Genomic DNA, 54,669 nt, shown 5'->3' with positions numbered 1-54,669 from the left:
CGGCAACGCCTGTAACTGCGCCACCAACGCCGTCAGCGCCGCGCTGACCTGATCGACGCGCACTTCCCGACGCTGCTCTGAGTCCAGCACCGCCTTTTCCAGGCGCGGCAACAACGCGGCCAGCGCGGCGTCCATATCATCGGTGCGCACGACATCGCGCATCTCTTTCATGCACTGGTCGACCGCTCGATCAGTCCCCTCGGCCGCCAGCGTGCTACGCACCAGGCCACGGCGCATCAAGTCGAGGCGCGCGGTCCAGCGCCGCTCGATTTTTTCTTGTTGCTCGAGACTTAACAGGTATTTCTCTTTCCAGCGCTGGGCGTCGTCGCTCATGCAAGAGGTCCGCGAGGGCCGGGGCTCAACGCGGGCAATGCATCCACCGTGAGCGAACCCGGCAGACGAATCTCTACCGCGACCGGCAGGTGATCGGAAATGGGGTGCGCCAGCACCTGGACGCTTTCCAGGGTCAAGGTGGGGCTCAACAGGATGTGATCAAGACAACGTTGCGGGCGCCAGCTGGGAAAAGTGGCTTCGACCTGAGGAGCCAGCAGTCCGAGATCGCGCAACGGGGAATTCTGCAGCAGGTCGCTGGCATGGGTATTCATGTCTCCCATCAGCACCTGGTGTTTATAGTTGCCAATCAGCTCACGGATATAAGCCAACTGCAGGGTACGGGTCCGAGCCCCGAGCGCCAGATGCATCATCACCACGACAAGCGCCTCGGGCCCCTCGCCAAAGCGCACGAGAATCGCACCCCGGCCTTTGGGGCCCGGTAACGGATGATCCTCGATCGCCCAGGGCTTCAGGCGGCTGAGCACGCCATTGCTGTGCTGGCCGAGCTTTCCGAGGTTGCGATTGAGTTGTTGATACCAGTAAGGAAATGCGCCGAGCTGGGCCAGGTGTTCGACCTGATTGACGTAGCCGGAACGCAGGCTGCCGCCATCGGCTTCCTGCAGGGCTACCAGGTCGAAGTCACCCAGCAAGTCGCCAATCTTCTGCAGATTACCGGCCCGACCGTTGTGGGGCAGCAAATGCTGCCAGCCACGGGTCAGATAATGCCGGTACTTCTCGGTACTGATCCCCACCTGGATATTGAAACTCAACAGCCGCAGCCGGCTGTCTGCCGGCAGGCCCGTGGATTCCAGATGGTGTTCGTTGACCTGCGGGTCATGCAGGCCAACCACCCGTTCGGTACCCCAGCGACGCATGGAAAGCCCCTTACTTGGCTGCGCGCTCTTTGGCGATCAACTGGTCGGCAACGTTGAGCGTCTGCTCAGGACCGCCGGAAGTCCCGAGGTCGAAGCGGTATTTGCCGTTGACGATCAGGGTTGGAACACCTTGCACGCCGTATTTCTGTGCGAGTTCCTTGGCCTGTTTGATCTGGCCCTGGATAGCGAAGGAGTTGAAGGTTGCGAGGAATTTTTCCTTGTCCACGCCCTGAGTGGCGAGGAAGTCCGCCATCTGCTCCGGCTTGGTCAGCGGCTTGCGATCCTTCTGAATCGCTTCGAACACCGCGTTATGGACCTTGTGCTCGACACCCATGGCTTCCAGGGTCAGGAACATCTGGCCATGTGCATCCCAGGGACCGCCGAACATGGCGGGAATACGCTTGAAGTTCACGTCCGCGGGCAGCTTCTCGGCCCACGGGTTAATGGTTGGTTCAAACGAGTAGCAATGCGGGCAGCCATACCAGAACAGCTCGACAACCTCGATCTTGCCCGGCACGGAAACCGGTACCGGGTTGGCCAACTCAACATAGGTTTTACCCGCTTCAAGCGGCACATCGGCGGCTTGCGCGGTCATGCCGAAGAGGCTGGCACTGACGAGAGCGGCGCTGAGGATCAGATTACGCATGCTTTACTCCTGGACAAATAAGGTCGCCTCGCGCGACCTTGTTTAAGACAGGTCTACACGGGCATGAGTTCGTTAGTGTAACGGTAGCAGGTGCAAAAAAGGGTGGCCAAGGCCACCCTTTTTTATGCTCGCATCGACAGATTAATCGAGCGTTAACGCTGCCCGGAACATCCGCCCTTACTTGTGCAGGCCCTGGATGTAGCTGGCTACCGCTGCAATGTCTTCGTCGCTCAGCTTGCGAGCGATGGTACGCATGGTCATTGCATCGCCGTCATTGGCTCGACCGGCCTCTTCCTTGCGGAAATCAGTCAACTGTTTCGCGATGTACTGGGCATGCTGGCCACCCAGGTGCGGGAAGCCCGCGGCAGCGTTACCCGATCCGTCCGGGGCGTGGCAGCCGGTACAGGCCGGTAGACCTTTATCAAGGTCACCGCCCCGGAACAGCTTCTCGCCGCGGGCAACAAGCTTGGGATCCGCAGCGCCCACACTGCCAGTCTGGCTGGCGTAGAACGCCGCAATATCCGCCAGGTCCTGATCATTGAGGTTGGTCAGCAAGCCGGTCATTTCCAGCACCGTGCGTTTGCCGTCCTTGATATCGTGCAGCTGCTTGGTCAGGTAACGCTCACCCTGGCCCGCCAGCTTTGGAAAGTTTGGTGCCGGACTGTTGCCATCCGGTCCATGGCAGGCACCACATACTGCGGCTTTCGCCTGGCCAGCAGTAGCGTCACCTGCAGCATGGGCAACACCAGTGATACCCAAGGTCAACAGCAGACTCACGATCAATTTGTTCATCAGCTAATCCAATTACGGCTAAGGGTTATAGAGTTATGGACCGGGTCTACTCGCTCATCAAAACAATGATGGCCTGGTAATCCTCGGTACTGCAGTCCATGCACAAACCACGCGGCGGCATCGCCTTGAAACCCTGGGTCACATGTTGCACCAACGTACCCATGCCTTGCGCCAGCCTCGGCGCCCACGCTGCCCGATCACCCCGTTTCGGGGCCGTTGGCAACTGCCCGGCATGACAAGCCACGCAAACGCGGTTGTACACAGCGTCCGGATCCTGTGTAGCCTGAGCGCAGTCAAGCATCATCAGGACACCGACAGCTAGCATCCACCTGGTCATACATCGACCTTTTCAGGGTTTGGGAGCGTTTTGCGTTCTAATGCGCAATAAAGGTCATTCGCTCCCGTGAACTTCGTCCTTCGCCGGGACAAAGCACACACAAAATCTGCGGCATTATATACTGGCGCTACTGAAACGGAAACGACACTACTTGCCGCACCCATTCCCGGCACCGCCCACATCGGAAATCCCATGCAACTCAAGAATCCCATCCTCGGTCTGTGCCAACAGTCCACCTTCATGCTCAGCGCTGCCAAAGTCGACCAATGCCCGGACGACGAAGGCTTTGAAGTTGCCTTCGCCGGACGCTCCAACGCTGGCAAATCCAGCGCGCTCAACACCCTGACCCATGCCAGCCTGGCCCGCACCTCGAAAACCCCAGGACGCACACAGCTACTCAACTTCTTCAAGCTAGACGATGATCGGCGTCTGGTCGACCTGCCGGGCTACGGTTATGCAAAAGTCCCCATCCCGCTGAAGCTGCATTGGCAGCGTCACCTGGAAGCCTATCTGGGCGGTCGGGAGAGTTTGAAGGGTTTGATCTTGATGATGGACATCCGTCATCCAATGACTGACTTCGACCTGCTGATGCTCGATTGGGCAGTCGCCAGCGGCATGCCGATGCATATTCTGCTGACCAAGGCCGACAAGCTGACCTACGGCGCGGCGAAAAACACCTTGCTCAAGGTGCAGTCCGAGATTCGTAAAGGCTGGGGTGACGCGATCACTATCCAGCTGTTCTCGGCCCCCAAGCGCATGGGCCTGGAAGATGCCTACACCGTATTGGCAGGCTGGATGGAGCTGGCGGACAAGGGTAGTGAAGCGGCGGAATAAAAAACGCCGGGCAAAAAAAACCCCGGACTTCGTATGGGGAGGGAAGTTCGGGGTCCAAGCTCCGGACCGCTAGGGCGGGGTCCAGATATCTGCCAACACTTAACACAACATAGGAGCATTGAAGGGCTTCACCACCCATTCAGTACCTCTGAGTAGTTTTTCATGGGTTAAGTTCCAGGCCCGCGAAAAACTATTGGAAATAACTGTCGGCCTTTTCTGACAAAAAACCTCGCTGCGGCATGGCGCCGCAGCAAAACGTCCAGGCTTAGTGCGCCTCGTCCCAGTTATTGCCTACCCCGACTTCAACCAGCAGCGGCACATCCAGCTGCGCCGCGCTGCTCATGTATTCACGGATTTTTTCGCTGACTTCGGCCACCAGGTCTTCACGTACCTCGACGACCAATTCGTCGTGTACCTGCAGGATGACCTTGGCATCCAGGGCTGACTCAGTCAGCCAGTTGTCGACCTTGACCATCGCTTTCTTGATGATATCCGCCGCGGTGCCCTGCATCGGTGCGTTGATCGCCGTACGCTCGGCGCCGGCACGCTCCTGGGGTTTGTTGGAATGGATATCCGGCAGATACAGCCGGCGGCCGAACAGTGTCTCCACATAACCTTGATCAGATGCCTGGGCGCGGGTGCGTTCCATGTACTCGCGAACCCCGGGATAACGGGCGAAGTACACGTCGATATAAGCCTTGGCCGTCTTGGTATCGACGCCGATGTCCTTGCCCAGCTTCTGGGCGCCCATGCCGTAGATCAGGCCGAAGTTGATGGCCTTGGCGCTGCGGCGCTGGTCAGACGTGACCTCGCCCAGTTCAACCTTGAATACCTCGGCCGCCGTGGCCGTGTGGACATCCAGATTGTCGCGGAACGCATTCAGCAGACCTTCATCCTTGGACAGGTGCGCCATGATCCGCAGTTCAATCTGCGAATAGTCGGCCGCCAGCAGCTTGTAGCCCTTGGGTGCGACGAACGCCTGACGGATCCGCCGACCTTCGGCGGTGCGTACCGGAATGTTCTGCAAGTTCGGATCGCTTGATGACAAGCGCCCGGTAGCGGCCACGGCCTGATGGTAAGAGGTGTGAATCCGCTGGGTCCGCGGGTTGATCTGTTCTGGCAGGCGGTCGGTGTAGGTGCTTTTCAACTTGCTCATGCTGCGGTACTGCATCAGTACCTTGGGCAGCGGATAATCATCTTCGGCGAGTTTGGCCAGCACTTCCTCGGCCGTGGACGCCTGGCCCTTGCCGGTCTTCTTGAGCACCGGGAGACCGAGTTTTTCATAGAGAATCACCCCCAGCTGCTTGGGCGAACCGAGGTTGAACTGCTCCCCGGCGATTTCATACGCCTGGCGTTCCAGCTCGACCATTTTGTTACCCAGCTCAATACTCTGGACACCCAGCAAATCGGCATCCACCAACGCCCCTTGGCGTTCAATGCGCGCCAGCACGGGCACCAATGGCATCTCGATATCGGTCAGCACGCTGGCCAGGCTCGGCAAGGCCGCGAGCTGCGCATGCAGCGCCAAGTGCAAACGCAGGGTCACATCAGCGTCCTCTGCCGCATACGGACCGGCCAGCTCGAGAGGAATCTGGTCGAAAGTCAGTTGTTTGGCGCCTTTGCCGGCGATGTCCTGGAAGCTGACGGTGTCATGTTCCAAATACTTCTTCGCCAGGCTGTCCATGTCATGTCGAGTCGCGGTGGAGTTCAACACGTAGGATTCGAGCATGGTGTCGAAGGCAATGCCTCGCACGTTGATACCGCAGGCCGGATCGCCACCAATGGCGCAATTGGCCAGGATATTCATATCGAATTTGGCGTGCTGGCCGACCTTGAGCTTTTCCGGGTCTTCCAGCAGCGGCTTCAAGGCCCGCAACACCCTGTCTCGGTCCAGTTGCTGCGGCACGCCGATATAGGAATGGGTCAGCGGGATATAGGCGGCTTCGTGGGCTTGTACGGCAAAGGACACCCCCACCAACTGCGCTTGATGGGCGTCGAGCCCGGTGGTTTCGGTATCGAAGGCAAATAGCTTGGCGTCATTGAGCTTCTTCAACCAGGCGTCGAAACGCGCCTGATCAAGGATGGTTTCGTACTGAGGCTCGACGGTCGCCGAAGCCACCGCCTCGACAGTTTCGGGCACAGCAGCGGCCTGGACCGGCGCGACCTCGGCGGCCGCTTTCAGCTCGACGCGCTTGGCATCGCGCGCAATCTCTTCGTACCAGCTCTTGAACTCCAGCAAGGTGTACAGCTCAAGCAGTTTCTCGCGGTCCGGCTCGATCAAATGCAGATCTTCCAGCCCGACCTCCAGCGGTACATCGACCTTGATGGTCGCCAACTGGTAGGAAAGGAAAGCCATCTCTTTATGTTCTTCGAGTTTGGCCGGCAAGGTCTTGGCGCCGCGGATGGGCAGGGTCGGGACGATATCGAGCTGCTCATAAAGCTCTTTCAGGCCACCATTGACGCCCACCAGCAAGCCGGAAGCCGTCTTCGGACCGATCCCCGGCACACCCGGAATGTTGTCGGACGAATCGCCCATCAATGCCAGATAGTCGATGATCTGCTCGGGAGCGACCCCAAATTTCTCCTTTACGCCGTCAACGTCCATGGAGCTACCCGTCATGGTATTGACCAAGGTAATGTGCCCATCGACAAGCTGCGCCATGTCTTTGTCACCCGTGGAGATCACCACCGGTCGAGCGGCCGCCGCGCTGCTGCGGGCCAATGTTCCGATTACATCGTCAGCTTCAACGCCTTCGACACACAGCAGCGGGAAGCCCAGGGCAATCACGCTCTGGTGCAGCGGCTCGATTTGCACGCGCATGTCGTCGGGCATACTGGGGCGATTGGCCTTGTATTCGGCGTACATATCATCGCGAAATGTCCCGCCCTTGGCGTCGAACACCACCGCGAACGGGCTGTCCGGGTATTGCTTGCGCAGGCTTTTGAGCATGTTCAACACGCCCTTGACCGCGCCGGTCGGCAGGCCTTTGGACGTGGTGAGCGGCGGCAGCGCGTGAAAAGCGCGATACAGGTATGAAGAACCGTCCACCAGGACGAGGGGGGCTTGGCTCATGAGCAGGATCAACCTTTTCGGCGGGTCAGGCGCTAGAATAGCCGGACCAATGACGACAAAGGGACAAGGTTATCATGCGTACATTCAATCGCCTGCTGTTGACCGGTTTGATTGCACTCTCTCCCATCGCTGCCATGGCGGCGGATACTGCCCCTTCGGGTGACCCGGACGTTACCATCCGCACCGAAGGCGACAAGGAGATCCGCGAATACCGTCAGAACGGATTTCTGTACGCAATCAAGGTAACGCCCAAAGGTGCGCCACCGTACTTCCTGGTGCGTGCAGACGGAACCGATGCAAACTTCATCCGCTCGGACCAGCCGGATATGCTGATCCCGTCATGGAAGATTTTCGAATGGAAATGATTTCTTAATTTCAATTGGCGCTGCGGCCCGCAGCGCCCGTACTGGCAGTTTTAACCATGTCTGTGTTCACCCCCCTGGCTCGGTCCGAGCTGGAAACCTTTCTTGCTCCTTATGGACTCGGCCGCCTGCTTGACTTCCAGGGAATCGCCGCCGGTAGCGAAAACACCAATTTTTTTATCAGCCTGGAGCAAGGCGAGTTTGTCCTGACCCTGGTTGAACGCGGTCCAGTGCAGGAAATGCCGTTCTTCATCGAGTTGCTGGACGTCCTCCACGACGCCGACCTGCCGGTTCCCTACGCTCTGCGCACCACCGACGGCGTGGCCTTGCGCACGCTGGCCGGCAAACCGGCGTTGTTGCAGCCGCGCCTGGCGGGCAAGCATATCCGGGACGCCAACGCCCAGCACTGCGTGCAAGTGGGCGAGTTGCTCGGTCATCTGCACCTGGCGACCCAAGGCGACAAAGTGTTGGAACGCACGACAGATCGCGGGCTGGACTGGATGCTCAACGAGGGCTCGCGGCTGATTTCGCACCTCGGCGCGCAACAGCAAAGCCTGCTGCAAGCTGCCCTGGATGAAATCCAGAAGCATAAGGAGCAGATCCTGGCGTTGCCTCGGGCCAATATCCACGCTGACCTGTTTCGCGACAATGCGATGTTCGAAGGCACGCACCTGACCGGGCTGATCGACTTCTACAACGCGTGCTCCGGGCCGATGCTGTATGACGTGGCGATTGCCCTGAACGACTGGTGTTCGGATGCCGACGGCATGATCGATGGCCAACGGGCGCGCGCACTGCTGGGCGCCTATGCGGCACTGCGACCGTTTACCGCCAAGGAAGCCGAGCTGTGGCCAAGCATGTTGCGGGTGGCCTGTGTGCGGTTCTGGCTGTCACGACTGATCGCCGCTGAGTCCTTTGCCGGCCAGGATGTGCTGATTCACGACCCGGCCGAGTTCGAGCAGCGCTTGGCTTTGCGCCAGCAGGTGAGTACACACCTGCCGTTCGCCCTGTAAAACCCTCCTGAAGACCGAACGCGGTCAAAATGTGGGAGCGGGCTTGCTCGCGAAGACGGTGTGTCAGCAATGAATATGTTGGCTGACACTCCGCCTTCGCGAGCAAGCCCGCTCCCACAGGGGTCCTACGTCGCCCGTTATAGGGATTCCAGGCAACCGGCCAGATCATTGCCGAGTTTTTCCAGCAATTGCTCATACCCTTGGGCCGTGGCCGGGGTGTAACCGCCCAACGCATCCAGTTCCGCCAGTTTTACCGGCAACCCGGCCACCAGTGTCTCAGCCAAACGCGGACGCAGCGGCGGCTCGCTGAACACGCAGGTCTTGCCCACGTCCTCCAAACGCTTGCGCATCGCCGCCACATGCTGGGCGCCGGGCTGCACTTCCGAAGCCACGCTGAAGACGCCTACGTGCTTGAGCCCGTAGGCGTCTTCAAAGTAATCGAAGGCCTCATGAAACACGAAGTAGGGCTTCCCGGCGACGTTCGCCAGCCGCGCTTTCAAGCGCACATCCAAAGCATCCAGGCGACCGTCGAAGGCTTGCAGATTGCTCTGGTAGCGCGCCGCATTGGCCGGGTCAGCGGCGCTCAAATCCGCCGCCATCCGGGTGGCGATCACCCGCGCATTGACCGGCGACAGCCACAAATGCGCATCCAGGCTACCCGGACGATGAGCGTGATCATGGTCGTCGGCTTCTTCGCCATGGGAATGGTTGTCTTCGGCAAAATGGCGAAGCTTCATGTCGGGAAGGTCCTGCACCGCCACCGTCGGCAAATTACGACCCTTCAATACACGCGGCAAGAAGCCTTCCATGTCCGGACCGATCCAATACAGCAGCTCGACGGATTGCACACGCCGTACGTCGGAAGGTCGTAACGCGTAGTTGTGTGGCGATGCACCTGGCGGCAGCAATACCTGCGGAACCGCGACACCGTCCTGCACCGCGGCGGCGATCAACTGCAGAGGCTTGATGCTGGTAAGCACCCGGACCTCCGCCTGAACGGCACCGGTCATCAATAAACTGGTGACAAATACGACAAAAACGGGAAAAAGTCGGGACACGATAAGCACTCAAGGCAACAGGAACAGGTAACATAATAACGTCTCTCACAAAAATCTGTTGCCGCTCATGCCTAAAACACCGCTTGCCAGCCGTCCCCATGACCACTCTCATTGCGTCCACAGTGCGCTGTCAGAGGCCGACGCCCTGTGCGCGCGGCAAGGTCTGCGCCTGACCGCCCTGCGTCGCCGGGTGCTCGAGCTGGTCTGGCAAAGCCACAAGCCACTGGGCGCCTACGACATTCTCGGCGTGCTCAGCGAGCAGGACGGCCGCCGCGCCGCGCCGCCCACGGTGTACCGTGCGTTGGACTTCCTGCTGGAAAACGGTCTTGTACATCGCATCGCGTCGCTCAATGCCTTTGTCGGCTGCAGCCACCCGGAACATGCGCACCAGGGCCAGTTTTTGATCTGCCGCGACTGCCACGCGGCCATCGAGCTTGAACAAAAAAGCATCAGCGACGCCATCGTCAAGAGCGCCCATGACGTCGGTTTCAGGGTCGAAGGGCAAACCGTCGAAGTGATCGGTGTCTGCTCGGGCTGCCAGGGGGCTTGATGAGCACTGCGCTAATCCGCCTGGAGCAGGTCGGTGTCACATTCGCTGGCCAGACCGTGCTGGACAGCATCCAACTGAGCGTCGAGCCAGGGCAGATCGTCACGCTGATCGGCCCCAACGGCGCCGGCAAAACCACCTTGGTGCGTGCCGTGCTGGGTTTGCTCAAGCCCGACAGCGGCAGCGTCTGGCGCAAACCCAAGCTGCGGGTCGGCTATATGCCGCAAAAACTGCACGTGGACCCGACCTTGCCTCTTTCGGTACTGCGCTTCCTGCGCCTGGTGCCCGGCGTGGACCGCGCTCGCGCAATGGCGGCGCTCAAGGAAGTCGGGGCCGAACAGGTTATCGATAACCCGATACAAGGTATTTCCGGGGGCGAAATGCAGCGTGTACTGCTGGCCCGCGCCTTGTTGCGCGAACCACAGTTGCTGGTGCTTGACGAGCCGGTGCAGGGCGTCGACGTTGCCGGTCAAGCCGAGCTGTACAGCCTGATCACCCGCCTGCGCGACCGCCATGGCTGCGGCGTCCTGATGGTCTCCCACGACCTGCATCTGGTGATGAGCACCACCGATCAGGTGGTGTGCCTGAATCGCCACGTCTGTTGCTCCGGCCACCCGGAGCACGTCAGCGGCGACCCGGCTTTCGTCGAGCTGTTCGGCAAGAACGCGCAGAGCTTGGCGATTTACCATCATCACCACGATCACGCCCATGACCTGCATGGCGCGGTGGTCGACGATCCTGACGCACCCCACACTCACGTTCACGGAGATAGCTGCAAGCATGGCTGATTTTCTGCTCTACGCCCTGCTCGCAGGTCTGGCTCTGGCATTGGTCGCGGGCCCGCTGGGCTCGTTCGTGGTCTGGCGACGCATGGCGTATTTTGGCGACACCCTGTCCCACGCCGCCTTGCTCGGCGTGGCCATGGGTTTTTTGCTGGATATCAGCCCCACCATTGCGGTGACCGTAGGTTGCCTGCTGCTGGCCGTGTTGCTGGTCACGTTGCAACAACGCCAGCCACTGGCTTCTGACACGTTGCTGGGGATCCTTGCGCCCAGCACCCTGTCTTTGGGCCTGGTGGTCCTGAGCTTCATGCATGAAGTGCGGATCGACCTGATGGCCTATCTGTTTGGCGATCTGCTGGCGATCAGCCCCGCCGACCTGTACTGGATCCTCGGCGGCAGCGCGGCGGTGCTGATCCTGCTGGTGGCTCTGTGGCGTCCGTTGCTCGCGATCACAGTCCACGAAGAGCTGGCCACCGTTGAAGGGTTACCGGTACCGGCACTGCGCATGACCCTGATGTTGCTGATTGCGGTGGTGATTGCTGTCGCGATGAAGATTGTCGGCGTATTGTTGATCACGTCGCTGTTGATCATTCCCGCCGCCGCCGCCCAGCGTCACGCACGCTCGCCGGAACAAATGGCGGTCGGCGCCAGCGTGTTGGGGATGCTTGCCGTGTGTGGTGGCCTGGCGTTGTCCTGGTTCAAGGACACACCGGCCGGGCCGTCGATTGTGGTCGCGGCGGCCGCCCTGTTTCTGCTGAGTTTTGTCCTGCCCCGTCGTGGGGTGTAGACTTGCTCGTTTTTTGCGCAATTAGAGAGTCGCAGGAATGAAGCCGTGTACCTCCCGTTATCTGCTCCTTGCCGCATTTTCACTGCTGCTGGGCGCCTGCCAAAGCACACCGCCCGCCGCCCCTGGCGCTCCGGATGCGCGCGCTGCGGCCATCGCACAGCTGGAGCAAAACCTGGCCAGCAGCGAATTGGCCACGGCCGAAGACCAGCTTGCGGCCTTGCAGGCGCAGGCGCCTGACGACCCGGCGCTGGAGCCTTATCAACGCCAATTGGCCGAAGCCTATTTGCAGCGCAGCCAGATCGTGCTGCAAAAAGGCGATGTCAACGCTGCCGCAACGGCATTGAGCCGTGCCCGGGCCTTGATGCCCAAGGCTCCCGCCCTCACCGGCGGCGTCAATAGCGCCATTGCCCACGCCCGTAAAGCCGAACTGGACAAAGCCGAAGCAGCGCTGAAAGCGGCGGAAGCCCGGCCACCCGCCAAGGTCATCGACCCGGCGGCCGAAAGCACTACCGTCGCGCTCAACCTCACGGATATTTCGAAGCTTCGTCATCAATTGGATGCGATTGCCACCGATGTGGTGAATTATCAGTGTGATGTCAGCATCCAGGCGCCACGCACCCAGGATTACCCGTGGCTGGCCACGCTGTTGACCAAACGGGTGAAACGAATCGATCCAGGGTACGACCTGAAGATCCACCGGCAGATTCTGAAACACATCCCGGCGCAGGTGGTGTTGATTCCTCGCAAGGTCGAATGACGCCTGCGCAGGCAAACCAGCGCCTACAGCTGAATATCCTTCAACTGTAGGCACCGGCGGCCTGGCAAATCACCCCTGCATCAGGCCGGAATCGCCTTCGCCTTAGGCTCACGATCCCAGACCCGATGCTGGGCAATCGCCGCAAAGAACGCCTTGAACGCCTTGGCGTCCCCGCCGACGATCAACCCGGCGTCCGTCTCCAGCTTCAACAGATCCAACAATTGCTTGGCCTCACCGGCCAACGTAATCGCTTTCAGGTGCTTGTAGGCCTCCAGCACGTAATGCAGAGCGACCCCATCCCCACTCAGGGTTTTCACCGAATCGGCACCGCCCGGGACAAACACCGCATCGAACGCAATAGAAGGCATGCCTTCCATGGACGCATCCACCGGCAGCACCTTGCCATCGGCGGTGGTGACCGGCGCCGAGGTCGGCCCGAGCAACTTGGCGTGTGCGCCTTCTGCTTCAAGCGCCTTTTTCAACGCTGAAATAACCGCGCCATCCACGCCGTTCGCGGCCAGGATCGCGACTTTACGGGTTTTGATATCGCCCGGCAGCAAATTGGCCTGGCTCAACGCTGGAGAGCGCTCGGGCTTGGTATTACGCTCCGGGACCGTGCCTTGGGTCGGCACTGGCAGCCCGAGATTCTGGGCAACGCGCTTGGCCAGTTCCAGATCGATATTGGCCAGAATTTCGTTGACCTGGCGGGCACGAATAAACTCACGCTCCACCTTGCCCAACTCGAAACTGTAGGCCGCGATGATGTGCTCTTGTTCATGCTTGCTCATGCTGCGGAAAAACAGCCGCGCCTGAGAAAAGTGATCGCCGAACGACTCGCTGCGCTCACGGATCTTGTGCGCGTCAATCCGCTCCGGATAGGACTCGAACCCACCGTCCTGCGCCGCTGGCGGTGTTTCCTTGGGCCAACCGCTGTCGATGGAGTTTGGCTCGTAAGCCGCCCGGCCCTTGTCGATAGTGGAGCGATGCATGGCGTCGCGCTGGTTGTTATGGAGCGGCGTCACCGGCTGGTTGATCGGCAACTGGTGAAAGTTCGGCCCGCCCAGTCGGCTGATTTGCGTATCGGTGTAGGAAAACAGCCGGCCCTGCAGCAACGGATCATTCGAGAAGTCGATGCCCGGTACGATGTGCCCGGGACAGAACGCGACCTGCTCGACTTCGGCGAAGAAGTTGTCGGGGTTGCGGTTAAGCACCATTTTGCCCAGCGGGGTGATCGGCACCAGTTCTTCAGGAATCAGCTTGGTAGGGTCAAGGATGTCGAAGTCGAACGCGTGTTCCTTATCTTCAGGAATCACCTGCACCCCCAGTTCCCACTCAGGGTAATCACCGCTCTCAATCGCTTCCCAGAGATCGCGACGATGGTAGTCGGTGTCTTTACCTGCAAGTTTTTGCGCTTCATCCCACACCAACGAACAGGTGCCTGCAGTCGGGCGCCAGTGGAACTTGACGAAGTTGGACTGGCCTTGCGCATTGATCAGGCGGAAGGTGTGAACGCCAAAACCCTGCATGCTGCGTAGGCTTTTTGGAATCGCCCGGTCAGACATGGCCCAAATCACCATGTGCGCCGACTCCGGCTGCAGCGAGACAAAATCCCAAAATGTATCGTGGGCCGAGCCACCAGTAGGAATTTCGTTGTGTGGCTCAGGTTTTACCGCATGCACGAAGTCAGGAAACTTGATCGCATCCTGAATGAAGAACACCGGCATGTTATTGCCCACCAGATCGAAGTTGCCTTCTTCGGTGAAGAACTTCACGGCAAAACCGCGTACATCGCGCACGGTATCACCCGAGCCACGTGGGCCCTGAACCGTGGAGAAGCGCGCAAACACCGGGGTTTTGTGCGCAGGATCGCGCAGGAACCCGGCCTTGGTCAGCGCCGAATGGTTTTCATAGCTCTGGAAGTAACCATGGGCGCCGGTACCCCGGGCATGGACGATGCGCTCCGGAATCCGCTCATGGTCAAAATGCGTGATCTTTTCACGCATGATGAAATCTTCGAGCAGCGAAGGGCCGCGGGATCCGACTTTCAAGGTGTTCTGGTTATCGGCGATTTTCACGCCCTGATTGGTTCGCAGCGCTTGGCCCGTGGCGTCGGAACGGAAGGTTTCCAGGCTTTGCAGCTTGGTATTGGTGTTGCCACGATCCAGTGTGTCGGTGCCCGCCAATTCACTCTTGGACGGGGCCACAGGTTTTTTAGTACTCATCAGACAAAAACTCCTCGCTTGCATTGGCCAAGGCGGTCCCCCGGCTCTGTTCGAGCAAAACCCAGGCACGGCACCTGGGAATCGAGTTGCTTAAGTAATGACTTGCGGGGTTTTGTACCGTTCCTTTTTTATGACCTTTGATCGCGTTATTGCCAAATCGCTGGTTGAATGCGAAATAAATGCTAAGAAACGCTATACGGACAGGCTAAAATGCGCGCCCGGCTAACCGCTGATCCCTTTTTAATGCGCCCCACAAGGTTCGCTACGTGATCGAGTTTCATAACGTCCATAAAACTTACCGGGTCGCCGGTAAGGATATTCCCGCATTGCATCCCACCAGCCTGCGGGTCGAAAACGGCCAGGTGTTCGGCCTGATTGGTCACTCTGGCGCGGGAAAAAGTACCCTGCTGCGTCTGATCAACCGCCTTGAAGAGCCCACTGGCGGCCAGATCAAGGTCGATGACGAAGAAGTCACCGCCCTGGACGCCAACGGCCTGCGCCGTTTCCGCCAGCAGGTCGGGATGATTTTCCAGCACTTCAATCTGCTGGCCTCCAAGACCGTCGCCGACAACGTGGCATTGCCGCTGAAACTGGCGGGCGAGTTGTCGCGCGCTGAAGTCGATGAACGCGTGGCTGAGTTGCTCGCCCGCGTCGGCCTGTCGGACCACGCGAAGAAATACCCGGCGCAGTTATCAGGCGGCCAGAAGCAGCGTGTCGGCATCGCCCGCGCCTTGGCCACCAAGCCGAAGATCCTGTTGTGCGACGAAGCCACCAGCGCGCTTGATCCGCAGACCACCGCGTCGGTTCTGCAACTGCTGGCCGAGATCAACCGTGAGTTGAAGCTGACCATCGTACTGATCACCCATGAGATGGACGTGATCCGCCGTGTGTGTGACCAGGTCGCGGTGATGGATGCCGGCGTGATCGTCGAGCAAGGCAGCGTGGCCGAGGTGTTCCTGCACCCCAAACACCCGACCACCAAGCGCTTCGTGCAAGAAGCCGAGCAGGTCGATGAGGGCGAGCAGCGCAATGACTTCGCCCACGTGCCGGGGCGCATCGTGCGCCTGACGTTCCAGGGCGACGCGACCTACGCGCCACTGCTGGGGACCGTCGCCCGCGAAACGGGCGTGGACTACAGCATCCTGGCCGGTCGTATCGACCACATCAAAGACACTCCCTACGGGCAACTGACCCTGGCCATTACCGGCGGTGACATGGAAGCGGCCTTCGCTCGCTTCACCGCGGCCGATGTCCACATGGAGATCCTGCGTTAATGGACGGTTTACTGCATTACTTCGACCAGGTTGACTGGGCCGACATCTGGGTTGCCACTGGCGACACCATGCTGATGCTCAGCACCTCGCTGTTCTTCACGGTACTCATCGGCCTGCCGCTGGGTGTGCTGCTGTTTCTGTGCAGCCCGCGACAGTTGCTGGAACAGAAAGCCACTTATTCGATACTGGCCTTTGTGGTTAACGCCATACGTTCCCTGCCTTTTATCATCCTGCTGATTGTGATGATTCCCACCACTGTCTTTCTTACGGGAACCTCCCTGGGTGTGGCGGGGGCGATTCCACCGCTGGTGGTCGGTGCCTCGACATTCTTCGCGCGCCTGGTGGAAACCGCCCTGCGCGAAGTCGATCGCGGCATCATCGAAGCCACGCAAGCCATGGGCGCGACGACCCGGCAGATCATCGTCAAAGCGCTGCTGCCCGAGGCACGACCCGGCATCATCGCCGCAATCACCGTCACGGCCATCGCCCTGGTCGGGTATACCGCCATGGCCGGCGTGGTCGGTGCCGGTGGCCTGGGTGACCTGGCCATTCGTTATGGTTATCAGCGCTTTCAGGACGACGTGATGGTTGTGACTGTGGTGATGCTGATTGTTCTGGTGCAAATTCTGCAAACCGTCGGCGACAAGCTGGTGGCGCATTTCTCTCGAAAATAACGGCCATTGCCGACCTGACGTCGGCCTGCCCGAACAAGGAGCTTGTTGGATGAAAAAACTACTGGTTGCTTTCGCCGCCGTTGCCGCGTTTTCCGCCCACGCCGAGACCCTGACGGTCGCCGCCACACCGGTGCCGCACGCCGAGATCCTTGAGTTCGTCAAGCCAGCACTGGCCAAGGAAGGCGTGGAGCTGAACGTCAAAGTCTTTACCGACTACGTTCAACCGAACGTGCAAGTGGCCGAAAAACGCCTGGATGCCAACTTTTTCCAACACCAGCCGTACCTGGATGAGTTCAACAAGGCCAAGGGCACGCACCTGGTGAGCGTTGCCGGCGTGCATCTGGAACCCCTGGGCGCCTACTCCAGCAAGTACAAGACCCTGGACGAGCTGCCAAGCGGCGCCAACGTGGTGATCCCGAACGACGCCACCAACGGCGGCCGCGCACTGTTGCTGCTGGCCAAGAACGGCCTGATCACCTTGAAGAACCCGACAGACATCCTGTCGACCATCAAGGACATCACCGCCAACCCGAAAAACCTCAAGTTCCGCGAACTGGAAGCCGCCACGCTGCCACGCGTACTGACCCAGGTCGATCTGGCACTGATCAACACCAACTACGCCCTCGAAGCCAAGCTGGACCCTGCCAAGGACGCCCTGGCGATCGAAGGCAGCGACTCGCCTTACGTCAACATCCTGGTGACCCGCGAGGACAACAAGGATTCGGACGCCGTGAAGAAGCTGGTCGCAGCCCTGCACACGCCTGAAGTGAAAAAATTCATCGAAGATAAGTACAAAGGCGCGGTCAAGCCCGCGTTCTGATCGATCTCCAAGCCCCTGGAGATCAAAATGTGGGAGCGGGCTTGCTCGCGATTGTGGTGTATCAGACACGTATAAGGTGACTGACACGCCGTCATCGCGAGCAAGCCCGCTCCCACATTTATGCCCGCTCGGCTTAGTTACGCTGCAACAACCCCGGCAACTGCGCCACCAGCTTCTGGTTATTCAGCGGCGCACGGATAAATCCACGCTGCGTCCCGTCCGGCCCGATCAGCGCCAGGTTGCCGCTGTGGTCTACGGTGTAGTTGGGCTTGCTGGTGTCCGCCGGAATGAACGGAATACTCACCGCATTCGATACCTTCTGCACCTCCTCCACGTTCGCGCCGGTCAGGCCCAAAAACTGAGGGTCGAAGTAGCCAAGATACTGCTTGAGTTGCGTCGGCGTATCGCGATGCGGGTCAACGCTGACCAAAACCACCTGCAACTTATCCACAACGTCCTTGGGCAGTTCACTCTTGATCTGCCGCAGTTGGGCGAGGGTGGTCGGGCAGATGTCCGGGCAGAAGGTGTAGCCAAAGAACAACAGGCTCCACTTGCCTTTCAACTCGCTGACCAGCACCGGCTGGCCGTCCTGGTTGGTCATGGTCACAGGCGGTAACTGACGACTTTGCGGCAGCAGGATAATGCCCGCGTCGATCAACGCCGTTGGATCACCCTGGCCTTTGCCGGACAGTACTTTGTTGACGGTCAGGCCCATGACCAATGCCACAAGGGCCACCAGAATAAAGACAGTTTTTTGAGTTCGAGTCATAGGTTCAACAGTAAGTAGTGATCTACAAGCAGCGCGATAAACAGCAGGAACAGGTACCAGATAGAGTACTTGAAGGTGTTGATCGCCGCGTGCGGCCGACTGCCACGGTACAGCACCCAGGCCCATTGCAGAAAGCGCCCGCCCAGGACCAACGCAGATCCCAGGTATAACAATCCGCTCATGTGGATGACATAAGGCATCAGACTCACAGCCAGCAACACACAGGTGTACAGCAGGATATGCACCTTGGTGTAGTGCTCGCCGTGGGTCACCGGCAGCATCGGAATATCAGCCTTGGCATATTCCTCCTTGCGATGAATCGCCAGGGCCCAGAAGTGCGGCGGCGTCCAGGCGAAGATGATCAGCACCAGCAACAATGGCTCCGCGCTGACATGACCGGTCACCGCGACCCAGCCCAGCAACGGCGGCGCCGCGCCGGCAAGGCCGCCAATCACGATATTTTGCGGCGTCGCACGCTTGAGAAAGCCGGTATAGATCACCGCGTAACCCAGCAGCGAAGCCAGCGTCAGCCATGCCGCCAAGGGATTGGTGAACGTCAGCAGCAACGCCAATCCTGCCACCGCCAGCGCCAGCGCAAAGGTCAGGGCGGCGGCAGGCGAAACACGGCCTTCCGCCAGCGGGCGCTTGTGCGTACGCGCCATCAGCGCATCAATGCGCCGGTCCACCACATGGTTGACCGCCGCCGCGCCGCCGGCACACAGCGCAATGCCCAGGTTGCCGAAGATCAGCACCGGCCATGGCACGCCGGCCCGGGTGGCGAGAAACATGCCCACCAAGGAGGTGATGAGCATCAGCACCACCACTTTGGGCTTGGTCAGTTCCAGGTAGTCACGCCAGGTCGCTCGACTGTCACGCGCCTCGGTCAAGGTCGCCATGGCATCTCTCCTTTGAGGGTAATGAGGCCCGATACCTGTTTACGCGGGCTGAAGCGCCAACCGAGCGGCACGTGATGACGCACCCGAACCAGGCTGGTACGCGCGTGATAATTGACCAGCACCAGGGTCAGCAGCAACGCGGCACCGCCTGCGTTATGCGCGACCGCCACGGGCAGCGGCAGGTGGAAGTACACATTGCTCAGCCCCAGGGCGATTTGCGCAGCCAGCGCGACCAGCAGCAGGCCAGCCAGGCGCGTCATGCCTACCGTCTTGAGTTGCCAGGCCAGCCCCAGCAGCGCCAGCGTCACCACCAACGCGCCCATGCGATGGGTCAGATGAATCGCCGTGCGGGCCTCGCTGTCCAGTTGTCCGCCGAGGTAGTTGGGCCCGATGTGCTGGGTCAGATGAAAACCATTGGCAAAATCTGCCGCCGGCCACCATTCACCGTGGCAGGTCGGCAAGTCGATACAGGCCACTGCCGCATAGTTGGAACTGACCCAGCCGCCGAGGGCGACCTGCCCGATGACCAGCACCAACCCGGCCGTCGCCCAATACTGCAAGCGTCGGGGCACGATCAACGCCGGCAACACGCCGGACAGGCGCAGCGTCAGCAAAAACAGCAGGCTCAAGGTCGCAAAGCCGCCCAATAAATGCCCAGTGACCACTTGCGGCCAGAGCTTGAGCGTGACCGTCCACATGCCAAAGATCGCCTGGGCAAACACCACCGCCAGCAGAAACAAGGGCAGCTTCAACGGCTGCCCCGGATGACGTCGGTGGGTCCAGGCACGCGTGGCCAGCAGGGCGATCAGCAGCCCCAGCGTGCCCGCCGCGTAGCGATGAATCATCTCGTTCCAGCCCTTTTCGGCCTCCACCGGCGTATCCGGGAAATGCAGTTCGGCATGGGCCAGTTGGGCCTCGCTCTTGGGCACGCTGATAAAACCGTAGCACCCTGGCCAATCCGGGCAACCGAGGCCGGCATGGGTCAGCCGGGTGTAGGCCCCCAGCAACACCACCACTAACGCCAGCAAAGTGGCAAACAACGCGAGGCGAAATCCAGGCTTGGCCATGACGATGCCCTTATCCGATATTCGACAGTTTCAGCAGATGGCGCAGGTCGTTCAGCAAGTCCTTGCCCTTGACCTGGGCGTCGTAGCGCAATACCAGATTGCCGTGGGGATCGACGATCCACAGTTGCGCATCTCCCGGCGCGGCGGCGTTCTGCTTGAAGGCCGGCAACGCCAGCGGGTAGCGCTGCAATTGGGGGTATTCGATGTTCAGCTTGGCTTCGTACTCGGCACTGACCGGCTGCGCGCTGGCCAAGGCGTGGCTGGCGCGCGAGGCATCTCGACCGAGGCCGATCTGCAATTGGCGCGCGAGGTACACCAGTTGCTGGCAATCGGCAGCGCAGGCGGTGGGGGCGGTGACCAGCAGTTGCCAACGCTCTTCGTTTGCCTGGACGCCGATATCGGCGCGGGTCTGGCCGTTGCCAATCAACTGCCCGTGATAACTGCGACCGTCCGGCACCCAGAACTGCAACTTGTACATAAAGGTGGCCAGTACCATCGGACCGATCACCATCAGCACGATCAAGATCAGTTGCCAGCGCCCCTTGCGCCGGTCGGGCGCGGCGCGTGTGTCAGACATGCTGGGTGGATTCATGGCTGTTCCCATGGTGCTTCTCCCTTGCGTTGTGCCATCCGAGGTAGAGGTAAAGACCGCACAGCGCCAGCGCCATGGCGAACCACTGCACGGCATACCCCACGTGTTTTTCCGGCCCCATGGCCACTACCGGCCAATGGGTTTCGTAAGTCGCCGGGCCGGCTTCGGCCCGCAGCTCATAGGCCAATCCGTTGCGCCCAAGCTCCGCCCACAAGGCCGCCGGATGCAGCGCGGTGAGCAAGCGCGGCCAGGCGCCGCCGTCAGGATCGGCGTGCAGTTGAAAGGTCTCGCCGGGGGCCACATACACCCACGCCTCCAGACTCGAGGGTTGCGCCGGCGTGGTGAAGGCGGGGGGCACGCGCCGGTCCGGCCAAGGCAGCCAGCCGCGATTGAGCCACAGCCAGAGGCCGCTGGCCTGATCGTGAAAGGGTTGCAGCAACTCCACGCCCGCCTTGCCATCGCGCATCCGGTTGTCCAGCAGCACGCTGTGCTCGGCGTCGAACGCTCCACGTAGATGCACCCGCCGAAAGGCCGGATCCAGCGTTTCCTGCAATTGCTCAGCGCTCACCGGTTCCGCGGCCCTGCGCTCGGCGTAGTTTTCCAGCAGCGCCTGTTTTTCCTGGCCCCGAGATAATTGCCAGAACCCCAGACTCACCATCAGCGGCAGCAACACCAGCACCACCAGCGTCGGCGCAATCCCCGGGCGAAAGCGTTTCATGGCATTGCCACAGAGGTCGCTGGTGCGCTGGCTATACTGAATCTCATTGCCCGCCCCTCCCAAAAAGAGCCCAGGAGCCTGACCATGCTCAAAGCCGCTATTGCCCTGATGCTGATCGCTACCGTTGTGAGCCTGTTCAGTGGCTTGTTTTTTCTGGTCAAGGACGAGGGCAACTCCAACCGCCTCGTCACTGCCTTGACCGTACGTGTCACGCTGGCCGTGATCACCCTGGCATTGATCACCTGGGGTTTCTTCAGCGGCCAACTGGTCTCCCATGTCCCGTGGTAACGAGGCGCCGGGACAAAGCGCTTCACAGTACGTAAACGAAGAAAAACAGGCCGATCCACACCACGTCCACAAAGTGCCAGTACCAACTGGCCGCCTCGAAGCCGAACTGGTGCTCGGCATTGAAATGCCCTTTCAGCACACGCATCAGCATCACGAACAGAATGATGGTGCCGATGGTGACGTGAGCGCCGTGAAAGCCGGTCAGCATGAAGAAGGTCGCGCCGTATACCCCGGAGCCTAATGTCAGGCCCAGCTCCTTGTAGGCGTGGACGTATTCCTCAACCTGGAACCCAAGAAATGCCACACCCAGCAACACCGTGAGCGCCAGCCAGATTTTCAGCGCGCCACGATGGCCCTTGCGCAACGCATGGTGGGCGATGGTGATGGTCACGCTGGAACTCACCAACAGAATGGTGTTGACCAACGGCAAGCCCCACGGGCTGATGGTGCCTTCGGGCGCGGGGAAGAGTTTCGGGTCCGGGTTGTTGAGCAGCGGCCAGGCGAACTCGAAATTCGGCCACAACATATGCGCAACGCCTTTCGATCCTTCGCCGGCCAACCAGGGCGCGGACAAATGGCGCACGTAAAACAGCGCGCCAAAGAATGCGATGAAAAACATCACCTCGGAAAAGATGAACCAGGACATGCCCCAGCGAAAGGAACGATCCATCTGCGCGCTGTAGAGGCCGGCGCGGCTCTCCTTGATCACCGCGCCGAACCAGCCAAACATCATGTAGGCCAGCAACAGGCCGCCGACGAAAAAGATCAGCGGGCCATTTGATTCAGGGCGTGCCGCCTTGAGGTCGTTGAACCACAGGCCCAGGCCATACACGCTGATCAACATGCCGAACGTGGCAATTATCGGCCATTTACTTTGCGCTGGTACGTAGTACGTATCATGATTCGACATGTATTCGTTCTCCTAATCGAGCCCGCAGGCACGCCTAGCCGCCGGTATGGACAGCCACGGGCGGTTGGCGCGCGGTGATATCGAACAGCGTGTAAGCCAGGGTCAAGTGCTTCACATTCAAGGGCATGTCGCGGTCGACAATGAAGCGCACTGGCATCTCGATCCGCTCCCCTGGCTGCAGCACTTGCTGGGTAAAGCAGAAACACTCGGTCTTGTGGAAGTACATCGCCGCTTCCGCCGGGGAAATACTCGGGATCGCCTGCGCCGTCATCGGTTTGTCGGTGGGGTTGAAGGCGACAAACACCATCTCGTTGACCGCGCCGGGATTGACCACCACTTCGTCAGCCGTGGAATGAAACTCCCAGACCATATCCACTGCATTGGTGGACAGAAACTGCACCCGCACCTGCCGCGACTGATCGACCACCTGCGAGCCCTGGTACTGCCCGGCCGTCTTGCCGTTGATGCCAAACGCGCTGCACATCACGTCATAGATCGGCACCAGGGCAAAGCCGAAAGCGAACATCGCCAGCACCAGGATCAACAGGCGCGTAATCAGGCGTCTGGTCGGCAGGGGTTCAGCCATGGGCGCCTCCCTTCCGGATATTCATTTGACCTCCGGCGGGGTGGTGAAGGTGTGGTACGGCGCGGGCGAGGGGACGCTCCATTCCAGCCCCTCGGCGCCATCCCAGGGTTTGGCCGCCGCCGGCTGACCGCCGCGGATGCATTTGATGACGATGAACAGAAAGAAAATCTGCGTGGCGCCGAACATGAAAGCGCCCACCGACGACACCATGTTGAAGTCGGCGAACTGCAGGTTATAGTCCGGCACCCGACGCGGCATGCCCGCCAGCCCAACGAAGTGCATCGGGAAGAACGCCATGTTCATCCCCACGAATGACAACCAGAAATGCAGCTTGCCCAGGGTTTCGTCGTACATGTGGCCGGTCCATTTCGGCAGCCAGTAGTACGCCGAGGCGAAGATCCCGAAGATCGCCCCCGGCACCAGCACGTAATGGAAGTGCGCGACCACAAAGTAGGTGTCGTGGTACTGGAAGTCCGCCGGGGCGATGGCCAGCATCAGTCCGGAAAAACCACCGATGGTGAACAGGATCACAAAGGCCACGGCAAACAGCATCGGCGTCTCGAACGTCAGTGACCCCTGCCACATGGTGCTGACCCAGTTGAACACCTTCACCCCGGTGGGCACTGCGATCAGCATGGTTGCGTACATGAAGAACAACTCGCCCACCAACGGAATGCCCACCACAAACATGTGGTGGGCCCAGACGATGAACGACAGGAAGGCAATGCTTGCCGTGGCGTAGACCATCGAGGTGTAGCCGAACAGCGGCTTGCGCGAGAACGCCGGGATGATCGCGCTGACGGCGCCGAACGCCGGCAGGATCATGATGTACACCTCGGGATGACCGAAGAACCAGAACACGTGCTGGAACAACACCGGATCCCCCCCGCCGGCGGCGCTGAAGAAGCTGGTGCCGAAGTGAATGTCCATCAACATCATCGTCACGCACCCAGCCAGCACCGGCATCACCGCGATCAGCAAGAACGCGGTGATCAGCCAGGTCCAGACAAACAGCGGCATTTTCATCAACGTCATGCCCGGCGCACGCAGGTTGAGAATGGTCGCGACCACGTTGATCGCCCCCATGATCGAACTGACGCCCATCAGGTGAATGGCGAAGATGAAAAAGGTCACGCTTTCCGGAGCGTAAGTGGTGGAGAGCGGGGCGTAGAACGTCCAGCCGAAATTCGGCCCGCCACCCGGTGAAAACAACGTCGATACCAGCAACAGGAATGCCGCGGGCAGCAGCCAGAAGCTGAAGTTGTTCATGCGCGGCAACGCCATGTCCGGCGCACCGATCATCAGCGGGATCATCCAGTTGGCCAGGCCGACGAAGGCCGGCATCACCGCGCCAAACACCATGATCAGGCCATGCATGGTGGTCATCTGGTTAAAGAATGCCGGCTCCACGATCTGCAGGCCCGGCTGGAACAACTCGGCGCGAATCACCATGGCGAAGGAACCGCCGAGCAGGAACATGGCGAAACTGAACCACAGGTACATGGTCCCGATGTCTTTGTGGTTGGTGGTCAGTACCCAGCGCATCAGGCCCTTGGCGGGACCGTGAGCGTGGTCACCGGCATGACCGTGGTCATCGATCACAGTGCTCATGGCCTTTCTCCTGCAAACGAGTGGGCGGGACGGTTCAGGGAATACGCAATGAAGAAAGTCATTTGCTCTCCGCCTGTTTAAGTTCCAGCACGTCTTTCGGGGTAACCATGTCGCCTTTGTTGTTGCCCCACGCATTACGTTCGTAGGTCACCACCGCCGCAATATCGACTTCCGAGAGTTGCTTGCCGAAGGCGGCCATCGCCGTGCCGGGCTTGCCGTGGTAGACGATGCCCAGGTGATCTTCCTTCGGCCCCGTGGCAATTTTCGAGCCCTTGAGCGCCGGGAACATCGGTGGCAGGCCTTGGCCTTCAGCCTGGTGACAGGCGACACAAGCGGTGTGGTAAACCTTGTCGCCACGGGCGACGAGTTCCTCGAGCGTCCACTCTTTGGAGGTCAGCTCCTTGAGCTTGGCGGCCTCCTGCTTGCGCTCGCCCAGCCAGGCGTCGTAGTCGGCCCTGGATTTGACCTCGACCACGATGGGCATGAAACCGTGGTCCTTGCCGCACAGTTCGGCGCATTGGCCACGGTAGATCCCAGGCTTCTCGACACGGGTCCAGGCTTCATTGACGAAACCGGGGATGGCATCGCGCTTGACCGCGAAGGCCGGCACCCACCAGGAGTGGATCACATCGGCCGCAGTCACCAGGAAGCGCACCTTGGCGCCCACCGGCAGCACCAATGGCTGATCGACTTCCAGCAGGTAGTGCTCGCCCTTGTCGGCCTTGTTTTGAATCTGTTCGGCGGGGGTGGCCAGGTTGCTGAAGAACTCGACGTCCTGGCCCAGGTATTTGTAATGCCATTTCCACTGGTAGCCGGTGACCTGGATATCGATATCCGACTCACTGCTGTCGTAGATGTTGATCAGGGTCTTGGTCGCCGGAATGGCCATGGCTACCAGAATCAGCAGGGGCACGACGGTCCAGAGGATTTCCACCGTGGTGCTCTCGTGAAACTTGGCCGCCACCTGACCGGTGGAGCGTCGATGGACAATCATCGACCAGAACATCGCGCCAAACACGATGATGCCGATCACCACACAGATCCAGAATATGGTCATGTGCAAATCGAACACAGCGTGACTGACTTCAGTGGCCCCTGGCGCCATATTCACCGTCCAGGCGGCCTGCGCCTGGCTGAATACTGACCACAAGAGTAGGCCCATCCAAACATGTGGATGTCGCGTCATTGCGGGTTCCCCTTATCGTTCTTGTTATCCCGCCGGTGTGCACCTGCGGCCAAGGGGGCGGCTTCCAAACTGCTTGCATCCGCCAAGCCTTGCCTGCTTATGCAGTCGGGCGTCATCAGCTAATCGCGTACAAACCCGAGTATAGCCAGCGACTGCGACCCCGCAATGTGGGAGGGCAAATCAATAAAAAATGACCAACGGTGCAGATCAGACAAGGGATTGAACGCCTATCCGACGAACGATGGCATTTCGATATAGCGAACGCACATAAGCATGAAATAATTATGACAAATGCGTCTGAGGGGCCCGTATAAACGAGCTACCTTATGCAGTCCCCTTTCCCGTGCCTGTATTTCTGGAGCTTTCATGAACACCGCCGCATTGCGCGAGCAGATTTCCCGTGCCCATCAACACGAAGCCAGCACTCACCAGCTTGCCCGGCAGCTGGAAGCAAAATTGCCCCATCTGCATTCGTCCATTTCACTGGCTGAACAGGATCGTAACGGGGTGATGACGCGCTTCGTCGCGGCCTACATCGATCTGGTCCCGGACTTGCTGGATGCCGCCAATGAAGTCGCCCGCGAAGCGGGTATTGAAAGCCAGATAAAACCAGTGCTGAAAATTGCCGAACATTTCTTCCTGCAACCCCCTGCGATCCTCGCCGGCCATGAAGGCCTGGACAGCTTGCTGGATGAGGCTTACCTGGCCCACAGGCTGGTAGAAGAGGTGAACGATTTGTATATCAAGCACTTCAGTCAGCCGCTGATTCCAGCGGATACCACCGTCGCCAATCTGATCGCGCATCAGTTGATCGGCGAAGACTTTGCCAACCAATTGGATGAAGCCGTACACCTGGCGGTCGATGAAATGCTCGACGAGGACAGCTTTGCCCTGGAGTCGGTTGAAGCCTATCGCGACACGCTCAAGAGCCCCGACACCGAAGCGGCGTGGAAGCGCTGGCCGTGCCTGTCGCGACAGCTCGGCGTGGAGTTGGAGCTGGATCAGCCAGCGTAATTTCCCGATCACGCTCCTGTAGGAGCATAGGGCTCTACACAACGTTCAGAATCTGGTGAGTTTCCCCGTGGCGAGCGGGCTTGCCCCGCGTAGGGCTGCGAAGCAGCCCCAGTAAGCCGAATGCGGTGTATCAAATACTCCGTAGCGGCTGATTTTGGGACGGCTTCGCAGTCCAACGCGGGACAAGCCCGCTCGCCACAACAGCCCTATCTGCTCAAATTGTGTAGATAACTATGCTGCAGGAGCGAGGGGTTCAGGCGGCCGCCGAGCCAATCCCGGTGTTCGTCCGCACCCGGCCTTCCAACCTGCGCTTCAAGCCTCGCGCCTCAATCACCAACGTCGAGCCCTTCGCCGCATTGGCACGGCCCCATTCCTCCAAAAGCTCCAGACAGGAATGGTCGATGTAACTCAGGTTATTGAGTGGTACATGCACGGTAGTCCCCGTGGGTACCGTCGACAATACTTGGGTCAACGCGGGCACTTTCAGAAAGGTCGCTGCACCGCTCAGGCGCAGCTCCATCTCGCCCTCCTGAGGCAAGTCGATCAGGCTGACTTTTAGCCGGGAGGCCTTGAATGCCAGCTTGAGCAATGTCAGCCCAAAGCCCACCAGCACACCCGTGAGCAGGTCGCTGAAGATGATGGCCAAGGCCGTGGCCGCATAGGTAAACATCGGCATCCGACCATAACGAGCCAGCCCCCGGAACGCCTTGAGATCCACCAGCTTGACCCCGGTATACACCAGCACACCCGCCAGGCTTGCCACCGGAATACTTTGCAGCACGCTGGACAGCAGCAACACAAAAGCCAACAGCCACACGCCGTGGAACATCGCTGACAACCGCGTGGTCGCACCCGCCTGGACGTTAGCCGAGCTGCGCACGATCACGCCCGTCATGGGCAACGCTCCGACCAGACCACACAGCATGTTGCCTACGCCCTGGGCGGACAATTCCTTGTCGAAATCCGAGCGCTGGCCGCTGTGCATACGGTCAACCGCCGCTGCTGACAGCAGGGTTTCGGCGCTGGCGATAAAGGCCACCGCGAAGGCTGCGATCAACAGATTCGGATCAGCCAGGTTCAGCAGGTCGCTGGGGCGCAGCCAATCGATGGCTTCAGCGAGGTTTTCCGGTACTTCAACGCGCTTGACCTGCAACGCCAGCGCCAGGCTGGCCGCCGTCGCCAAACCCACGCCGAGCAACGCTCCCGGCACAAAACGCAGTTTTTGCGGACGGAATTTATCCCACAGCCACATCACCAGAATCGTCGACAGCCCGAGCAAACCGGCTTGCCAACCGAGCCCGCCACCCAGCGCGGGAATAGCCTCGGCCAAGGCGGCGGGGAAGCCTGCGAGGTTATCCAGCCCGGAGGGTTTCGGTGCCGCATCCAGCATCACATGGACTTGCGACAGGACAATCAGCACCCCGATTCCCGCCAGCATTCCGTAGACCACCGCCGGGGCGGTCACGCGGAACCAGCAGCCGAGCCGCAAGCGTCCGGCGACCAGTTGCAGGAAGCCCGCCAGCAGCAGGATCGGCCCGAGCATGAGCATGCCATGCTGGCGCACCAGCTCGAAAACCAACACCGCCAGACCGGCTGCGGGGCCGCTGACTTGCAGTGGCGATCCCGCCATCCAACCGACCACCAGGCCACCGATGATCCCAGTGATCAAGCCTTTGGCCGGTGGCATGCCCGAAGCGATGGCGATCCCCATGCACAATGGCAGGGCGACCAGAAACACCACCACGGACGCTAACAGCTCCCGTGGCAATACAGCTTTCAATTGAGCAGCACGCATAATGACTCTCCCGAGGCATTCGCCGGGCGTGACAACGCCTGGCTGCGTTATGGCAGCCATCGCGTTACCCGGCGGGGAAGGGTTTTAGAAGCGCGCTTTAGGCGTCGCCGAAGGGATCGAATCGGTGCCGCTCAACGGTCGGAACGCCGACAGATCCGCATCGTAGGCCCGAATTTCACTGGTCTCGATGTTGTAGATCCAGCCGTGGATAAACAAATGACCGTTGGCCATGCGCGACGCCACCGACGGGTGGGTGCGCAAATGCTGCAACTGAGCGATGACGTTCTCTTCGGTCAGCACCTTCATGCTTTCGCCTTCATTGGCGCAGTCGCAGTTGTCCTGGACCATGGTCTTGGCGACCTCGGCGTGGCGCAGCCAGGCCTTGACGGTCGGCATTTTCTCCAGGCTCTGGGGATTGAGCACCGCGCGCATGGCGCCGCAATCGGAGTGGCCACACACAATGATGTGCTGCACGCCCAAGGCCAGTACCGCGTACTCGATGGCCGTGGAAACACCGCCGTTCATTTGCCCGTAGGGTGGCACCACGTTGCCGACATTACGGGTCACGAACAAGTCGCCGGGGGAACTCTGGGTAATCAGTTCTGGAACGATGCGCGAATCGGCGCAGGTGATAAACATCGCCCTCGGGCTCTGGGCCGTGGCGAGTTTCTTGAAGAGTTCTTCCTGCTGGGGAAAGACCTCGTTATGGAAATGCATAAAACCATCAACGATATGTTGCAGCGCTGCATCGGCGGACTCCGCCTGGTGAGGGGCTGAAGCCGACGCAGCCAACGGCTGTTTATCCTTGTCACTCATGATTCATCCTCTTGGTTGGAGCGGGGGAGTCTTCCCGTTCAGTTCGACACATCGCCAGCGAAATAGTTGAAAACCACTCACCCAGCGACGCCGACTCGTTAGTCACTCGATGAACAAGGTATCCGCCGAAACTTAACTCAAACTGAATAAACCGCTCTATCTCGCGGGTTTCATTGATATCAAAACGCGACTATCCGCGCTGCCAAGAGCACGCATTTGCGCCAGTCTACAACAATGCCATCTGCCTGCCGGGGGGACAAAACGCCGTGCAATCCAGGTTAAAACCTTCCCGGCGATTAAGCCCCAAACGCTTGATCGCCTTGGCAAAGCGTTGCGCCAGCAGATCGGCGAATGGCCCTTCACCGCGCATGCGTATACCGAAACGACTGTCATACACCTCACCACCACGCACCTGGCGCACCAGACTCATCACATGGGCCGCGCGTTGCGGATAATGGGCCGCCAGCCATTCCTCGAACAGCGGCGCCACCTCGAGCGGCAGGCGCAACATCATGTAGGCCGCGCTCTGCGCGCCAGCAGCGTGGGCCTCGGCCAGCAGGCTTTCCAACTCGCTGTCGTTGATCATCGGAATCATCGGCGAACACAGCACGCCCACCGGGATCCCCGCTTCACGCATCACCCGAATGGCCCGCAACCTGGCCTTGGGCGCTGCCGCCCGGGGTTCCAGAATGCGCTTGAGCTCATCGTCCAGGCTGGTAAGGCTGATCATCACCGCCACCAGACGTTGCCGAGCCAGTTCCGTCAGCAGATCAAGATCGCGCAGGATCAGCGAGCCCTTGGTAATAATCGTCACCGGATGCCGGTAGCGCAGCAGCACTTGCAGGATTTGCCGGGTGATCGTGTGCTCCCGCTCGATGGGCTGGTACGGATCCGTGTTGGCCCCCAGGTTGATCGGCGCACACACATAACCCGGCTTGGACAGTTGCCGTTCCAGGACCTCGGCGGCGTTGCTCTTGGCGATCAAGCGGGTTTCAAAATCCAGACCAGGTGACATGTCCCAATAGGCGTGGCTGGGTCTTGCGTAGCAATAAATGCAACCGTGCTCGCAGCCTCGATAAGGGTTGATGGAGCGGTCAAACGGCAGGTCGGGCGAGGTGTTGCGGGTGATGATGGTCTTCGCCGTCTCAAGCCGCACTTCGGTGCCCTGGGTCGGCGGGACCTCCTGATACCAACCGTCGTCCTCGACCACGCTGAGGGTGGGCGCGAAGCGATTGTGCAGATGGGTGCCGGTGCCTCGCCCCCGGGGCGGCAGAGGAGTGGACATGAAAGCGCCTCTATACTGTTTTTTTATACAGTACAGAGGCGCAGGGTATCTGACCAGTGCCGTTGAGCGGCAAAAACCGAATCAGTGCTCCGTCGTCACTTGCCCCAGGTCATCGCCGGAGGTCGTGTGCTTGTCGCTGCTACGCAGGTCCGCCACGTCGCTGGCGTTCACCGACGCGCCCTGGTTGCCCCAACTGCCACGGATGAAACTCACCACATCGGCCACCTCCTGATCCGACAGCCGCCAGGCAAAGGCCGGCATGGTGAAGGTCGATGGCGCGGTGTGAGTCGCCGGCAGCGTGCCGCCGTTCAACACGAGGTTGATCAGTGACGTGGCATCTGCCGTCTGCACCACCGGGTTGCCCGCCAGCGCCGGGAACACCCGGGTATAGCCATGGCCATCGGTACGGTGGCAGGCCGCGCAGTTGTCGATGTACACCGCAGCGCCCGGCTTGCGGTCGTCGCCGTTCCACAATGCCTCGGCCACCTGCTTGTCGTACCGGTGCGGCTGATCGTTGGGGTCCACCGCCGGCAGGCTCTTGAGGTAACGGGCGATCGCCGTCAGGTCGTCTTGCGACATGTATTGCATGCTGTGGACCACCACATCGCTCATGCCACCAAATACCGCACTGCGATCGCTGCGACTGGTCTTGAGAAACTGCACCAACTGCTCCTCGCTCCAACTGCCGAGACCATCCTTGTGGTCACCGCGCAGACTTTTGGCGATCCAGCCTTCCAGTGGCGCACTGCCCGACAGAAACGCGTTGCCGTCAGTCGCGCTCAGGGCTTTTTCCTGCATGGTCAGGGCGCGCGGGGTGTGGCAGGCGCCACAGTGGCCCAGGCCTTCCACCAGATAGGCACCGCGACTGAGCACCGGATCCGCACCCGCCGGGGCCTGATAATCCGCGACCTCGGGCGCAAACATCCAGCGCCACGCAGCCAGCGGCCAACGCATGCTCAAGGGCCAGGGGATGTCGCTGTCCTTGTTCTCCTGGGCCACCGGCTCCACGCCTTTCATGAAGTACGCGTACAACGCCTGCATGTCGGATTCGCTGACGCGAGCGTAAGACGGATAAGGCATCGCCGGGTAAAGGGTACTACCGTTTTTGGCGACGCCATGTCGCACAGCCTTGTCGAAGTCTGCAAAGCTGTAGTCTCCCAGGCCGGTTTTGTCCGGGGTGATGTTGGTGGAGTAAATCACCCCGATCGGGGTTTCCATCGGCAGGCCACCGGCAAAGGGTTTGCCGTCCTTGGCGGTGTGGCAGGCCACGCAGTCACCGGCGCGGGCCAGGTATTCACCTTGTTTGATCAGGTCGGCTTCAGCGGCGCTCACCGAGCAACTGCTGAACAGGGCCAGAGAGGCGATAACAAGTGCTTTCATGGTCGTCGCTCCTTATGCCTGAACCAGCGGGCCGGGATTTTTCAGGTACTGCTCGCGAATTGCCCTGGCCGACCAATAGGTCAGCGCCGCCACCAGGCCTGTAGGGTTGTAACCCAAACCTTGTGGGAATGCGGACGCTCCCGGAACAAACACGTTATGCACATCCCAGCACTGCAAGTAACGATTCACCGCGCTGGTTTTCGGGTCGGTGCCCATGATGGCGCCGCCATTGAGGTGCGTGGTCTGGTAGGACGCGGTGTTGAAGTGGTCACCGACCTTCTTGCCCAACACAGCAATGGACTTGGGGTTCATCGCTGCGGCGATCTTGCCCATTTTCTCGACCATGAAGCGGTTCATCTTGATGTCGTTTTCCTGCCAGTCGAAGGTCATGCGCAGTAACGGCAGGCCATAGGAATCGCGGTACACCGGGTCCAGGTCGAGGTAATTACCCCGGTAGGATTGATGCGCGCCGTGGGCGTCCATCGACACTTGGTGGGTGTAGTAATCCGCCGTGGCGCGCTTCCACGCGCTGCCCCAGGTCGGTGTGCCGGGTGGGGTTGAAGCGCCGGCAATCGGTCGATTACCCGCCTGGTTGACCCACATCGGCGAACCCCCGACGAAACCGTGGGGACCGTGGTCGAAGTTGTCCGCGTTGAAATCATCCACCGCCACGCCATTGCCGCCGGCGCCAATGAAGTTATTGGTGTGCACGTCTTTATCGAAATAGGCCTTGATCGTGGCCATGTTCTGGTAAGCGAAGTTCTTGCCGACCACACCTTCACCGCTGATCGGATCGTAAGGCTTGCCGATCCCCGAGAGCAGCATCAGGCGCACGTTGTGGAACTGGAAGGCACCGAGGATCACCAGATCCGCGGGTTGTTCGATCTCGCGGCCCTGGGCGTCGATATAGGTCACGCCCGTGGCCTTGCTCTTGGTGCTGTCGAGATTGACCTTCAGCACGTGGGAATTGGGCCGCAGCTCGAAGTTCGGCACCTGCCTCAGGGCTGGCAGGATGTTCACGTTCGGCGATGCCTTGGAATACATGTAGCAGACATACCCACTGCAAAAACCGCAGAAATTGCACGGTCCCATTTGCGCGCCGTAGGGATTGGTGTAAGGGCCCGAGGTATTGGCGGACGGCAGGTTGTAAGGTTTGTAACCGACATCCGCGGCAGCCTTCTGGAACAACTGGGCCGACACGGTATTTTTCTGCGCGGGCAACGGGAACGGGTTGGAGCGGTCCGGCGCATATGGGTTACCGCCACGACCTTCGCCCACGCGCTGTCCGTTGACGGTCCAGGCCTGGCCGGAGGTGCCGAAGACTTTTTCGGCGTAGTCAAAGAACGGCTCCAGCTCTTCGTAGCTGACGCCGAAGTCCTGGATGGTCATGTCCTCGGGAATGAAGTTTTTCCCATAGCGTTCTTCGTAGTGGCTGCGCATGCGCAGCTCGATCGGATCAACCCGAAAGTGCACACCCGACCAGTGCAGGCCCGCGCCGCCCACGCCAGTGCCCGGCAGAAAGGCGCCCAACTGACGGTTGGGCAAGGCAATGTCATTCACGCTATGGCGAATGGTCACGGTTTCCTTGGAGATGTCCTGGAAGAGTTTTTTACGAATGCTGTAGGTCAGTTCATCGATCACTTGCGGATAGTTGCCGTCCGGGTAAGTGTCCTGCATCGGGCCGCGCTCCAGCGCCACCACGTGCAGGCCCGCTTCGGTCAGTTCCTTGGCCATGATCGCGCCGGTCCAGCCAAAGCCGACGATTACCGCATCGACTTTCTTCATGATATTCGCCACGTTTACGCCCTCTCGCCACGGATGGAAACAGCCGGGAAGGGGTATTGCTCGTTGCGTTCAACCCAATCCATGAAATCGGCGCGTGCGCCGGGGAAACCGATCAGGGTCCAGCCAACCATGCCTTTGTTGCCACCATGAATCGGGTCGCAGAAGAACCCTTCCTTGGTGTTTTGCAGCAACAGGTTGAAGAACATTTTTGGCGGGACGGCGTCGAAATGCGCGGCAGTTTCGCTGCCGCCCGCTTCCAGGCGCCTGAGCAAGTCATCCTGGGTAGCGCTGTCTTGTGCAGCAAAAACCTTACCGTTGAACGCCTTCGACCAAGCATCCGTGGCCGCGATACCCAGGCGATAGATCTCCTTGGGCACCAATTTGCTCTGCCAACCCATCTCGGGCGGCGCATCGGCATTGAACGGACCTTGCATGAACCACCGGGCGCCGCTGGCGTAAGGCGTGTTCATCTGACGATCGATATATTCCGCCGCACCGGCTTCCAGGGCGCCCGGGCCTTGGGCATCAGCGGGAATCAGGCGAGCCACCGCCGCATTGATAAAGGCCCACTCTTCGGCGGTGAAATAACTCGGTTCATAGGCCTTGTCGCTGGCGGGCACCGGGCTGGCTTGCGCGGGTTCAGGCGTTGCCATCAGTACCGAACCGCCCAGGCCGGTGCTGGCGACAGTGACCACAGGGATCAAGGTCAAGGATTTGCGTAGGAAATCACGCCGGGGATTGTCTCGATCTTGATCAGACATGGTGGCACCTCATCATGTGGTCACGGGTTTATCAGCCGCTTCAAGGAGCGGCTTGTCGTTTTGGCAGCAAATTGGATCCAAAGGACCCAAGGGGTAGAACATAACAGCAATCAATAGTTACAAATGATAGCAGGCTAAGCATCCCAGAATCGATTCAGCCGGGAAAACTCAGCAATCATGCGGTTTTTTTGCGATGGGCCCGACCAAGAGCAGGCTCAGTAGAGCGGACAAAAACGCCTGCCCGCTAGCCCAAGGCGGCAGGTCTCACCCCGAGAAACGCTTGCAATGAGTCGAGCAGTGAACGCGAATTTCCCGGGGCCAATACCGCCTCGCGAAAAGCACGTCCGGTCTTCGGGTTGAATAAGCCTTCGTTCAGAAATCGCTGGAAAGCTTCTTTCGCGAGAACGCCTGACCATCGGTATGAATACAGATTGGCCGCATAGCCTTGCATGATGTGCGTCAATTGATTGGCCGGCCGTAACCCCGACAATCCGTCAAGATGACCGACTCGCGCCACCGCGTCGTCGAACACTTGCGTGATGCGCTGTCCATCGCCCCAGGTTCTGTGCAACTCGAAGTCGAAGAGGGCATCCGTCAGCAACTCCGCCGTGTCCCAACTGGCCTGGGTGGAAATATACGTCAGTTGCTTGCGCGCCAGATCGTGCGGCAAGTGCGCGCCGGTCTGGTAATGACGAGACAACCAGACGAGTACTTCCGGCTGGAAACACCACAGCTCCAGAAACTCACCGATAAACTCCGCGGTATCACGTCCGTAGCTCGACATACCAGAAAGCCCGCGGTTTTCAGCCGTCGTCAGAATGTGCTGCAAGCAATGCCCAAACTCATGCAGCAGGATTCTCAGGCGCATGTGGTCAAGTAAACAGGGTAGGCCGGGCATGCCTTGCAGAAAGTTACACTGCAAGACCGCGATCGGACGACTCAACAAACCTTCTGCATCGATGTGTCGAGCACGCAGGCCAATCGTGTTGGGCCCTGTTCTGCTCCGGCGCTGGCAAAAGGCTCGAAAAACACATACCCGATGACCGCGTCGTATTCCCTCACCTCAAACAACCGAACCGACGCGGTCCACGTGTCGAAATCCGTGCGTTCGACGAACTGCACGTCAAACAATCGCTGGAACAGTCCACACAAACGCACGAGCGTGTCATCCAACGTAAAGTACTCACGGATCTGTTCCGGCGAAACACCTGCAACTTGCTGACGAATCTTTTCTGCAAAAAAACCGTAATCCCACAGCTTCAAGTCGAAGACCCCGTGGGACGCAGCCACCGCCTGGAGCTGCAGGCGGTCGCTGGCAAAGGTCGATTGCTCACTTGCCAACTGCGTCTGGAAAAAACTCTGCACCTGCTCGACGGATCCCACCATCTGATCCTCAAGCGCCAATTGGGCAAAGTGTTCATAACCCAACAACCGTGCTATCTCATGACGCCCGTCCAGCACCACCCTCAAATGGTCGCTATTGTCGTACAACCCGGCGTGCGGCCCGACATCAGACGCGCGGCTGAAAGACGCTTCACACACCTCCTGACGCAGCGCGCGGTTCTCGGCGTTTGCGATAAACCGCCGAAACGTTTCGGCGTCCAGCGTGACCAGCCATCCCGTCAAACCCTGGGCATGCGCCTTCGCCGCCAGCGCCTGCTTGAGGCTGGCGGGGATGCCCTCCAGCAACGTCTCATCCTCGACATGTTTGCTCCACGCGGCCGTCGCCTGGACCAGTCGATTGGAAAACTCGCCTTCCAGCAATTCGTTGGCCAGCCTCAAGTGCGTCAAGCGGTCACGCTCGACCTGCGACAAGGAGAGACCTGCTCGATGAAACTGCGACTGAATCTTTCCCAGGAGGCGTTGACGTTGCGCGTCGAAAAGCGCCGCGATCGGGCTCGCAGCCAACTGTACGTAGAGTGCGTACAGCTGCGGACTGCCCATCAGTTCGGCTCGATAGTCGTTCAACCGCCCGTGAAAGTCGCTGGCGGCGCTCTGCCATCCGTCATCCACATCAGACGCATCCAGCACCGTGACGACGCCCTGGGCAAGGTCGAGGCGGGCGTGGATGTCATCCATCGCCAGCACCAAGTCGTCCCAGGTCGGGAACAGTGTCTGGGTTTGAATGATTTCATCCACCTGGCGGCGGCTCTCGACAATCAGCGCCTCGGCAGCCGGCGCCAAATGTTCGGTGCGCACTTGCGAAAACGGCGGAAGGTCAAACGTCTGCAATAACGGATTTTGTACGGGCATGGGGGCGATCCTTTTCGTCCTGGGACTGGAACGCAAAAGTCTAGGAAGAACGCACCCCGGCAAAGCCGTATCTATGTACATCGTCTCGCGCCAGGGCGGCGCAAGGACGATGACCTACTGCAGTCAGTCTTTTTTCAGCTTCGGGTTAGGGAAAAACTGCACCGTCTGCACCTTGGCATCCGGCGCTTTCAACGCCGAGGTATTGACCCGCGTGCCCAGTTCCTTGGGTACTGAAAGACCTTGTTCATTGAGTGTGTCGGAATAACCGCAGGCCACACATTCGCGGTGCGGCACGCTGTCTTCATTCCACATCATCAACTTGTCCGGCTCACTGCACGCCGGGCAGACCGCGCCGGCGATAAAGCGTCGTTTGGTAATCACAGGCCCTTCACTCATGCTGCCGCGTCCTCACTCAGGCCGCTGTGACGCAAGAGTGCGTCAATCGACGGCGCCCGTCCGCGGAAGTCGACGAACAGCACCATCGGCGCCTGGGATCCACCCCGGGCGAGGATCGCTTCACGGAACGCGCGACCGGTTTGCGCGTTAAGCACGCCTTCCTCTTCAAATTTGGAGAACGCATCCGCCGAGAGTACTTCGGCCCACTTGTAGCTGTAATAACCCGCCGCATAACCACCGGCAAAGATATGCGCGAAGCTGTTGGGGAAGCGGTTGTAGGCGGGCGGGCGCATCACCGAGACTTCGTCGCGCACGCCTTCGAGCACCTGCAACACACTGCGGCCATCGCCGTGAGTGGCATGCAGCTCGAAATCGAACAGCGAAAACTCCAACTGACGCACCATCATCAGGCCAGACTGGAAGTTCTTCGCCGCGAGCATTTTTTCCAGCAGGTCCTGGGGCAGCGGTTCACCGGTCTCGTAATGCCCGGAAATCAATGCCAGGCCTTCCGGCTCCCAGCACCAGTTCTCCATGAACTGGCTCGGCAACTCCACCGCGTCCCACGCCACGCCATTGATGCCGGACACGCCCGCGTGTTCCACACGGGTCAGCAAGTGATGCAGACCGTGGCCGAACTCGTGGAACAGGGTGGTGACTTCGTCGTGGGTCAGCAGGGCAGGCTTGCCGCTGTCGGCCGGGGTGAAATTGCATACCAGGTTGGCCACCGGGCTTTGCAGTGCGCCATCAGCCGTGCGACGACGGTCGCGGGCGCCGTCCATCCAGGCACCACCGCGCTTGTTGGCGCGGGCGTACAGGTCGAAGAAGAAGCGGCCGACATGCTCGCCGTTTTCCTTGATTTCGAATAGCCGGACATCCGGGTGCCAGGTGTCAAAACCTTTCTGCTCGGCGATTTCGATGCCATACAGCCGCTGGACGATAGCGAACAGGCCGCCCAGCACTTTATCGATCGGGAAGTAGGCGCGCAAAGCTTCCTGGGACACGCTGTAACGTTGCTCACGCAGTTTTTCGCCGTAGAAACCGCTGTCCCAGCTTTGCAGGTCCGCGCAGCCCTGTTCGGCGGCATACGCCTTGAGCTGTTGCAGGTCCTGGGTGGCAAATGGCTTGCTGCGCTTGGCCAGGTCGCGCAGGAAGCTCAGTACCTGATCGCTGGACTCGGCCATTTTGGTGGCCAGACTCAGTTCGGAGAACGAGGCGAAACCCAGCAACTGGGCAAGCTCCTGACGCAGATCGAGGATCTGTTCCATGATCGGGCCGTTATCATTCTGACCAGCATTCGGGCCTTGGTCCGACGCACGGGTGCAATAGGCGGCGTAGATTTCCTCGCGCAGTGCACGGTCGTGGGCGTAGGTCATCACCGCGTAATAGCTCGGGAATTCCAGGCTAATCAACCAGCCGTCGAGCCCCTTGGCCTGGGCCGCGGCAGCCATTTGTGCCTTGGCCGAGTCGGTCAGGCCGGCGAGCATGGCTTCATCGGTGACGTGCTTGGTCCAGGCCTGGGTGGCGTCCAGCAACTGGTTGGAGAATTTGCTGCCCAGCTCGGAGAGTTTGCTCTGCACTTCGGCGTAGCGCTGCTGTTGCTCCGGCGGCAAATCAATGCCCGACAGACGGAAATCACGCAGGGCGTGTTCCAGGATGGTTTTTTGCGCCACGTCGAAATCGGCTGCCGCGGGACTGTTGGCGAGGGCTTCGAAAGCCTGGAACAGCTCGCGATTCTGGCCCAGCTCGGTAGAGTAGGCGCTCAAGGCGGGCAGGCAGGCTTCATAGGCTTCGCGCAACTCGGCGCTGTTGCACACGGCATTGAGGTGACTGACCGGGCTCCAGGCGGCACCCAGGCGATCGTTGAGTTCGTCCATGGCCAGGACTAGGCCGGCCCAGGTCGGATTTTTTCCCTGGCTTTGCAGGATGCCTTCGATGGCGACACGGTTGTCGGCGAGGATCTGTTCGATGGCCGGCTGGACGTGCTCGGCACGGATCGCCGAGAACGGCGGCAGGTCGTAGGACTGCAAAAGAGGGTTGTTCGCGCTCACGGTTGGCACCTTGGCTGGAGAAACAGGTAAGACAAAGATGGGGCCATCTTAATTACAATCAACACCCACCGCAGCTATCAGCAGAAGAGAGAGAGGCTATCGTGACCCTTCGCACCTATCAGAATCACACGCCGGCCCTGGCCGCCGGGGCTTTCGTCGACGCGTCGGCGGTGGTGATCGGCGATGTCGAGATCGGCGCGGACAGCTCGGTCTGGCCGCTGACGGTGATCCGTGGCGACATGCACCGCATCCGCATCGGTGCGCGCACCAGCGTGCAAGACGGCTGCGTGCTGCACATTACCCATGCCGGACCGTTCAACCCTGACGGTTTCCCGCTGCTGATCGGGGACGACGTGACCATCGCCCACAAAGTCATGCTGCACGGCTGTACGATCGGCAGTCGGATCCTGATCGGCATGGGCAGCATTGTGATGGACGGTGCCGTGGTGGAGGACGAGGTGATTATCGGTGCGGGCAGCCTGGTGCCGCCCGGCAAGAAACTCGAGAGCGGGTTCTTGTATGTCGGCAGCCCGGTGAAGCAAATCCGCCCGTTGACTGACAAGGAGCGCGCCTTTTTCACCTACAGCGCCGCGAACTACGTGAAGCTCAAGGACCTGCACCTGGCTGAAGGGTTCGACCAATGAGCCTGCCTTACCACACCATTCTCTTCGACCTCGACGGAACCCTCACCGACCCACGGGAAGGCATCACCCGCTCCATCCAGTTTGCCTTGGGCAAACTGGGGATCGACGAGCCCGACCTGACTCGCCTCGAGCACTTTATCGGACCGCCGCTGTTGCAGGCCTTCATGCAGTTCTATGATTTCGACGAGGCCAAGGCCTGGCAAGCGGTGAACTTCTATCGCGAGCGCTTCAAGGTCACCGGGCTGTATGAAAACCGGGTGTTCGACGGCGTGATGCCGTTGCTGCAAGACCTGAACAGCCAGGGCCGGCAACTGTATGTGGCCACCTCCAAGCCGTGGGAATTTGCCCGCGAGATCGCCCGGCATTTCGATTTCGCCAAGCATTTCAAGCTGATCTACGGCAGTGAACTGGACGGCACGCGCACCAATAAGGTGGAGCTGATCGCCCACTTGATGCGCGAGGAAGGCCTGGACCCCGCCACTACCTTGATGATTGGCGACCGCAAACACGACCTGATCGGCGCCCGCAGCAATGGCCTGGATGCCGCGGCGGTGGGGTATGGGTTTGGCAGTTTTGAGGAGTTGAGCGCCGAGGCGCCGACTTGGCACTTTGAGACATTAGCCGAGCTGCATCAGGCGTTTTTGCGGCGCCCTTGAGACTGTCTTCGCGAGCAAGCCCGCTCCCACCTTTTGATCGGTGTATGCAGGTCAAATGTGGGGCTTGCTCGCGAAGAGGCCCTAAAGACCAAGACTCCCCAACTGCCTTAACGCCGCCTTGCGCTGCTCTATCGGCAACCGGCCCAATTGTTCCACCGCGCTGTAGAACTTCATCCAATCCCCGCCTTGCTGCTGAAACAATGCTGCAAACGCCGGCACCCATTGGTCGTACAGTCCAAACGGCAACAGCCGCGCATTGTTCATCGGTTGATTGATCCAGGCGTCATAACGCTTGTCGCCGGCCCACTGACTGTCACGCAGCTGGCGGTAGTCGCTGCGCAAACGTTCGAACTCCGCCTGCTTGGCCCGGCGCATTGCATCGGCCGCTAAAGGCTGCGCGTAGAGCGTTTCCAGGCGTTTGCGGGTGTCGAGGATCAAGCGGATAAACTGGTCGCGCTGCTGCAACGCGGCCTGACTGGCCGGCGCAAGGCCACGGGCTGCACGCCATTGCCGGGTACCTTCCTGCTCGACGAAGGTGGCAAACGACTCATTGAACTCGGTGTCGTCCTTCACATAAACACGCTGGTGGGCCAGTTCGTGAAAGATCAGCGTCGCCAGTCGCTCTTCGCCCCACGCCATCATCGAACTCATGATCGGATCATTGAACCAGCCCAGGGTGGAATAGGCTTCAACCCCACCGATCGACACGTCCATGCCGCGTTGCTGCAACAACGCGGCCTGACCCCGCGCCGCGCCCTGGCTGTAATAACCGCGATAAGCCACGCAGCCCGCAATCGGAAAGCAATGGTTCTGCGGTGACAGTGAAAATTCGTAGGTGGCGAAGAGATTCCAGACGACGTAGGGTCGCCCGATGTCGGCATACAGTCGGTAACTCTGGTTATCCGGCAAGTGCAGTTGCCGACTGGCAAAAGTACGTGCCTCCTGGGAATGAACCAAGTGCTCGCGCAGCACCTGAGGCCGCGACGGATCGGCAATCACCTCGGCCACCGGCACCCGCGCACGCAGCAATTGCCATTGGCCGCTGGCGAGTTGACTGTAATAGCTGACACTGGAACACCCGCCGAGCATCAAACACATCAGCATCGCGCATAAACGCCCGACCATTGCACACCACTCCTGGGTAGTTGGCCTGCCAGATTATCGTGCTTGTAGGGCGTCTGCAGCCATTGGCGCTATGCTCACATCATTCCTACCGGTGAGGACCCGAGATGCGTCAGTTTCTACTTACCCTGGCGATGATTTTTCTCAGCGCCTGTGCTTCGACACCGATTCCCGCGCCTGACCCGCAACAGGCCTGGGTCGATTTTGCCACGCCGACACCCGGCGCCAAGATGGTCATGGCACAACGCCTGGACGGAAAATCCGTGGACGATGGCCGCTACTTCCAGGTGCCACCTGGCAGCCATGAGCTGATGGTGCGTTTCGATTTTGAAGTGTATTCCGGCGGGGGCCTGGGCGGCGGGCTGAGCCAGCCCCGAGACCGCACCTGTTTCATCACCGTGCAATATGACCACTTCGAGGCCGGCCAGCGCTATCGGCTGGAAGGCCGCTCACTGGCGTTTACCCCGAATATCCGGCTGTATGACGCGCAGCGTCAGTTGCTCGCCGAGGAACGCAGCGTCAACTGCCTGCCCTGATCACTCGTCATTGCGCTGGTAGATGATGGTCTTGGTGCCGTTCTCACAGGTGCCGACACGCATGGCCTCATCATGTTTGTCGCCTTCTTCCTTGCTGACAATTTCCAGCGTATAGGAAGGTACCGCGTTGGCCTGGATCTTGACCTCGATCTCTTTCCTGAGCTCTTCGCAGTCTTTCGGGGCGGCCAGCGCTGAGGTGGCCAAAGCACCGCAAATAATCGCCAAGGCAAAACGTTTCATGTGTGAAGCTCCCTAAATGCGCTGCGCACGAGTGTGCGCCATGGCTGCATACTGATGAGACCACACTTGCGAAACGCGAGTTCTGATTTAAAGCAGAACAAAATAACCGGGCGAGGGGATTTCCCCCTCGCCACGGGGACCTGCAAGGTTTACCCAGCGGTTCAGTTAACCAATGTGCCGTCCAGGGTGATGGTCGCGTTGAGCACCTTCGACACCGGGCATCCTTCCTTGGCTTTCTTGCTCAACTCATCGAACTGCGCCTGGCTGGCACCCGGAATCTTCGCCTTGAGAATCAGATGCACGGCGGTGATCGCAAACCCGCCCTCCACTTGATCCAGGGTCACTTCGGCGGTGGTGTCGATGCTATCAGCCTTGAGCCCGGCATCGCCGAGAATCATCGAAAAGGCCATGGAGAAACAGCCGGCGTGGGCCGCGCCGATCAGTTCCTCAGGGTTGGTGCCCTTGCCGCCTTCAAAACGTGCTTTGAAGCCGTAGGGCGCTTCGCGCAGCACGCCGGTTTCAGTCGAGATGGAGCCCAGACCAGTCTTCAGGTCGCCTTCCCAGTGAGCGGATGCTGTTTTCTTGATACTCATAGCTATCTCCCATGCAGTGGTTTTGCGTCAGTAAGGTTCTGAGGATAGAAGCTCTGGCAAAGTTCACCTCATCGGAAAAACCTAGTCATTCAGTAGGAAATTTCGCAGCTGCTATTGAAACTCGGGTATATGCCCTCATTGCATAGAGCATGCACATGAAGCGGCAGGTTTTGGCTCGTCAAATCCTGCCCCCTTGGAGAAGCAGGCTTATGAAACCGCTGTCCGACGTCAAGTTCTCAACCCTCGACCTGGTTCCCGTACGCGCCAACGGCAGTCCGGCGCAATCATTGCGCAACTCCCTGGATCTGGCCCAACACGTGGAACAGTTGGGCTACACCCGATTCTGGGTAGCCGAACACCACAATATGGATGGCATCGCCAGTTCCGCGACTTCCGTATTGCTGGGTTATCTGGCCGGTGGCACCTCGTCCATACGCGTCGGTTCCGGGGGGGTGATGTTGCCCAACCACGCGCCGCTGGTGATTGCAGAGCAATTCGGCACCCTGGAAAGCCTGTACCCCGGCCGTATCGACCTGGGCCTGGGCCGTGCGCCCGGCTCCGACCAGATGACCGCCCGCGCCCTGCGGCGTGAACGCTCCGGCAGCGCGGACGACTTTCCCGAAGACGTCGCTGAGCTGATGGCGTATCTGGGCCCGCGTACCCCCGACCAACGGGTGATTGCTGTACCGGGCACCGACACCAACGTGCCGGTATGGCTGCTAGGCTCAAGCCTGTTCAGCGCGCAGCTGGCAGGCGAGCGTGGCTTGCCCTACGCCTTCGCCTCGCATTTCGCACCGCGCATGATGCATGAGGCGATTCGCGTCTATCGCAATCACTTCAAGCCTTCAGCCGTATTGGACAAGCCCTACGTCATGCTTGGCGTGCCCTTGGTGGCCGCCGATACCGATGAGCAGGCCGATTACCTGGCGACCTCGGTGTACCAACGGATTCTGGCGCTGATGCGCGGACAAAGCCTGGTGCAGCGCCCGCCGGTGAAAACCATGGACGGCCTGTGGCTGCCCCATGAGAAAGACGCCGTCGCCAGCTTCCTCGGCCTGGCAATGGTCGGCAGCCCGGCGAAGATTCGCGCCAAGCTGGAAGTGCTGGTCGAACAGACCGGCGCCGACGAGCTGATCTTTACGTGTGACCTGTACGAGCACGCCGACCGGCTCCGCTCCTACGAACTGCTGGCCCAGGTAATGAAGGGCTGATCATCAGGCACAAAAAAACCGACGCTCCGGCGTCGGTTTTCATGTCTGCCACACGGGATCACCCGCGGTTGTAGACAATTTCCTTGGTACCGCCCTCACAGCTGCCAACCACTTCACCACTGGCGGCTGTGCCCTTGTCCACCACTTCCAGGGTGTAGCCGGAAGCGCCGTTGGCCTGAATCTTCGCGTCAATTTCGCCTTTCAGCTCTTCACACGGCTTGCCTGCCGCCAGTGCCGTGCCCGCGATGCTCAACAAACCTACCGCTAACAGAAATTTGTTCATCCGATACTTTCCTTGCGCTGATCAAAAAAGCGCGCCGACGCGCGTCGCATCGGCGCTCCAAGGTTGTAGCGCAGGTTATGGCAATCAGCCAGCGTGCAAGTTCAACCGACCCGATCAACTATTGGCAATACGAAAGCCCACCTTGATGGTCACTTGAAAGTGCGCGGCCTTGCCGTCCTTGATGTGCCCCCGGGTTTCGGTGACCTCGAACCACTCCAAGTGCTTGATGCTCTTGCTGGCTTCGGCCAAGGCATTGTTGATGGCGTCCTCGATACTGCTGGGGGACGAACCGACCAATTCGACTTTCTTGTAGGTGTGATGATCAGACATAACGTTTCTCCTGAGGGGGTAAATGAAGCCTAGCAGTCAATGCTCTTACTGCTTGTGGCGGCCTTTCCTATCTCAAAGTTCAGATTTACTGCACTTTCTGAAACCGCCGCAGTCGGAATCAACACACGCCACTCAATCACTCCAGGAGAGCCCACATGGCCAACACCTCTTTACGCAAAGCGTCATTGGAAAGCATGGAAGCCGAGATTTCGAGCCTGCTCAAATCCCTTGAGAGCCTCAAGGATGACGCATCGGACGAGTCGCGCAAAACGCTGAAGGCCCTGAAAAGCAATGCCGAGAACGCCCTCAAGCATTCTCGCCATCTGATCAGCGACGCCTATGAAGAAAGCAAAGTGAAAATCCGCGAAACCGGCGTAGCTACCCGGGATTACGCGCAGGAGCACCCGTGGACTACCGCCGGCGTCGCCGTTGGCGCGCTGGGCCTGCTGGCCGCTTACCTGCTGTGCAAACGCGGTAACTGATACACCGGCTACTCCGGCTGGCGCTCAAGCTCGGCCTTGAGCCATTGCGCCAGCTGCCGCGCGCGCCCGTCCGCGGCGCGCTTGGGTAGCCACAACGCCAGTTGCGCCGGGGTTTCACTGAAACCCCACGGCGCAACCAGGCGTCCCGCCCGCAGATCCTCCGCCACCAGCGGCTGCGGCGCAATCGCAACACCCAGGCCCGCCACGGCCGCCTCCAGTAAATAATACAAATGCTCGAAACCCTGACCGTATTTCAACGCGCCAGCCTCGATTCCATGCTGTCGCGCCCAACTGGGCCAGGCTTGCGGGCGTGAAGTGGTGTGCAGCAGAGGCTCCTCCAACAGGGCATCGGCAGAGGTTTTACACAGGCGCTCATACTGCGCAAAGCGCGGGCTCAACACCGGACCGATCCGTTCGCTGGCCAGCGCGTACACTTGCATATCCGCTGGCCAGGGCGGCTCGGCAAATACCAGCAGGGCATCCAGCCCCGGGCGCCGAGGATCAAGATCGCCTTCTCCCGCCGACAGGTGCAAGCGCAAGTCCGGCAAGTCCGCATTCAAACGGCCCAGGCGCGGAATAAACCAGCGCGCCAACAAACTGCCTGAGAGACCCAGCACAAACGGCGCATCGGCGCTGCTTTGGGACAGTTCGCCACAGACGTCGCGTAAACGCTCGAAAGCCTCGTAGCTGGCGTCTCGCAAGCGCGCGCCGGCATCTGTGAGTTTAAGGCCGCGTCCTTCCTTGACGAAAAGACTCAGTCCAAGGTGTTCTTCCAAGACTTTCAACTGTCGGCTGACGGCGCCATGGGTAACATGCAATTGTTCCGCAGCCTGGCTGACGCTATTGAGCCTGGCGGTGGCTTCGAACGCGCGCAGGGCGTTCAGCGGGGGAAGGTCTCGGCTCATGGTATTTGTGAGTTTTCCTGACAGGTTGCAGCGATCTTATCGGTTTTCACAGCCTAGCGTCAGGGGTAGAGTGACGGTCATTGCTTCTCCCCCATTCTCTTCCTGGAGCGCCCCATGACTCAGTCCCAGACCGATTTACGCAACGGCCCTGACGCCAACGGCCTGTTCGGCGCGTTCGGCGGCCGCTACGTGGCAGAAACCCTGATGCCGTTGATCCTTGATCTGGCCCGCGAATACGAAGCAGCCAAGGTCGATCCGGCTTTCAACGAAGAACTGGCCTACTTCCAGCGCGACTACGTCGGACGCCCAAGCCCGCTGTACTTCGCTGAACGCCTGACCGAGTTCTGTGGCGGCGCCAAGATCTACCTCAAGCGCGAAGAGCTGAACCACACCGGCGCGCACAAGATCAACAATTGCATCGGGCAGATTCTGTTGGCGCGGCGCATGGGCAAAAAACGCATCATTGCCGAGACCGGCGCGGGCATGCACGGTGTGGCCACCGCCACCGTCGCCGCGCGTTTTGGGTTGCAATGCGTGATCTACATGGGCACCACCGACATCGAGCGCCAACAGGCCAACGTGTTCCGCATGAAGCTTCTGGGCGCCGAAGTGATCCCGGTGGTCGCCGGCACCGGCACCCTGAAGGACGCGATGAACGAAGCCTTGCGCGATTGGGTGACCAACGTCGACAGCACCTTCTACCTGATCGGCACCGTGGCTGGCCCACATCCTTATCCCGCGATGGTGCGCGACTTCCAGGCTGTGATCGGCAAGGAAACCCGCGACCAGATGCAAGCCCAGGAAGGGCGCCTGCCTGACAGCCTGGTGGCGTGCATCGGTGGCGGCTCCAACGCCATGGGCCTGTTCCACCCGTTCCTGGATGACACCAACGTGCAGATCATCGGCGTTGAAGCGGCCGGTCATGGCATCGAAACCGGCAAGCACGCCGCCAGCCTCAACGGCGGTGTGCCCGGCGTACTGCACGGGAACCGTACCTTCCTGTTGCAAGACGACGACGGTCAAATCATCGATGCGCACTCGATTTCCGCCGGCCTCGATTACCCCGGCATCGGCCCTGAGCATGCGTGGTTGCATGATATCGGCCGCGTCCAGTACACCTCGGTGACCGACGACGAAGCCCTCGCAGCCTTTCACCAATGCTGCCGCCTGGAAGGGATTATCCCTGCGCTCGAAAGCGCCCACGCCCTGGCTGAAGTATTCAAGCGCGCACCGAGCCTGCCCAAGGATCACCTGATGGTGGTCAACCTCTCAGGCCGTGGCGACAAAGACATGCAAACCGTGATGTTCCACATGGAACACTCTGAGCAAGCACAATCCCAGCAGGAGAAACACTGATGAGCCGCCTGCAAACGCGCTTTTCACAACTCAAGGAACAGAACCGTGCCGCCCTGGTGACCTTCATCACCGCCGGCGACCCGGGTTATGACACCTCGCTGGCGATCCTCAAGGGCTTGCCGGCGGCCGGTGCCGATGTGATCGAGCTGGGCATGCCGTTCACCGATCCAATGGCCGACGGGCCGGCCATCCAACTGGCAAACATCCGCGCGCTGACCGCCAAACAGAACCTGGCGAAAACCCTGCAAATGGTGCGTGAGTTCCGCAAAGACAACAACGACACGCCATTGGTATTAATGGGGTATTTCAACCCGATCCATAAATACGGCGTACCGCAGTTTATTGACGACGCCAAGGCCGCCGGGGTCGACGGCCTGATCGTGGTCGACATGCCGCCCGAACATAACGGCGAACTGTGCGATCCGGCCCAGGCCGCCGGCATCGACTTTATTCGCCTGACCACACCGACCACTGACGATGAGCGCCTGCCGACCGTACTGAACGGCAGCTCGGGGTTTGTGTATTACGTATCGGTCGCCGGTGTGACCGGCGCCGGTGCCGCCACCCTGGAACACGTCGAAGAAGCCGTGACCCGTCTGCGTCGCCATACCGACCTGCCCATCAGCATCGGCTTCGGCATCCGTACACCGGCACAAGCGGCGGCCATTGCGCGCTTGGCGGACGGGGTAGTGGTGGGTTCGGCACTGATCGATCACATCGCCAATGCCAGTGATGACACGCAGGCGATTGATGGAGTGTTGAGTTTGTGCGCAGCGTTGTCGGAAGGGGTGCGTAACGCGCGTAAGTAAGCGGTGCGGGTAGGCGGTTGCCGAGCCCTCGCGCTGCGAACTAAGCCGCTTGAGAGGGGATTTCGAACTTGGTTCGAAGTCCCTTTTTTGTGGGTGGTGTACATATCCGTTGCTGCGGTAGCGGCTGATATAGGTTCCCCTGTGCTCGACCCGTGTGGGTTAACGGGGCGCTCAAGATCAAACCGTCTTCTGTAGGAGCGAGCTTGCTCGCGAAAAACCTGAGGACGCCGCGGGGGTTCAGGTTTCCCGTGTCATCGTTAACGATTTTCGCGAGCAAGCTCGCTCCTACAAAGTCCAGGCTCCAAGGTCCCCAAACCCCTACAACTCAATCCGCTCCACCTTGCCCACCAACAGAATGTAGGAAAGCGCCCCCAACAATGCCAACACCGCAATATAGGTAATCGCCGGTGCAAACGAATCCCCCGTAGCGAGAAACCCAATCACGATCGGCGTGGTAATCGCCGCCAAGTTGCCGATAAAGTTAAACACACCACCCGTCAGCCCCAACAAACGTGCCGGCGCCAGGGTCGAGACCAGCGACCAGGTGATCGATGCCAGGCCATTGCCAAAAAACGCCACCGCCAGACACGCAATCACCAACGGCGTCGAGTCGACAACGTTAGCGCCGATGATTGCCGTGGAAATCAGCAGGCCACTGATAATCGGCAGCTTGCGCGCAAAGCCGACCGAAGCGCCTCGGCGGATCAACCAGTCGGAAAACAACCCGGAACACAACACGCCGACAAAGGCCGCAAGAAACGGCAGAGAAGCGAGCATGCCGGACTTGATGAAATCCATGCCGCGATATTTCACCAGGTAAGTCGGGAACCACGTGAGGAAGAACCACAGCGTCGAGTTCAGGCAGAACTGCCCCAGATAGATGCCCCACAGCTTGCGCTGGCTAAGCACGATCCCCAGATCGACCCAACTGAATGGCGCCTTGCGCTGGGCGGTTTGTGTCTGCAGATCGACCAACCCGCCGCCTTCGCGGATCAACTCGATTTCAGCGGCGTTGACACCCTTGAAGTCCCGCGGCTCACGATACACCGCGTACCAGATCACCGCCCAAAGGATGCCCACGACACCGGTGCTGACAAACACCATGTGCCAACCATAGTGGTGCTGCAACCAAGCCAGCACCGGCGTGAGGAACGCCAGCCCGACAAATTGCCCGGAGGTATAAAAGCCAATCGCCGTGGCGCGTTCCCGCTCGGGAAACCAACTGGTGACCACCCGATTGTTGATCGGATAAGCCGGTGCTTCCAGGGCGCCAACCGCCATGCGCAGGACGAACAAGGCGATAAAGCTGGCAGCAAAGCCAAGCATCACCGTGGCGATCGACCACAGCAGCAAGGCAACGGAGTAGAGAATACGCGGCGGCACCCGATCCACCAGCCAGCCACCGGGGATTTGCATGGCGGCGTAGGTCCAGCCGAAGGCCGAGAAGATCAACCCGACATGCACCGGGTCGATGCCCAGTTCGCTGGTCAGGGCCGGTGCGGCAATCGACAGGTTACTGCGGTCCAGGTAGTTGATCACCACCGTGATAAACAACAGGACCATGATGAAATAGCGCTTGCGACTAGGCGCCACCAAAGACGCGTGTCCGGTGCTTGGAGGGGAGAGCATAGAGGCCTCTTTTTAGGGTTGTTGAGGACGGGGAAGCTGGGGCACTAATACCTGTAGGAGCGAGGGGGGCGCCCAGCGCTTGCTCGCGAAAATCGTCAACGATGACAGGGGAAACCTGACGCCCCGAGGCGCTCTCGGGTTGTTCGCGGGCAAGCCCGCGCCTACAGGGTGTCAGCTCACCACTCGGCAAAACTGCCATCGGCATGGCGCCAGATCGGGTTGCGCCAGCGGTGGCCGATCGCGGCGCGTTCGATCACATATTCCTCGTTGATCTCGATACCCAGGCCCGGCCCGTTGGGGATTTTCACGAAGCCCTGGTCATAATCGAAGACGCCCGGATCCCGGACGTAGTCCAGCAGGTCATTGCTCTCGTTGTAGTGAATGCCCAGGCTCTGCTCCTGGATAAACGCGTTGTAGCAAACCGCGTCCAGTTGCAGGCACGCCGCCAGCGCAATCGGCCCCAACGGACAGTGCAGGGCCAGCGCCACATCGTAGGCTTCGGCCATGTTGGCGATCTTGCGGGTTTCGGTAATGCCGCCGGCGTGGGATGCATCCGGCTGGATGATGTCGACGTAGCCTTCGCTGAGCACGCGCTTGAAATCCCAGCGCGAGAACAGCCGCTCGCCAAGGGCAATCGGGGTGCTGGTCAGCGGCGCCAGTTCTTTCAGCGCTTCGTAGTTTTCGCTGAGCACCGGCTCTTCGATGAACATCAGCTTGTACGGGTCCAACTCCTTCATCAGCACCTTGGCCATCGGCTTGTGGACCCGCCCATGGAAGTCCACGCCGATGCCGACGTTCGGCCCCACGGCATCGCGCACGGCGGCGACGTTGGCCAGGGCCTGGTCGACCTTTTCAAAGGTATCGAGGAATTGCAGCTCTTCGGTGCCATTCATCTTCACCGCGGTAAAACCACGGGAAACCGCTTCTTGGGCGGCGCGGGCGGTGTCGGCCGGGCGGTCGCCACCGATCCATGAGTACACACGAATCTTGTTGCGCACCTGGCCGCCCAGCAGGTCGCTGACCGACACGCCCAGCGCCTTGCCCTTGATGTCCCACAGCGCCTGGTCGATACCTGCCAGCGCGCTCATATGAATCGCGCCACCGCGGTAGAAACCGCCGCGATACAGCACTGTCCAGATGTCTTCGATATTGCGCGGGTCTTTGCCGATCAAGTAGTCGGACAGTTCCTCGACGGCCGCCGCCACAGTGTGGGCGCGGCCTTCAACCACGGGCTCGCCCCAGCCGGTCACGCCCTGATCGGTTTCCACTTTGAGGAAACACCAGCGCGGCGGCACGATGTAAGTCGTCAGTTTGGTGATTTTCATCTTCTTATCTCTCTTGTCGGATGCGACGCCCGTGGCGCCATACACAATCAGTTCAAGGCCTTCCAGGCCGCGACATACGCCTGGGCGCGGCTCGCCACTTGATCAACCGTCATGCCCGGCTTGAACAGCCCGGAGCCCAGCCCAAAACCTTTGACGCCAGCGTCGACGAACACCTGCATGTTGTCCGGCGTGATGCCGCCGACGGGCAGCAACAGCGTGCCGGCCGGCAATACGGCAAGCCAGGCCTTGACCACCGCCGGGCTCATTTGCTCGGCCGGGAACAGCTTCAACACATCAGCGCCTTCAGCCAGCGCCGCAAACGCTTCGGTCGGCGTGGCAACCCCGGGCGACAGGTACAGGCCCGCCGCCTTTGCCGCGCGCAGCACCTGGGCATCGCTGTGGGGCATCACGATCACTTGGCCACCCGCCGCCTTGACCTGCTGCACCTGCTCGGCGGTCAGCACCGTGCCGGCGCCGATCAGGCAATCGGCGGGCAGGCTGTCGCGCAAGGTGCGGATGCTGGTGTAAGGGTCCGGGGAGTTGAGCGGCACTTCGATGACCCGGAATCCGGCCTGGTACAACACCTGGCCGATAGCGTGGGCCTCATCCGGGCGCAGGCCGCGCAGGATTGCGATCAAACCGTTGTGTGTCAGTGCTTGCTTGAGCATCTCAGGCCTCCAATAAGGGTTGAACGAGCCCGGCCGCGACAGCCAGTTGCCACAAGCCCCGTTCAGTGGCCTCGCGCGCCTGGGTCACGTGGGGAAAGCCGCATGACTGGAGAGCCCGCTGATAGCGGCTGCACAACGCGTTGTTGCCCACCAGAACGATATCGCGGTGTTGGGTGTCGTGGCGTGCGCGCAGGCCGCAGAGTTCGTGGCCAATCAGCAGGCCGGAAAGGTAGTCCGGCTGCTCCTCGGGGCTGAGTTCACCAGCCAAGCCCAGCGCACGGCTGCTGAACAGCGTCGACAGCAGGCCCATCTCTGCGGCGTCCGACAGCGTGACCTGCACGCCGCGATCAAACGCGGCGGCCTGGAACGTGGCAGCGGTTTTTTGCGTGCGGCCGAGGATGCTGTGATCGCGCAACACGGCGAACAGCTCGCCGGTCATGAAGGTATCGAAATGGGTGATGCAACCGCGGCTCACTTCGACCCATTTGGAATGGCTCCCCGGCAAGCCGATCAACACGTCATCGGCGCTCAGGCTTTGCAGTACGCCCAATACTTGGGTTTCCTCGCCGCGCATCACGTTGGCCACGCCGTTGCGCTGCATCACGCCCGGCACGATATGCACGTCGCTGCCGCGCAGGCTGCGCACCACGTGCAACGCCTGACCCAAGGTCGTGACATCGGCCGGGCTGTCACGGTACGCCGTCTCGCTCCAGCCCTGGGCGCTGCCCACCATGCCGCAGGCAATGACCGGCAACTGAGGCTGGGTATCCAGCCAATCGCCACAGGCCGCATCAAAGGCCAACTCGAAGCCATTGCTGCAATGGGCACCGTTAATCATCCGGGCCTCGGTGGGCAAATGCATGATCCCCGAGGCCAGGGAGCGTCGTTCAAGGACTTGGCCACCAGGACCGAGTTTGTAGGCACGAAGGGAGGTGGTTCCCCAATCGAGCGCGATCAATTGCGCCTGCATCGCTTCACCTGAAGTCAGAGAGTGCTGAAAAAGCAGATGAGCGAATATAAACCTAAGGCTTACGAAATCTCAATATATAAATATAGATCCCATATATTGAAACAAGTTAAAGAGAATCCCCACGCGCTCACACGCTTACACTGCTCAACCGTGGGGAGTCAGGCCTGGAAAGTCGACAGATCCAGGGTACGCATGGCGCCCATCCAGATTGCGTGCTCAGTGTGATCCTTCAGGTCGTCGCCGGTGTCGGGGTGCAGGAACACCACCAGCCCGTTGCGATTAAGCGCCAGCCACGGCAGTGCCAAGCCGATGTACTCGGGATCGAACGCCAGCTGGCAACTCCAGTCGGGGTGCGGCCCCACCGGGCGCTCATGCATGCGCCCCATGCGCAGGGGAAATATCGTCGCCGCGTCTTCACAGAGCTTGCGCGCCTGGTCGAGGGTAGTGGCGTCGAAGTAGATGTGGGCGTGATACCCCTTGATACGTTGCATGCCAGCCTCCGGACTCGGTAATCGGCAAATCCTAGACCGCAATAGAGGGCAGGGCCAGCCCCGTCAGTGACTGCGCGCTGCTGGCCTGTTCCGCAGCCAGCCAGTCGACAAAGCGATCGATCAGCTGTCCGCGCCGTTTGCGCTGAGGCAGCACCACGTAATAGCCGTAACGCGAAATCACTGTGTCGCCAATCGGACGACACAACCACTTCTGTTGCAACAGATCATCCACCAGGTGCCGCCAACCAATGGCCACGCCCTGGCCGGCAATCGCCGCCTGGATCAGCAGCGTGTAGTTGTCGAAGCGCAATGGCCCGGGCCCCGGCGCGGCGGTGATGCCCAGCTCTCGGAAGACGCCGCTCCAGTCGAACCATTGGCTGTTGTTTTCCTGGCGCAGGTGCAGCAACGGGTAGTCCTGCAAACTCTCCAGCGACAGCGGCGTGTCACGCCCCTTGAGCAATTGCGGACTGCACACCGGGAATACTTCTTCGTTGAACAGCCATTGGCTGTCGCCCTGCTTGAAACGGCCGTCGCCGAACAGCACCGCCACGTCAATATCGCTGCGCAAGGTCGCATGGTTGCGTTCGCTGGTCACCAGGCTCACGTCCACCTGCGGGTTGGCTTCATGAAAACGCTGCAGGCGCGGCATCAGCCAGTACGCGGCGAACGCAAAATCCGTCGCTACTTGCAGGACTTCATGTTGGTCCTGCTGGGTGATGGCACTCAAGCCCTGGTTGATGTGCTGTAAACCACCCTGCACATGCTCGAACAGCACAGCCCCAGCCTCGGTCAGTTCGATGCCTCGGTAAATGCGATCAAACAGGCGAATGCCGAGCCGCTCTTCGAGGCGTTTGATCTGCTGGCTGATTGCCGGTTGGGTCGTGCCGAGTTCCATCGCCGCCGCGGTAAAGCTGCGTTGGCGAGCGGCAACTTCAAAGGCGCGCAGCAGATCCAGGGACAACTCACCAAGGGCTTCATACATAAGCTGTGCTTATCCTAGACATTGTTTTCCATGGGCTTTACCGAGTTTTCCGTGGGCTGCATCCTCGACCACAGCACTCTCGCATAACTATTCAC

At 60.1% G+C, this 54,669-nt stretch carries 58 protein-coding genes (1 of these 58 only partly in view); 19 read left to right on the top strand and 39 right to left on the bottom strand.

The genetic code is table 11. The annotated features are described in order from the left end of the window. The 5 genes from AC6CIA_RS17080 to AC6CIA_RS17060 form a co-directional block, all read right to left on the bottom strand. A protein-coding gene (locus AC6CIA_RS17080) for a GGDEF domain-containing protein (protein ID WP_498313628.1) crosses the window boundary here: on the bottom strand, positions 1-333 show its beginning. The gene continues 1,749 nt to the left of window position 1, outside the view; 333 of the gene's 2,082 nt are visible here — the first part of the coding sequence; its start codon is at positions 331-333; its stop codon lies beyond the left edge, outside the window. Beyond that, positions 330-1,208 carry an endonuclease/exonuclease/phosphatase family protein gene (locus AC6CIA_RS17075; RefSeq protein ID WP_498313626.1) on the bottom strand — a complete coding sequence of 293 codons (879 nt, stop codon included), beginning with the start codon at positions 1,206-1,208 and terminating at the stop codon, positions 330-332. The genes AC6CIA_RS17080 and AC6CIA_RS17075 overlap by 4 nt, the downstream gene beginning before the upstream one ends. A gap of 10 nt (positions 1,209-1,218) precedes the next feature. Beyond that, positions 1,219-1,854, bottom strand: coding sequence for a thiol:disulfide interchange protein DsbA (gene dsbA, locus AC6CIA_RS17070; RefSeq protein ID WP_339529502.1), 636 nt, complete (start codon positions 1,852-1,854; stop codon positions 1,219-1,221). A 177-nt stretch (positions 1,855-2,031) separates the two neighbouring features. After that, a complete protein-coding gene (locus tag AC6CIA_RS17065; RefSeq protein WP_084378449.1) occupies positions 2,032-2,646 on the bottom strand; it encodes a c-type cytochrome in 615 nt (204 codons plus the stop codon). Positions 2,647-2,692: 46 nt separating this feature from the next. After that, positions 2,693-2,983 (bottom strand): c-type cytochrome, encoded by a 291-nt coding sequence (locus AC6CIA_RS17060; RefSeq protein WP_498313623.1) that lies wholly within the window; start codon positions 2,981-2,983, stop codon positions 2,693-2,695. Positions 2,984-3,175: 192 nt separating this feature from the next. Between AC6CIA_RS17060 and yihA the strand changes: the two genes are divergently transcribed. Beyond that, the gene (yihA, locus tag AC6CIA_RS17055) at positions 3,176-3,817 is read left to right on the top strand and encodes a ribosome biogenesis GTP-binding protein YihA/YsxC (protein ID WP_498313622.1); all 642 of its coding nucleotides are present in this window, start codon (positions 3,176-3,178) and stop codon (positions 3,815-3,817) included. 265 nt (positions 3,818-4,082) lie between these two features. Here yihA and polA read toward each other — a convergent pair whose 3' ends face one another. Then, positions 4,083-6,890 (bottom strand): DNA polymerase I, encoded by a 2,808-nt coding sequence (gene polA, locus AC6CIA_RS17050; protein WP_498313620.1) that lies wholly within the window; start codon positions 6,888-6,890, stop codon positions 4,083-4,085. A 74-nt stretch (positions 6,891-6,964) separates the two neighbouring features. Here polA and AC6CIA_RS17045 point away from each other — a divergent pair, with 74 nt between their 5' ends. Together AC6CIA_RS17045 and AC6CIA_RS17040 are read left to right on the top strand one after the other, a co-directional pair. After that, entirely contained in the window at positions 6,965-7,255 is a 291-nt protein-coding gene (locus AC6CIA_RS17045) for a DUF2782 domain-containing protein (RefSeq protein WP_339529506.1), read from the top strand. Positions 7,256-7,311: 56 nt separating this feature from the next. Beyond that, the gene (locus tag AC6CIA_RS17040) at positions 7,312-8,265 is read left to right on the top strand and encodes a homoserine kinase (RefSeq protein ID WP_498313618.1); all 954 of its coding nucleotides are present in this window, start codon (positions 7,312-7,314) and stop codon (positions 8,263-8,265) included. 137 nt (positions 8,266-8,402) lie between these two features. Here AC6CIA_RS17040 and AC6CIA_RS17035 read toward each other — a convergent pair whose 3' ends face one another. After that, entirely contained in the window at positions 8,403-9,323 is a 921-nt protein-coding gene (locus tag AC6CIA_RS17035; RefSeq protein ID WP_498313616.1) for a zinc ABC transporter substrate-binding protein, read from the bottom strand. A gap of 67 nt (positions 9,324-9,390) precedes the next feature. Here AC6CIA_RS17035 and zur point away from each other — a divergent pair, with 67 nt between their 5' ends. Genes zur through AC6CIA_RS17015 form a run of 4 tightly spaced genes read left to right on the top strand, consistent with a single transcriptional unit; the run spans position 9,391 to position 12,196 of the window. Then, positions 9,391-9,873, top strand: a complete 483-nt coding sequence (zur, locus tag AC6CIA_RS17030) for a zinc uptake transcriptional repressor Zur (protein WP_422630764.1) — start codon at positions 9,391-9,393, stop codon at positions 9,871-9,873. After that, on the top strand, positions 9,873-10,658 hold the full coding sequence (znuC, locus tag AC6CIA_RS17025; protein WP_498313615.1) for a zinc ABC transporter ATP-binding protein ZnuC: 786 nt from the start codon (positions 9,873-9,875) through the stop codon (positions 10,656-10,658). Before zur ends, znuC begins: the two co-directional genes overlap by 1 nt. After that, the gene (gene znuB, locus AC6CIA_RS17020) at positions 10,651-11,439 is read left to right on the top strand and encodes a zinc ABC transporter permease subunit ZnuB (RefSeq protein ID WP_339529510.1); all 789 of its coding nucleotides are present in this window, start codon (positions 10,651-10,653) and stop codon (positions 11,437-11,439) included. Before znuC ends, znuB begins: the two co-directional genes overlap by 8 nt. Positions 11,440-11,476: 37 nt before the next feature. Continuing rightward, a complete protein-coding gene (locus AC6CIA_RS17015; protein WP_498313613.1) occupies positions 11,477-12,196 on the top strand; it encodes a PA5502 family lipoprotein in 720 nt (239 codons plus the stop codon). Between the two features lie 80 nt (positions 12,197-12,276). Here the strand turns inward: AC6CIA_RS17015 and katE are convergent, their stop codons facing one another. Further along, the gene (gene katE, locus AC6CIA_RS17010) at positions 12,277-14,418 is read right to left on the bottom strand and encodes a catalase HPII (RefSeq protein ID WP_498313611.1); all 2,142 of its coding nucleotides are present in this window, start codon (positions 14,416-14,418) and stop codon (positions 12,277-12,279) included. A 266-nt stretch (positions 14,419-14,684) separates the two neighbouring features. On the opposite strand from katE, the gene AC6CIA_RS17005 reads away from it, so the two are divergent. From AC6CIA_RS17005 to AC6CIA_RS16995, 3 genes are read left to right on the top strand one after another with little or no spacing between them, the layout of a single operon-like run. Continuing rightward, a complete protein-coding gene (locus AC6CIA_RS17005; protein WP_339529513.1) occupies positions 14,685-15,692 on the top strand; it encodes a methionine ABC transporter ATP-binding protein in 1,008 nt (335 codons plus the stop codon). Further along, a complete protein-coding gene (locus AC6CIA_RS17000) occupies positions 15,692-16,366 on the top strand; it encodes a methionine ABC transporter permease (RefSeq protein ID WP_498313608.1) in 675 nt (224 codons plus the stop codon). The genes AC6CIA_RS17005 and AC6CIA_RS17000 overlap by 1 nt, the downstream gene beginning before the upstream one ends. 49 nt (positions 16,367-16,415) lie before the next feature. Continuing rightward, the gene (locus AC6CIA_RS16995; RefSeq protein WP_498313606.1) at positions 16,416-17,186 is read left to right on the top strand and encodes a MetQ/NlpA family ABC transporter substrate-binding protein; all 771 of its coding nucleotides are present in this window, start codon (positions 16,416-16,418) and stop codon (positions 17,184-17,186) included. 133 nt (positions 17,187-17,319) lie between these two features. On the opposite strand, the gene AC6CIA_RS16990 is transcribed toward AC6CIA_RS16995, so the two are convergent. From AC6CIA_RS16990 to AC6CIA_RS16970, 5 genes are read right to left on the bottom strand one after another with little or no spacing between them, the layout of a single operon-like run. Further along, the gene (locus AC6CIA_RS16990) at positions 17,320-17,955 is read right to left on the bottom strand and encodes an SCO family protein (protein ID WP_498313604.1); all 636 of its coding nucleotides are present in this window, start codon (positions 17,953-17,955) and stop codon (positions 17,320-17,322) included. Further along, complete coding sequence (cyoE, locus tag AC6CIA_RS16985) at positions 17,952-18,851, bottom strand: heme o synthase (protein ID WP_339529517.1); 900 nt, start codon at positions 18,849-18,851, stop codon at positions 17,952-17,954. Before cyoE ends, AC6CIA_RS16990 begins: the two co-directional genes overlap by 4 nt. Further along, entirely contained in the window at positions 18,839-19,918 is a 1,080-nt protein-coding gene (locus AC6CIA_RS16980) for a COX15/CtaA family protein (protein WP_498313601.1), read from the bottom strand. The genes cyoE and AC6CIA_RS16980 overlap by 13 nt, the downstream gene beginning before the upstream one ends. Before the next feature lie 10 nt (positions 19,919-19,928). Continuing rightward, complete coding sequence (locus AC6CIA_RS16975; RefSeq protein WP_339529519.1) at positions 19,929-20,522, bottom strand: PA_0111/PP_0108 family redox-active disulfide protein; 594 nt, start codon at positions 20,520-20,522, stop codon at positions 19,929-19,931. Further along, complete coding sequence (locus AC6CIA_RS16970) at positions 20,488-21,228, bottom strand: SURF1 family protein (protein ID WP_498313599.1); 741 nt, start codon at positions 21,226-21,228, stop codon at positions 20,488-20,490. The genes AC6CIA_RS16975 and AC6CIA_RS16970 overlap by 35 nt, the downstream gene beginning before the upstream one ends. 84 nt (positions 21,229-21,312) lie before the next feature. On the opposite strand from AC6CIA_RS16970, the gene AC6CIA_RS16965 reads away from it, so the two are divergent. After that, the gene (locus AC6CIA_RS16965) at positions 21,313-21,516 is read left to right on the top strand and encodes a twin transmembrane helix small protein (protein WP_084378431.1); all 204 of its coding nucleotides are present in this window, start codon (positions 21,313-21,315) and stop codon (positions 21,514-21,516) included. Between the two features lie 22 nt (positions 21,517-21,538). Here the strand turns inward: AC6CIA_RS16965 and AC6CIA_RS16960 are convergent, their stop codons facing one another. Genes AC6CIA_RS16960 through coxB form a run of 4 tightly spaced genes read right to left on the bottom strand, consistent with a single transcriptional unit; the run spans position 21,539 to position 25,809 of the window. After that, positions 21,539-22,426, bottom strand: a complete 888-nt coding sequence (locus AC6CIA_RS16960; protein ID WP_339529522.1) for a cytochrome c oxidase subunit 3 — start codon at positions 22,424-22,426, stop codon at positions 21,539-21,541. A gap of 34 nt (positions 22,427-22,460) precedes the next feature. After that, on the bottom strand, positions 22,461-23,012 hold the full coding sequence (locus AC6CIA_RS16955) for a cytochrome c oxidase assembly protein (RefSeq protein ID WP_498313597.1): 552 nt from the start codon (positions 23,010-23,012) through the stop codon (positions 22,461-22,463). A 21-nt stretch (positions 23,013-23,033) separates the two neighbouring features. Continuing rightward, positions 23,034-24,623 carry a cytochrome c oxidase subunit I gene (ctaD, locus tag AC6CIA_RS16950; RefSeq protein ID WP_339529524.1) on the bottom strand — a complete coding sequence of 530 codons (1,590 nt, stop codon included), beginning with the start codon at positions 24,621-24,623 and terminating at the stop codon, positions 23,034-23,036. 58 nt (positions 24,624-24,681) lie between these two features. Then, entirely contained in the window at positions 24,682-25,809 is a 1,128-nt protein-coding gene (gene coxB, locus AC6CIA_RS16945) for a cytochrome c oxidase subunit II (protein ID WP_498313595.1), read from the bottom strand. A 366-nt stretch (positions 25,810-26,175) separates the two neighbouring features. Here coxB and AC6CIA_RS16940 point away from each other — a divergent pair, with 366 nt between their 5' ends. Continuing rightward, positions 26,176-26,823, top strand: coding sequence for a hypothetical protein (locus AC6CIA_RS16940; protein WP_339529526.1), 648 nt, complete (start codon positions 26,176-26,178; stop codon positions 26,821-26,823). 253 nt (positions 26,824-27,076) lie between these two features. Here the strand turns inward: AC6CIA_RS16940 and AC6CIA_RS16935 are convergent, their stop codons facing one another. From AC6CIA_RS16935 to prlC, 10 genes are all read right to left on the bottom strand, one after another. Continuing rightward, positions 27,077-28,618: a SulP family inorganic anion transporter gene (locus AC6CIA_RS16935; protein WP_498313593.1), complete on the bottom strand. Its 1,542-nt coding sequence runs from the start codon at positions 28,616-28,618 to the stop codon at positions 27,077-27,079. 84 nt (positions 28,619-28,702) lie between these two features. Next, positions 28,703-29,434 (bottom strand): carbonic anhydrase, encoded by a 732-nt coding sequence (locus tag AC6CIA_RS16930; RefSeq protein WP_339529528.1) that lies wholly within the window; start codon positions 29,432-29,434, stop codon positions 28,703-28,705. Positions 29,435-29,660: 226 nt separating this feature from the next. Continuing rightward, on the bottom strand, positions 29,661-30,719 hold the full coding sequence (locus AC6CIA_RS16925) for a PA0069 family radical SAM protein (protein WP_498313591.1): 1,059 nt from the start codon (positions 30,717-30,719) through the stop codon (positions 29,661-29,663). An 81-nt stretch (positions 30,720-30,800) separates the two neighbouring features. After that, positions 30,801-32,099: a c-type cytochrome gene (locus tag AC6CIA_RS16920; protein WP_498313589.1), complete on the bottom strand. Its 1,299-nt coding sequence runs from the start codon at positions 32,097-32,099 to the stop codon at positions 30,801-30,803. 12 nt (positions 32,100-32,111) lie between these two features. Continuing rightward, a complete protein-coding gene (locus AC6CIA_RS16915) occupies positions 32,112-33,884 on the bottom strand; it encodes a GMC family oxidoreductase (protein WP_498313587.1) in 1,773 nt (590 codons plus the stop codon). Between the two features lie 14 nt (positions 33,885-33,898). Then, positions 33,899-34,645 (bottom strand): gluconate 2-dehydrogenase subunit 3 family protein, encoded by a 747-nt coding sequence (locus AC6CIA_RS16910; RefSeq protein WP_498313585.1) that lies wholly within the window; start codon positions 34,643-34,645, stop codon positions 33,899-33,901. A 244-nt stretch (positions 34,646-34,889) separates the two neighbouring features. Beyond that, positions 34,890-35,543 carry a M3 family metallopeptidase gene (locus AC6CIA_RS16905; RefSeq protein WP_498313679.1) on the bottom strand — a complete coding sequence of 218 codons (654 nt, stop codon included), beginning with the start codon at positions 35,541-35,543 and terminating at the stop codon, positions 34,890-34,892. 41 nt (positions 35,544-35,584) lie between these two features. Continuing rightward, the gene (locus AC6CIA_RS16900; protein ID WP_498313583.1) at positions 35,585-36,898 is read right to left on the bottom strand and encodes a M3 family metallopeptidase; all 1,314 of its coding nucleotides are present in this window, start codon (positions 36,896-36,898) and stop codon (positions 35,585-35,587) included. Between the two features lie 123 nt (positions 36,899-37,021). Beyond that, entirely contained in the window at positions 37,022-37,294 is a 273-nt protein-coding gene (locus AC6CIA_RS16895) for a YheV family putative zinc ribbon protein (RefSeq protein WP_410019953.1), read from the bottom strand. Beyond that, positions 37,291-39,342, bottom strand: coding sequence for an oligopeptidase A (prlC, locus tag AC6CIA_RS16890; RefSeq protein ID WP_339529534.1), 2,052 nt, complete (start codon positions 39,340-39,342; stop codon positions 37,291-37,293). Before prlC ends, AC6CIA_RS16895 begins: the two co-directional genes overlap by 4 nt. Positions 39,343-39,443: 101 nt before the next feature. Here prlC and AC6CIA_RS16885 point away from each other — a divergent pair, with 101 nt between their 5' ends. Next, complete coding sequence (locus tag AC6CIA_RS16885) at positions 39,444-39,986, top strand: gamma carbonic anhydrase family protein (RefSeq protein WP_498313581.1); 543 nt, start codon at positions 39,444-39,446, stop codon at positions 39,984-39,986. Next, on the top strand, positions 39,983-40,642 hold the full coding sequence (locus AC6CIA_RS16880; protein WP_498313579.1) for an HAD family hydrolase: 660 nt from the start codon (positions 39,983-39,985) through the stop codon (positions 40,640-40,642). Before AC6CIA_RS16885 ends, AC6CIA_RS16880 begins: the two co-directional genes overlap by 4 nt. A gap of 81 nt (positions 40,643-40,723) precedes the next feature. Here the strand turns inward: AC6CIA_RS16880 and AC6CIA_RS16875 are convergent, their stop codons facing one another. Continuing rightward, a complete protein-coding gene (locus AC6CIA_RS16875) occupies positions 40,724-41,767 on the bottom strand; it encodes an aminopeptidase (RefSeq protein ID WP_498313577.1) in 1,044 nt (347 codons plus the stop codon). Between the two features lie 104 nt (positions 41,768-41,871). Here AC6CIA_RS16875 and AC6CIA_RS16870 point away from each other — a divergent pair, with 104 nt between their 5' ends. After that, a complete protein-coding gene (locus tag AC6CIA_RS16870; protein WP_498313575.1) occupies positions 41,872-42,300 on the top strand; it encodes a PA0061/PA0062 family lipoprotein in 429 nt (142 codons plus the stop codon). Here AC6CIA_RS16870 and AC6CIA_RS16865 read toward each other — a convergent pair whose 3' ends face one another. Further along, on the bottom strand, positions 42,301-42,540 hold the full coding sequence (locus AC6CIA_RS16865) for a DUF1161 domain-containing protein (protein WP_084378414.1): 240 nt from the start codon (positions 42,538-42,540) through the stop codon (positions 42,301-42,303). A 161-nt stretch (positions 42,541-42,701) separates the two neighbouring features. Continuing rightward, complete coding sequence (locus tag AC6CIA_RS16860) at positions 42,702-43,133, bottom strand: OsmC family protein (RefSeq protein WP_084378413.1); 432 nt, start codon at positions 43,131-43,133, stop codon at positions 42,702-42,704. Positions 43,134-43,342: 209 nt separating this feature from the next. On the opposite strand from AC6CIA_RS16860, the gene AC6CIA_RS16855 reads away from it, so the two are divergent. Next, the gene (locus tag AC6CIA_RS16855) at positions 43,343-44,344 is read left to right on the top strand and encodes an LLM class flavin-dependent oxidoreductase (protein ID WP_498313573.1); all 1,002 of its coding nucleotides are present in this window, start codon (positions 43,343-43,345) and stop codon (positions 44,342-44,344) included. Positions 44,345-44,402: 58 nt separating this feature from the next. On the opposite strand, the gene AC6CIA_RS16850 is transcribed toward AC6CIA_RS16855, so the two are convergent. Continuing rightward, positions 44,403-44,627, bottom strand: a complete 225-nt coding sequence (locus AC6CIA_RS16850) for a DUF1161 domain-containing protein (protein ID WP_498313571.1) — start codon at positions 44,625-44,627, stop codon at positions 44,403-44,405. 114 nt (positions 44,628-44,741) lie between these two features. Beyond that, entirely contained in the window at positions 44,742-44,957 is a 216-nt protein-coding gene (locus tag AC6CIA_RS16845) for a dodecin (RefSeq protein ID WP_084378411.1), read from the bottom strand. Between the two features lie 155 nt (positions 44,958-45,112). On the opposite strand from AC6CIA_RS16845, the gene AC6CIA_RS16840 reads away from it, so the two are divergent. Further along, positions 45,113-45,439 (top strand): ElaB/YgaM/YqjD family protein, encoded by a 327-nt coding sequence (locus tag AC6CIA_RS16840; protein WP_102618190.1) that lies wholly within the window; start codon positions 45,113-45,115, stop codon positions 45,437-45,439. An 8-nt stretch (positions 45,440-45,447) separates the two neighbouring features. Here the strand turns inward: AC6CIA_RS16840 and AC6CIA_RS16835 are convergent, their stop codons facing one another. After that, positions 45,448-46,344 carry a LysR family transcriptional regulator gene (locus AC6CIA_RS16835; RefSeq protein WP_498313568.1) on the bottom strand — a complete coding sequence of 299 codons (897 nt, stop codon included), beginning with the start codon at positions 46,342-46,344 and terminating at the stop codon, positions 45,448-45,450. Between the two features lie 114 nt (positions 46,345-46,458). Here AC6CIA_RS16835 and trpB point away from each other — a divergent pair, with 114 nt between their 5' ends. Together trpB and trpA are read left to right on the top strand one after the other, a co-directional pair. Beyond that, positions 46,459-47,700 carry a tryptophan synthase subunit beta gene (gene trpB, locus AC6CIA_RS16830; protein ID WP_339529543.1) on the top strand — a complete coding sequence of 414 codons (1,242 nt, stop codon included), beginning with the start codon at positions 46,459-46,461 and terminating at the stop codon, positions 47,698-47,700. Then, positions 47,700-48,509: a tryptophan synthase subunit alpha gene (gene trpA / locus AC6CIA_RS16825; RefSeq protein ID WP_498313566.1), complete on the top strand. Its 810-nt coding sequence runs from the start codon at positions 47,700-47,702 to the stop codon at positions 48,507-48,509. Before trpB ends, trpA begins: the two co-directional genes overlap by 1 nt. A 318-nt stretch (positions 48,510-48,827) precedes the next feature. On the opposite strand, the gene AC6CIA_RS16820 is transcribed toward trpA, so the two are convergent. The 6 genes from AC6CIA_RS16820 to AC6CIA_RS16795 all read right to left on the bottom strand — a co-directional run bounded on the left by AC6CIA_RS16820 (position 48,828) and on the right by AC6CIA_RS16795 (position 54,574). Continuing rightward, a complete protein-coding gene (locus tag AC6CIA_RS16820) occupies positions 48,828-50,138 on the bottom strand; it encodes an MFS transporter (RefSeq protein WP_498313564.1) in 1,311 nt (436 codons plus the stop codon). Between the two features lie 176 nt (positions 50,139-50,314). Continuing rightward, positions 50,315-51,463 carry a galactonate dehydratase gene (gene dgoD / locus AC6CIA_RS16815; protein ID WP_339529549.1) on the bottom strand — a complete coding sequence of 383 codons (1,149 nt, stop codon included), beginning with the start codon at positions 51,461-51,463 and terminating at the stop codon, positions 50,315-50,317. 47 nt (positions 51,464-51,510) lie between these two features. Further along, positions 51,511-52,131, bottom strand: a complete 621-nt coding sequence (locus tag AC6CIA_RS16810; protein ID WP_498313562.1) for a 2-dehydro-3-deoxy-6-phosphogalactonate aldolase — start codon at positions 52,129-52,131, stop codon at positions 51,511-51,513. 1 nt (position 52,132) lies between these two features. Further along, positions 52,133-53,101: a 2-dehydro-3-deoxygalactonokinase gene (locus tag AC6CIA_RS16805; RefSeq protein WP_498313560.1), complete on the bottom strand. Its 969-nt coding sequence runs from the start codon at positions 53,099-53,101 to the stop codon at positions 52,133-52,135. Positions 53,102-53,259: 158 nt separating this feature from the next. Then, a complete protein-coding gene (locus AC6CIA_RS16800; RefSeq protein ID WP_339529555.1) occupies positions 53,260-53,592 on the bottom strand; it encodes a DOPA 4,5-dioxygenase family protein in 333 nt (110 codons plus the stop codon). Between the two features lie 31 nt (positions 53,593-53,623). Further along, positions 53,624-54,574: a choline sulfate utilization transcriptional regulator gene (locus AC6CIA_RS16795; protein WP_498313558.1), complete on the bottom strand. Its 951-nt coding sequence runs from the start codon at positions 54,572-54,574 to the stop codon at positions 53,624-53,626. Between the last annotated feature and the right edge of the window lie 95 nt (positions 54,575-54,669).

Source organism: Pseudomonas sp. GQ91 (genome assembly GCF_059758795.1).
The sequence above is the reverse complement of the archived record's forward strand: the minus strand, read 5'-3'. Positions and strand labels throughout refer to the sequence as shown.

Excerpts from the sequence above, each read along its gene's own strand:
- AC6CIA_RS17045 (WP_339529506.1), top strand. The coding sequence starts at position 6,965 with ATGCGTACATTCAATCGCCTGCTGTTGACCGGTTTGATTGCACTCTCT.
- zur (WP_422630764.1), top strand. The coding sequence starts at position 9,391 with ATGCCTAAAACACCGCTTGCCAGCCGTCCCCATGACCACTCTCATTGC.
- AC6CIA_RS16860 (WP_084378413.1), bottom strand. The coding sequence starts at position 43,133 with ATGAGTATCAAGAAAACAGCATCCGCTCACTGGGAAGGCGACCTGAAG.
- AC6CIA_RS16905 (WP_498313679.1), bottom strand. The coding sequence starts at position 35,543 with ATGCCCGGCCTACCCTGTTTACTTGACCACATGCGCCTGAGAATCCTG.
- AC6CIA_RS16920 (WP_498313589.1), bottom strand. The coding sequence starts at position 32,099 with ATGAAAGCACTTGTTATCGCCTCTCTGGCCCTGTTCAGCAGTTGCTCG.
- AC6CIA_RS16970 (WP_498313599.1), bottom strand. The coding sequence starts at position 21,228 with ATGAAACGCTTTCGCCCGGGGATTGCGCCGACGCTGGTGGTGCTGGTG.
- AC6CIA_RS17000 (WP_498313608.1), top strand. The coding sequence starts at position 15,692 with ATGGACGGTTTACTGCATTACTTCGACCAGGTTGACTGGGCCGACATC.
- yihA (WP_498313622.1), top strand. The coding sequence starts at position 3,176 with ATGCAACTCAAGAATCCCATCCTCGGTCTGTGCCAACAGTCCACCTTC.
- AC6CIA_RS16955 (WP_498313597.1), bottom strand. The coding sequence starts at position 23,012 with ATGGCTGAACCCCTGCCGACCAGACGCCTGATTACGCGCCTGTTGATC.
- AC6CIA_RS16915 (WP_498313587.1), bottom strand. The coding sequence starts at position 33,884 with ATGAAGAAAGTCGATGCGGTAATCGTCGGCTTTGGCTGGACCGGCGCG.
- AC6CIA_RS16800 (WP_339529555.1), bottom strand. The coding sequence starts at position 53,592 with ATGCAACGTATCAAGGGGTATCACGCCCACATCTACTTCGACGCCACT.
- AC6CIA_RS16880 (WP_498313579.1), top strand. The coding sequence starts at position 39,983 with ATGAGCCTGCCTTACCACACCATTCTCTTCGACCTCGACGGAACCCTC.
- znuC (WP_498313615.1), top strand. The coding sequence starts at position 9,873 with ATGAGCACTGCGCTAATCCGCCTGGAGCAGGTCGGTGTCACATTCGCT.
- AC6CIA_RS17040 (WP_498313618.1), top strand. The coding sequence starts at position 7,312 with ATGTCTGTGTTCACCCCCCTGGCTCGGTCCGAGCTGGAAACCTTTCTT.
- AC6CIA_RS16810 (WP_498313562.1), bottom strand. The coding sequence starts at position 52,131 with ATGCTCAAGCAAGCACTGACACACAACGGTTTGATCGCAATCCTGCGC.
- polA (WP_498313620.1), bottom strand. The coding sequence starts at position 6,890 with ATGAGCCAAGCCCCCCTCGTCCTGGTGGACGGTTCTTCATACCTGTAT.
- znuB (WP_339529510.1), top strand. The coding sequence starts at position 10,651 with ATGGCTGATTTTCTGCTCTACGCCCTGCTCGCAGGTCTGGCTCTGGCA.
- katE (WP_498313611.1), bottom strand. The coding sequence starts at position 14,418 with ATGAGTACTAAAAAACCTGTGGCCCCGTCCAAGAGTGAATTGGCGGGC.
- trpA (WP_498313566.1), top strand. The coding sequence starts at position 47,700 with ATGAGCCGCCTGCAAACGCGCTTTTCACAACTCAAGGAACAGAACCGT.
- AC6CIA_RS16870 (WP_498313575.1), top strand. The coding sequence starts at position 41,872 with ATGCGTCAGTTTCTACTTACCCTGGCGATGATTTTTCTCAGCGCCTGT.
- AC6CIA_RS17075 (WP_498313626.1), bottom strand. The coding sequence starts at position 1,208 with ATGCGTCGCTGGGGTACCGAACGGGTGGTTGGCCTGCATGACCCGCAG.
- AC6CIA_RS17060 (WP_498313623.1), bottom strand. The coding sequence starts at position 2,983 with ATGACCAGGTGGATGCTAGCTGTCGGTGTCCTGATGATGCTTGACTGC.
- AC6CIA_RS16835 (WP_498313568.1), bottom strand. The coding sequence starts at position 46,344 with ATGAGCCGAGACCTTCCCCCGCTGAACGCCCTGCGCGCGTTCGAAGCC.
- trpB (WP_339529543.1), top strand. The coding sequence starts at position 46,459 with ATGACTCAGTCCCAGACCGATTTACGCAACGGCCCTGACGCCAACGGC.
- AC6CIA_RS16925 (WP_498313591.1), bottom strand. The coding sequence starts at position 30,719 with ATGTCCACTCCTCTGCCGCCCCGGGGGCGAGGCACCGGCACCCATCTG.
- AC6CIA_RS16960 (WP_339529522.1), bottom strand. The coding sequence starts at position 22,426 with ATGTCGAATCATGATACGTACTACGTACCAGCGCAAAGTAAATGGCCG.
- AC6CIA_RS16895 (WP_410019953.1), bottom strand. The coding sequence starts at position 37,294 with ATGAGTGAAGGGCCTGTGATTACCAAACGACGCTTTATCGCCGGCGCG.
- AC6CIA_RS16975 (WP_339529519.1), bottom strand. The coding sequence starts at position 20,522 with ATGGGAACAGCCATGAATCCACCCAGCATGTCTGACACACGCGCCGCG.
- coxB (WP_498313595.1), bottom strand. The coding sequence starts at position 25,809 with ATGACGCGACATCCACATGTTTGGATGGGCCTACTCTTGTGGTCAGTA.
- cyoE (WP_339529517.1), bottom strand. The coding sequence starts at position 18,851 with ATGGCGACCTTGACCGAGGCGCGTGACAGTCGAGCGACCTGGCGTGAC.
- dsbA (WP_339529502.1), bottom strand. The coding sequence starts at position 1,854 with ATGCGTAATCTGATCCTCAGCGCCGCTCTCGTCAGTGCCAGCCTCTTC.
- AC6CIA_RS16935 (WP_498313593.1), bottom strand. The coding sequence starts at position 28,618 with ATGCGTGCTGCTCAATTGAAAGCTGTATTGCCACGGGAGCTGTTAGCG.
- AC6CIA_RS16820 (WP_498313564.1), bottom strand. The coding sequence starts at position 50,138 with ATGCTCTCCCCTCCAAGCACCGGACACGCGTCTTTGGTGGCGCCTAGT.
- AC6CIA_RS16855 (WP_498313573.1), top strand. The coding sequence starts at position 43,343 with ATGAAACCGCTGTCCGACGTCAAGTTCTCAACCCTCGACCTGGTTCCC.
- AC6CIA_RS16795 (WP_498313558.1), bottom strand. The coding sequence starts at position 54,574 with ATGTATGAAGCCCTTGGTGAGTTGTCCCTGGATCTGCTGCGCGCCTTT.
- AC6CIA_RS16865 (WP_084378414.1), bottom strand. The coding sequence starts at position 42,540 with ATGAAACGTTTTGCCTTGGCGATTATTTGCGGTGCTTTGGCCACCTCA.
- AC6CIA_RS16805 (WP_498313560.1), bottom strand. The coding sequence starts at position 53,101 with ATGCAGGCGCAATTGATCGCGCTCGATTGGGGAACCACCTCCCTTCGT.
- AC6CIA_RS16910 (WP_498313585.1), bottom strand. The coding sequence starts at position 34,645 with ATGTCTGATCAAGATCGAGACAATCCCCGGCGTGATTTCCTACGCAAA.
- AC6CIA_RS17015 (WP_498313613.1), top strand. The coding sequence starts at position 11,477 with ATGAAGCCGTGTACCTCCCGTTATCTGCTCCTTGCCGCATTTTCACTG.
- AC6CIA_RS16995 (WP_498313606.1), top strand. The coding sequence starts at position 16,416 with ATGAAAAAACTACTGGTTGCTTTCGCCGCCGTTGCCGCGTTTTCCGCC.
- dgoD (WP_339529549.1), bottom strand. The coding sequence starts at position 51,463 with ATGAAAATCACCAAACTGACGACTTACATCGTGCCGCCGCGCTGGTGT.
- AC6CIA_RS16900 (WP_498313583.1), bottom strand. The coding sequence starts at position 36,898 with ATGCCCGTACAAAATCCGTTATTGCAGACGTTTGACCTTCCGCCGTTT.
- AC6CIA_RS16930 (WP_339529528.1), bottom strand. The coding sequence starts at position 29,434 with ATGAGTGACAAGGATAAACAGCCGTTGGCTGCGTCGGCTTCAGCCCCT.
- AC6CIA_RS16965 (WP_084378431.1), top strand. The coding sequence starts at position 21,313 with ATGCTCAAAGCCGCTATTGCCCTGATGCTGATCGCTACCGTTGTGAGC.
- ctaD (WP_339529524.1), bottom strand. The coding sequence starts at position 24,623 with ATGAGCACTGTGATCGATGACCACGGTCATGCCGGTGACCACGCTCAC.
- AC6CIA_RS16980 (WP_498313601.1), bottom strand. The coding sequence starts at position 19,918 with ATGGCCAAGCCTGGATTTCGCCTCGCGTTGTTTGCCACTTTGCTGGCG.
- AC6CIA_RS16850 (WP_498313571.1), bottom strand. The coding sequence starts at position 44,627 with ATGAACAAATTTCTGTTAGCGGTAGGTTTGTTGAGCATCGCGGGCACG.
- AC6CIA_RS16940 (WP_339529526.1), top strand. The coding sequence starts at position 26,176 with ATGAACACCGCCGCATTGCGCGAGCAGATTTCCCGTGCCCATCAACAC.
- AC6CIA_RS16840 (WP_102618190.1), top strand. The coding sequence starts at position 45,113 with ATGGCCAACACCTCTTTACGCAAAGCGTCATTGGAAAGCATGGAAGCC.
- AC6CIA_RS17065 (WP_084378449.1), bottom strand. The coding sequence starts at position 2,646 with ATGAACAAATTGATCGTGAGTCTGCTGTTGACCTTGGGTATCACTGGT.
- AC6CIA_RS16990 (WP_498313604.1), bottom strand. The coding sequence starts at position 17,955 with ATGACTCGAACTCAAAAAACTGTCTTTATTCTGGTGGCCCTTGTGGCA.
- AC6CIA_RS16875 (WP_498313577.1), bottom strand. The coding sequence starts at position 41,767 with ATGGTCGGGCGTTTATGCGCGATGCTGATGTGTTTGATGCTCGGCGGG.
- AC6CIA_RS16845 (WP_084378411.1), bottom strand. The coding sequence starts at position 44,957 with ATGTCTGATCATCACACCTACAAGAAAGTCGAATTGGTCGGTTCGTCC.